This is a genomic window from Dorea hominis (genome assembly GCF_014287705.1).
In the GTDB taxonomy this organism is placed as follows: domain Bacteria; phylum Bacillota; class Clostridia; order Lachnospirales; family Lachnospiraceae; genus Dorea_D; species Dorea_D hominis.
This window is the reverse complement of sequence record NZ_JACOOY010000003.1, coordinates 1-57,671: the sequence shown is the minus strand read 5'-3', so window position 1 is coordinate 57,671 and position 57,671 is coordinate 1. Positions and strand designations below refer to the sequence as shown.

General features: G+C 40.5%; 54 protein-coding genes and 1 pseudogene (1 of these 55 running past the window's edge). 8 read left to right on the top strand and 47 right to left on the bottom strand.

Annotated elements, in window-relative coordinates; all coding sequences use genetic code 11:
* The 10 genes from H8S07_RS02915 to H8S07_RS02870 form a co-directional block, all read right to left on the bottom strand.
* Nucleotides 1–296, bottom strand: partial view of a hypothetical protein gene (locus H8S07_RS02915; protein WP_021860408.1) — the start only. 340 nt of this gene lie to the left of the window's left edge; 296 of the gene's 636 nt are visible here — the first part of the coding sequence; it begins with the start codon at nt 294–296; its stop codon lies beyond the left edge, outside the window.
* Between the two features lie 89 nt (nt 297–385).
* Nucleotides 386–1,000, bottom strand: a complete 615-nt coding sequence (locus H8S07_RS02910; protein WP_186855386.1) for a V-type ATP synthase subunit D — start codon at nt 998–1,000, stop codon at nt 386–388.
* Between the two features lie 57 nt (nt 1,001–1,057).
* Entirely contained in the window at nt 1,058–2,464 is a 1,407-nt protein-coding gene (locus H8S07_RS02905; RefSeq protein ID WP_186855385.1) for a V-type ATP synthase subunit B, read from the bottom strand.
* 14 nt (nt 2,465–2,478) lie between these two features.
* Nucleotides 2,479–4,290, bottom strand: coding sequence for a V-type ATP synthase subunit A (locus tag H8S07_RS02900; RefSeq protein WP_408640161.1), 1,812 nt, complete (start codon nt 4,288–4,290; stop codon nt 2,479–2,481).
* Entirely contained in the window at nt 4,244–4,831 is a 588-nt protein-coding gene (locus H8S07_RS02895) for a V-type ATP synthase subunit E (protein ID WP_118288126.1), read from the bottom strand. Before H8S07_RS02895 ends, H8S07_RS02900 begins: the two co-directional genes overlap by 47 nt.
* A 20-nt stretch (nt 4,832–4,851) precedes the next feature.
* Nucleotides 4,852–5,160 carry a V-type ATP synthase subunit F gene (locus H8S07_RS02890; RefSeq protein ID WP_117537487.1) on the bottom strand — a complete coding sequence of 103 codons (309 nt, stop codon included), beginning with the start codon at nt 5,158–5,160 and terminating at the stop codon, nt 4,852–4,854.
* Nucleotide 5,161: 1 nt separating this feature from the next.
* The gene (locus H8S07_RS02885; protein WP_021860414.1) at nt 5,162–5,596 is read right to left on the bottom strand and encodes an ATP synthase subunit C; all 435 of its coding nucleotides are present in this window, start codon (nt 5,594–5,596) and stop codon (nt 5,162–5,164) included.
* 26 nt (nt 5,597–5,622) lie between these two features.
* Nucleotides 5,623–7,563 carry a V-type ATP synthase subunit I gene (locus H8S07_RS02880; protein ID WP_186855383.1) on the bottom strand — a complete coding sequence of 647 codons (1,941 nt, stop codon included), beginning with the start codon at nt 7,561–7,563 and terminating at the stop codon, nt 5,623–5,625.
* Nucleotides 7,560–8,609, bottom strand: coding sequence for a V0D/AC39 family V-type ATPase subunit (locus tag H8S07_RS02875; RefSeq protein ID WP_021860416.1), 1,050 nt, complete (start codon nt 8,607–8,609; stop codon nt 7,560–7,562). Before H8S07_RS02875 ends, H8S07_RS02880 begins: the two co-directional genes overlap by 4 nt.
* A 3-nt stretch (nt 8,610–8,612) precedes the next feature.
* On the bottom strand, nt 8,613–8,924 hold the full coding sequence (locus H8S07_RS02870) for a hypothetical protein (RefSeq protein WP_186855382.1): 312 nt from the start codon (nt 8,922–8,924) through the stop codon (nt 8,613–8,615).
* A gap of 176 nt (nt 8,925–9,100) precedes the next feature.
* On the opposite strand from H8S07_RS02870, the gene trmB reads away from it, so the two are divergent.
* From trmB to H8S07_RS02850, 4 genes are all read left to right on the top strand, one after another.
* Nucleotides 9,101–9,781, top strand: a complete 681-nt coding sequence (gene trmB, locus H8S07_RS02865) for a tRNA (guanosine(46)-N7)-methyltransferase TrmB (protein WP_117537479.1) — start codon at nt 9,101–9,103, stop codon at nt 9,779–9,781.
* 250 nt (nt 9,782–10,031) lie between these two features.
* Entirely contained in the window at nt 10,032–10,355 is a 324-nt protein-coding gene (locus tag H8S07_RS02860) for a thioredoxin family protein (protein WP_186855381.1), read from the top strand.
* A gap of 185 nt (nt 10,356–10,540) precedes the next feature.
* Nucleotides 10,541–11,581: a DUF1002 domain-containing protein gene (locus H8S07_RS02855; RefSeq protein ID WP_186855380.1), complete on the top strand. Its 1,041-nt coding sequence runs from the start codon at nt 10,541–10,543 to the stop codon at nt 11,579–11,581.
* 42 nt (nt 11,582–11,623) lie between these two features.
* Nucleotides 11,624–12,520 carry a ribokinase gene (locus tag H8S07_RS02850; protein ID WP_186855379.1) on the top strand — a complete coding sequence of 299 codons (897 nt, stop codon included), beginning with the start codon at nt 11,624–11,626 and terminating at the stop codon, nt 12,518–12,520.
* A 224-nt stretch (nt 12,521–12,744) separates the two neighbouring features.
* Here the strand turns inward: H8S07_RS02850 and glgB are convergent, their stop codons facing one another.
* From glgB to H8S07_RS14600, 3 genes are all read right to left on the bottom strand, one after another.
* The gene (gene glgB, locus H8S07_RS02845) at nt 12,745–14,655 is read right to left on the bottom strand and encodes a 1,4-alpha-glucan branching protein GlgB (RefSeq protein WP_186855378.1); all 1,911 of its coding nucleotides are present in this window, start codon (nt 14,653–14,655) and stop codon (nt 12,745–12,747) included.
* Nucleotides 14,656–14,792: 137 nt separating this feature from the next.
* Nucleotides 14,793–17,888 carry a hypothetical protein gene (locus tag H8S07_RS02840; RefSeq protein ID WP_207722384.1) on the bottom strand — a complete coding sequence of 1,032 codons (3,096 nt, stop codon included), beginning with the start codon at nt 17,886–17,888 and terminating at the stop codon, nt 14,793–14,795.
* Nucleotides 17,889–18,698: 810 nt separating this feature from the next.
* Nucleotides 18,699–18,824 carry a hypothetical protein gene (locus tag H8S07_RS14600; protein WP_279287629.1) on the bottom strand — a complete coding sequence of 42 codons (126 nt, stop codon included), beginning with the start codon at nt 18,822–18,824 and terminating at the stop codon, nt 18,699–18,701.
* Between the two features lie 344 nt (nt 18,825–19,168).
* On the opposite strand from H8S07_RS14600, the gene H8S07_RS02835 reads away from it, so the two are divergent.
* Nucleotides 19,169–19,726: a biotin transporter BioY gene (locus H8S07_RS02835; RefSeq protein ID WP_021860424.1), complete on the top strand. Its 558-nt coding sequence runs from the start codon at nt 19,169–19,171 to the stop codon at nt 19,724–19,726.
* Nucleotides 19,727–19,981: 255 nt separating this feature from the next.
* Here the strand turns inward: H8S07_RS02835 and H8S07_RS02830 are convergent, their stop codons facing one another.
* The 11 genes from H8S07_RS02830 to H8S07_RS02780 all read right to left on the bottom strand — a co-directional run bounded on the left by H8S07_RS02830 (nt 19,982) and on the right by H8S07_RS02780 (nt 32,280).
* Complete coding sequence (locus H8S07_RS02830) at nt 19,982–21,895, bottom strand: beta-propeller domain-containing protein (RefSeq protein ID WP_186855376.1); 1,914 nt, start codon at nt 21,893–21,895, stop codon at nt 19,982–19,984.
* An 18-nt stretch (nt 21,896–21,913) separates the two neighbouring features.
* The gene (locus tag H8S07_RS02825; RefSeq protein WP_186855375.1) at nt 21,914–22,408 is read right to left on the bottom strand and encodes an RNA polymerase sigma factor; all 495 of its coding nucleotides are present in this window, start codon (nt 22,406–22,408) and stop codon (nt 21,914–21,916) included.
* A gap of 182 nt (nt 22,409–22,590) precedes the next feature.
* Nucleotides 22,591–24,870 (bottom strand): hydratase, encoded by a 2,280-nt coding sequence (locus H8S07_RS02820; RefSeq protein ID WP_186855374.1) that lies wholly within the window; start codon nt 24,868–24,870, stop codon nt 22,591–22,593.
* Nucleotides 24,871–25,023: 153 nt separating this feature from the next.
* Nucleotides 25,024–26,136 carry an ABC transporter ATP-binding protein gene (locus H8S07_RS02815; RefSeq protein ID WP_021860428.1) on the bottom strand — a complete coding sequence of 371 codons (1,113 nt, stop codon included), beginning with the start codon at nt 26,134–26,136 and terminating at the stop codon, nt 25,024–25,026.
* Nucleotides 26,137–26,163: 27 nt separating this feature from the next.
* A complete protein-coding gene (gene rsmI, locus H8S07_RS02810) occupies nt 26,164–27,000 on the bottom strand; it encodes a 16S rRNA (cytidine(1402)-2'-O)-methyltransferase (protein WP_186855373.1) in 837 nt (278 codons plus the stop codon).
* Nucleotides 27,001–27,119: 119 nt separating this feature from the next.
* Nucleotides 27,120–27,860, bottom strand: coding sequence for a tRNA1(Val) (adenine(37)-N6)-methyltransferase (locus H8S07_RS02805; protein ID WP_021860430.1), 741 nt, complete (start codon nt 27,858–27,860; stop codon nt 27,120–27,122).
* Nucleotides 27,850–28,761 (bottom strand): PSP1 domain-containing protein, encoded by a 912-nt coding sequence (locus tag H8S07_RS02800; RefSeq protein ID WP_021860431.1) that lies wholly within the window; start codon nt 28,759–28,761, stop codon nt 27,850–27,852. Before H8S07_RS02800 ends, H8S07_RS02805 begins: the two co-directional genes overlap by 11 nt.
* Nucleotides 28,762–28,765: 4 nt before the next feature.
* Nucleotides 28,766–29,755, bottom strand: a complete 990-nt coding sequence (holB, locus tag H8S07_RS02795) for a DNA polymerase III subunit delta' (RefSeq protein ID WP_021860432.1) — start codon at nt 29,753–29,755, stop codon at nt 28,766–28,768.
* Nucleotides 29,742–30,329: a nucleoside/nucleotide kinase family protein gene (locus tag H8S07_RS02790; protein WP_021860433.1), complete on the bottom strand. Its 588-nt coding sequence runs from the start codon at nt 30,327–30,329 to the stop codon at nt 29,742–29,744. Before H8S07_RS02790 ends, holB begins: the two co-directional genes overlap by 14 nt.
* Nucleotides 30,330–30,519: 190 nt before the next feature.
* Entirely contained in the window at nt 30,520–31,449 is a 930-nt protein-coding gene (locus H8S07_RS02785; protein ID WP_186855372.1) for a hypothetical protein, read from the bottom strand.
* Nucleotides 31,450–31,587: 138 nt separating this feature from the next.
* Nucleotides 31,588–32,280, bottom strand: a complete 693-nt coding sequence (locus H8S07_RS02780) for a 5'-methylthioadenosine/adenosylhomocysteine nucleosidase (protein ID WP_118288133.1) — start codon at nt 32,278–32,280, stop codon at nt 31,588–31,590.
* 217 nt (nt 32,281–32,497) lie between these two features.
* Here H8S07_RS02780 and H8S07_RS02775 point away from each other — a divergent pair, with 217 nt between their 5' ends.
* The gene (locus tag H8S07_RS02775; RefSeq protein WP_021860436.1) at nt 32,498–32,743 is read left to right on the top strand and encodes a TIGR03905 family TSCPD domain-containing protein; all 246 of its coding nucleotides are present in this window, start codon (nt 32,498–32,500) and stop codon (nt 32,741–32,743) included.
* 119 nt (nt 32,744–32,862) lie between these two features.
* Here H8S07_RS02775 and H8S07_RS02770 read toward each other — a convergent pair whose 3' ends face one another.
* From H8S07_RS02770 to H8S07_RS02760, 3 genes are all read right to left on the bottom strand, one after another.
* Nucleotides 32,863–33,471, bottom strand: coding sequence for a DUF4143 domain-containing protein (locus H8S07_RS02770; RefSeq protein ID WP_243059811.1), 609 nt, complete (start codon nt 33,469–33,471; stop codon nt 32,863–32,865).
* Between the two features lie 392 nt (nt 33,472–33,863).
* On the bottom strand, nt 33,864–34,370 hold the full coding sequence (locus tag H8S07_RS02765) for a DUF6147 family protein (protein ID WP_118288162.1): 507 nt from the start codon (nt 34,368–34,370) through the stop codon (nt 33,864–33,866).
* A gap of 93 nt (nt 34,371–34,463) precedes the next feature.
* Nucleotides 34,464–35,507, bottom strand: coding sequence for a DUF4367 domain-containing protein (locus H8S07_RS02760; protein ID WP_118288134.1), 1,044 nt, complete (start codon nt 35,505–35,507; stop codon nt 34,464–34,466).
* 188 nt (nt 35,508–35,695) lie between these two features.
* Here H8S07_RS02760 and H8S07_RS02755 point away from each other — a divergent pair, with 188 nt between their 5' ends.
* The gene (locus H8S07_RS02755; protein WP_118288135.1) at nt 35,696–36,769 is read left to right on the top strand and encodes an undecaprenyldiphospho-muramoylpentapeptide beta-N-acetylglucosaminyltransferase; all 1,074 of its coding nucleotides are present in this window, start codon (nt 35,696–35,698) and stop codon (nt 36,767–36,769) included.
* A gap of 86 nt (nt 36,770–36,855) precedes the next feature.
* On the opposite strand, the gene H8S07_RS02750 is transcribed toward H8S07_RS02755, so the two are convergent.
* Nucleotides 36,856–37,401: an RNA polymerase sigma factor gene (locus tag H8S07_RS02750; protein ID WP_118288136.1), complete on the bottom strand. Its 546-nt coding sequence runs from the start codon at nt 37,399–37,401 to the stop codon at nt 36,856–36,858.
* A 109-nt stretch (nt 37,402–37,510) separates the two neighbouring features.
* Entirely contained in the window at nt 37,511–37,918 is a 408-nt protein-coding gene (locus H8S07_RS02745) for an HIT family protein (protein WP_118288137.1), read from the bottom strand.
* Between the two features lie 86 nt (nt 37,919–38,004).
* Here H8S07_RS02745 and H8S07_RS02740 point away from each other — a divergent pair, with 86 nt between their 5' ends.
* Nucleotides 38,005–38,757, top strand: a complete 753-nt coding sequence (locus tag H8S07_RS02740; RefSeq protein WP_021860443.1) for a sensor histidine kinase — start codon at nt 38,005–38,007, stop codon at nt 38,755–38,757.
* On the opposite strand, the gene H8S07_RS02735 is transcribed toward H8S07_RS02740, so the two are convergent.
* From H8S07_RS02735 to H8S07_RS02650, 18 genes and pseudogenes are all read right to left on the bottom strand, one after another.
* Nucleotides 38,707–39,321, bottom strand: a complete 615-nt coding sequence (locus H8S07_RS02735; RefSeq protein ID WP_118288138.1) for a rhomboid family intramembrane serine protease — start codon at nt 39,319–39,321, stop codon at nt 38,707–38,709. The two genes, H8S07_RS02740 and H8S07_RS02735, sit on opposite strands and share 51 nt — an antisense overlap.
* A gap of 104 nt (nt 39,322–39,425) precedes the next feature.
* The gene (locus H8S07_RS02730; protein WP_186855371.1) at nt 39,426–40,193 is read right to left on the bottom strand and encodes a DUF6382 domain-containing protein; all 768 of its coding nucleotides are present in this window, start codon (nt 40,191–40,193) and stop codon (nt 39,426–39,428) included.
* A complete protein-coding gene (locus tag H8S07_RS02725) occupies nt 40,171–40,596 on the bottom strand; it encodes a TadE family protein (protein ID WP_226976880.1) in 426 nt (141 codons plus the stop codon). The genes H8S07_RS02730 and H8S07_RS02725 overlap by 23 nt, the downstream gene beginning before the upstream one ends.
* 36 nt (nt 40,597–40,632) lie before the next feature.
* A complete protein-coding gene (locus H8S07_RS02720; RefSeq protein ID WP_207722380.1) occupies nt 40,633–41,106 on the bottom strand; it encodes an A24 family peptidase in 474 nt (157 codons plus the stop codon).
* Complete coding sequence (locus H8S07_RS02715) at nt 41,094–41,903, bottom strand: TadE/TadG family type IV pilus assembly protein (protein WP_021860448.1); 810 nt, start codon at nt 41,901–41,903, stop codon at nt 41,094–41,096. Before H8S07_RS02715 ends, H8S07_RS02720 begins: the two co-directional genes overlap by 13 nt.
* A gap of 76 nt (nt 41,904–41,979) precedes the next feature.
* Nucleotides 41,980–43,362, bottom strand: a complete 1,383-nt coding sequence (locus tag H8S07_RS02710; protein ID WP_243175951.1) for a DUF5702 domain-containing protein — start codon at nt 43,360–43,362, stop codon at nt 41,980–41,982.
* A gap of 9 nt (nt 43,363–43,371) precedes the next feature.
* Nucleotides 43,372–43,473 (bottom strand): annotated as a pseudogene (locus tag H8S07_RS02705) (Flp1 family type IVb pilin); the annotation flags it as partial.
* A gap of 240 nt (nt 43,474–43,713) precedes the next feature.
* A complete protein-coding gene (locus tag H8S07_RS02700; protein WP_029730553.1) occupies nt 43,714–44,088 on the bottom strand; it encodes a DUF6262 family protein in 375 nt (124 codons plus the stop codon).
* A gap of 39 nt (nt 44,089–44,127) precedes the next feature.
* Nucleotides 44,128–44,553: a DUF6262 family protein gene (locus H8S07_RS02695; RefSeq protein WP_226969289.1), complete on the bottom strand. Its 426-nt coding sequence runs from the start codon at nt 44,551–44,553 to the stop codon at nt 44,128–44,130.
* Nucleotides 44,543–46,036, bottom strand: coding sequence for a tyrosine-type recombinase/integrase (locus tag H8S07_RS02690; RefSeq protein ID WP_186855369.1), 1,494 nt, complete (start codon nt 46,034–46,036; stop codon nt 44,543–44,545). Before H8S07_RS02690 ends, H8S07_RS02695 begins: the two co-directional genes overlap by 11 nt.
* Complete coding sequence (locus H8S07_RS02685) at nt 46,033–48,009, bottom strand: tyrosine-type recombinase/integrase (protein ID WP_117739179.1); 1,977 nt, start codon at nt 48,007–48,009, stop codon at nt 46,033–46,035. Before H8S07_RS02685 ends, H8S07_RS02690 begins: the two co-directional genes overlap by 4 nt.
* Before the next feature lie 18 nt (nt 48,010–48,027).
* Nucleotides 48,028–49,146, bottom strand: coding sequence for a tyrosine-type recombinase/integrase (locus tag H8S07_RS02680; protein ID WP_186855368.1), 1,119 nt, complete (start codon nt 49,144–49,146; stop codon nt 48,028–48,030).
* 161 nt (nt 49,147–49,307) lie between these two features.
* Nucleotides 49,308–51,275: an ATP-dependent DNA helicase gene (locus tag H8S07_RS02675; RefSeq protein WP_186855367.1), complete on the bottom strand. Its 1,968-nt coding sequence runs from the start codon at nt 51,273–51,275 to the stop codon at nt 49,308–49,310.
* A 534-nt stretch (nt 51,276–51,809) separates the two neighbouring features.
* On the bottom strand, nt 51,810–52,232 hold the full coding sequence (locus H8S07_RS02670) for a sigma-70 family RNA polymerase sigma factor (protein WP_118661302.1): 423 nt from the start codon (nt 52,230–52,232) through the stop codon (nt 51,810–51,812).
* A gap of 524 nt (nt 52,233–52,756) precedes the next feature.
* The gene (locus H8S07_RS14730; protein WP_118661300.1) at nt 52,757–54,454 is read right to left on the bottom strand and encodes an ABC transporter ATP-binding protein; all 1,698 of its coding nucleotides are present in this window, start codon (nt 54,452–54,454) and stop codon (nt 52,757–52,759) included.
* Nucleotides 54,454–55,179, bottom strand: coding sequence for an ABC transporter ATP-binding protein (locus tag H8S07_RS02660; RefSeq protein WP_118661299.1), 726 nt, complete (start codon nt 55,177–55,179; stop codon nt 54,454–54,456). Before H8S07_RS02660 ends, H8S07_RS14730 begins: the two co-directional genes overlap by 1 nt.
* Nucleotides 55,170–57,047, bottom strand: coding sequence for an FtsX-like permease family protein (locus H8S07_RS02655; RefSeq protein ID WP_118661298.1), 1,878 nt, complete (start codon nt 57,045–57,047; stop codon nt 55,170–55,172). The genes H8S07_RS02660 and H8S07_RS02655 overlap by 10 nt, the downstream gene beginning before the upstream one ends.
* A 274-nt stretch (nt 57,048–57,321) precedes the next feature.
* Nucleotides 57,322–57,492, bottom strand: coding sequence for a hypothetical protein (locus tag H8S07_RS02650; RefSeq protein ID WP_158580525.1), 171 nt, complete (start codon nt 57,490–57,492; stop codon nt 57,322–57,324).
* Nucleotides 57,493–57,671 lie beyond the last annotated feature (179 nt).

Sequence of the window (57,671 nt, the reverse complement as noted above, 5' to 3'; positions counted from 1 at the left end):
ACGCCACCATCTCCAACCATTATTTCGACAATACTAAATGGAATCGAATAATTTCCCATTGCATAGCTCACAGCTAATTTCACGCCGCCTTCCATCCATTCATTTAAATACTTGCCAACAGCTTTACCTCTTTTTTCAATTCTAATATTCTTAGCTTTTGATACAGTATAGTAATATGTTCTTCTACCATATGTTCCATATTTTGATGCAGCTGAAACCGGTAAAGAAGTAAAACTAAAACTAAACACGAACGCTAACATAAGTGTAATGATAAAATATTTTTTATACTTTTTCATTCCCCTGTGCCTCCCTTTTTTAGTTTTAGTCTCCCCCCCACGCAAAAATTGTCAAGTCTTTTTCTTATATTTCATTATTATATAATCCTCTACGACTTCATCCGCTTAATCACCTTCAATCTGGTAAACTCTTCCCTTTCTTTTTCCTCCAGCGCATTGCTGATCGTGTATACCAGATTGCTGTACATCGGAATCGTAATATTCTTAAGCGCATTGGCACGTTTCTGTGTCTTTTTAATATTCGTTGCCAGACGATACGCCGCATTCTCCACCATCGACAATTTGATGGTCAGATCTTTCACTTCCCGGAATGCTTCCCGCGCAATATCGATCGACTCTCTCGTTGTACTGAACGAATACGTCAGATCATTCTGCTTTGCATCGTATTTGACATGCGGGATCTCTGTTCCCATAATACTCCGCGTCTGGATGCGGATAGAATCTTCGATCGGCACGGTAAATGCCAGTTCCCGCACTTTGCTGATTCCATGCTCGATATTCGCACGCTGCAGGCATGCATATGCTTTTGTAAATGTCTGGTCAATCTCTTCCTGAATACCCTTTGCCTCATCAATCAGTGACATCAGCTCTTTGAGCAGAATATTCCGCTTCTTATCCATCAGATCATAGCCCTGATGCGCCAGTGCCAGCGAGTTTTTGGCAAGCATTAAGTTTCCTTTTGTGGGAAATTCTCTCGGATCCATACTCTGCCTCCTTTTCTGCTTTCATTCTGGTCTCTGTCATAGAAATAAAATTATTTCTTATGATTCACTTTCTTCTTCATCCGTCTCTTCTTTTTTCTTATAATATTTATCAATCAGTTTCGTATCGATTCGGTCTAATTCCTCTTTTGGAAGTAAACCTAAAAGTTCCCAGCCGAGATCCAGCGTATTCAGAATAGTACGGTTTTCTTTTGGACCCTGACCGATATATCGTTTTTCAAATTCTTCTCCGAATTTCAGATACTGCTTGTCGATCGGTGACAGCTCATCTTCTCCGATAACGGAGGCAAGATTTCTCGCTTCCCCCACCTTTGCATAAGCTGAAAATAACTGATTTGCCAGATCCTGATGATCTTCTCTTGTGTAGCCTGCTCCAATTCCGTCTTTCATCAGACGGGACAGTGACGGCAGGATACTGATTGGCGGATAAATTGCCTGCCCGTGTAAATTCCGGTCCAGAACAACCTGCCCTTCTGTAATATATCCGGTCAGATCCGGAATCGGATGTGTAATATCATCATTCGGCATCGTCAGGATCGGAAGCTGTGTCACAGAACCAGTCGAATCTTCCACAATTCCGGCACGCTCATAAATCGTTGCCAGCTCACTGTACAGATAGCCCGGATATCCTTTTCTTGACGGAATTTCTCCTCTGGAGGAAGATACTTCACGCATCGCCTCCGCAAAGGATGTCATATCTGTCAGAATAACAAGGATGTGCATATTACACTCAAAAGCAAGATATTCTGCCACCGTCAGTGCCACTTTCGGCGTGATCAGACGTTCAACAACCGGATCATTTGCAAGATTCAGGAACATACATACATGATCGGATACACCGCTCTCTTCGAATGTTCTGCGGAAAAATTCTGCCACGTCGTGTTTGACACCCATAGCGCCAAATACAATCGCAAACTCCTCGTCCGAACCTTCGCCGAGTGATGCCTGCTTCACGATCTGCGCCGCAAGCTGGTCATGCGGAAGTCCGTTTCCTGAGAAAATCGGGAGCTTCTGCCCACGGATCAATGTTGTCAGTCCGTCAATTGCTGAAATGCCGGTACGGATATAGTTTCTCGGATACTCTCTCTTTACCGGATTTAACGGAAGCCCATTGATGTCCCGCCTGTCTGCTGCTGTGATCGGTCCAAGTCCGTCAATCGGTTCGCCGATTCCGTTAAATGTACGCCCCAGCATCTCCGGGGACACATCAACTTCCATCGGACGTCCGGTCAGCTTGGTATGCGTATTGTCCAACGACATATTTTCCGTACCTTCAAATACCTGGATGATTGCCTTGTCTTCATCAAGTTCCACGATTCTTCCCATTTTATGGATCTTATGATCTACTACAAATTCTACAATTTCATCATAAAATGCATCCTGTACCCCTTCCAGCACAACAAGAGGTCCGTTTATGCTGCTCAGTCCTAAATATTCAATTGCCACAACTTACTCCCCCTTTATGCATTCTTCTCTACAACACGATCGTAGAACTCGTCAATATCCCGTTTATACAGATCCAAAAGCTGCAGGTTATCGTTCGGCACATCATATTTAATAGCGATTACCTTTTCGTAAATCCCTTCGGCTTTCAGCACAGACATCGGCATACCCATCGCAACCAGCCTCCGGCTTTTCTTATATAAATATAAAATAACATCCATCATCTTAAACTGTTTCTCCAGCGAAACGCATGTATCATCTTTGTGGAATGCATTCTGCTGCAAGAATCCAAGACGGATCACTCTTGCAATTTCCAAAATCAGTTTCTGATCATCCGGAAGTACATCGCCACCGATCAGTTTTACAATCTCCATCAGACTGCTCTCCTGATTCAGAATTGCCATCAGACGATTCCGGTAATCTACAAACTTCGGCGATACGTGATCCGAATACCATCCACTTAAATCGTTCAGATATTCACTGTAGCTGGACAGCCAGTGGATTGCCGGGAAATGTCTCGCATACGCCAGCGATTTATCCAGTCCCCAGAAGCAGCGCACGAAACGCTTTGTATTCTGTGTGACCGGTTCAGAGAAATCTCCACCCTGTGGCGATACTGCACCGATGATCGATACTGATCCGGTTGCTCCATTTAATGTCTGCATCATACCTGCACGCTCATAGAATGCGGACAGTCTGGATGCAAGATAAGCCGGAAATCCCTCTTCTGCCGGCATCTCTTCCAGTCGTCCGGACAGTTCACGCAGTGCCTCTGCCCATCGTGAAGTAGAATCTGCCATAATCGCCACATCATACCCCATATCACGATAATACTCTGCCAGGGTGAGTCCGGTATAAATAGATGCTTCACGGGCAGCTACCGGCATGTTAGAAGTATTTGCGATCAGCGCTGTCCTATCCATCAGAGGATTGCCGGATTTCGGATCGACCAGCTCGGAAAATTCTTCCAGAACCTGTGTCATCTCATTTCCACGCTCTCCACATCCGATATAAATAATAATGTCTGCATCGGACCATTTTGCGATCTGATGCTGTGTCATCGTCTTTCCGGTTCCGAATCCTCCAGGAATTGCAGCGGTTCCGCCCTTTGCAATCGGGAACATGGTATCCAGGATTCTCTGTCCGGTTACAAGCGGTACGCTTGCCAGATACCGTTCCGATACCGGCCGCGGTACACGGATCGGCCATCTCTGTGTCATTGACAGTTCTTTTAATGTTCCATCCGCAAGCTCCAGTGTTATCAGCGTATCCTTAATCGTATACTGTCCATCCGGTACAACCGAAATTACTTTTCCTTCTACATCCGGTGGCACCATGCATTTATGCACGATTGCACGCGTTTCCGGAACTTCTGCAATAATCATTCCTCCGTGCACCAGATCACCGATACCCACTGTCATATGTGTATCCCATAATTTTTCTTTATCCAGTTCGTCCACGCTGACACCACGTGTGATAAATGCACCTCCTGATTCTGCGATTCTCTCAAGCGGTCGTTCGATTCCATCAAATATGTTATTTAGTATTCCCGGAGCCAGTGTCACAGAGACAGCAGCGCCCGATGCCGTAACTTCTTCTCCCGGACGCAGTCCCGACGTCTCCTCGTATACCTGGATCGTTGTCAGATCTTTATCCAGAGAAATCACCTCACCGACAAGGCGTTCCTTTCCGACATAGACCATCTCCGACATTTTAAATCCATTCTTCCCTTTCAGATAGATAACGGGACCATTAATGCCATATATCTTTCCAGTCTTTTCGCTAGTCAATTCCCGCACCTCCCTTGAATGAGAATTTCTGGGATTCATTTTCCAGCGCTCCCTTAAACGCATAGTCAACTAATATATTTCTTTCGTGAATTACCGCGCGCACCCCGCCAATAAAATCTTCTTTACTGATCGTAAGTTTCATGCCGGTATGCTCTTCCAAATAATCTTTCCATCTTGCATCCGACGGATTAAGATATATCGTCATCTCTTTTCCATCTGCAAATCTGGCAGCCTTTTCTATATAAGTAACAAGAAGTGCCTGATACTGTGGTGTCTGCATATAATCATTCAGTTTTTCTTCCACTTCCTGAAACAGTTCTTTTTTTAATTCAAATTGCGTCGCGCTGATTTCTCTTTTCAATTCGAGCTGCGCCTTTGACATTGCCATATTGAGCTGCTGCTTTGCACTTACCTGCTCTGCTTTGATCCGCGTCTCTACCTGACGTTTCACCTCTTCTTCATGCTGCTTTGCAAGCTGCCGGAGCGCATCCTCATGCTGTTTGATGATTGCATTTCCTTCGCCACGGGCTTCTTCCATCGCCTTCGTGCGAAGATGCTTTATTTTCTCCTCTAATGTCAAGCATGCCACCTTCTTCCTATCTATAACTTCAGTCCGATTGCCTCATTTACATACGAAGTGATAAAATCTTTTTTTCGTCCGGTTCCGTGTCTGTCAGGAATTTCAATCAGAAGCGGCATCGTCCTTTCCAGTTTAATCTCATTGATCAGATCCGGAAATTCCCTTCCAAATTTTTCTGTCAGCAGGATAATTCCAACGGTCTTATCATGCATCGCTTCTTCAATGGCACTGCGCAGCTCTTCCCGCGTGTGCACCATCACGCCGTCTACACCGGCAAGCCTCATTCCTGTCAGAGTATCGATATTATCACTGATCAGATACATTTTCATCTTACAATTTACCAAGGATCATGAAGGAGATGATCAGTCCATACAGACAAACACCTTCTGCAAGTCCTACGAAGATCAGTGATTTTCCAAGTGCGCTGGAATCTTCACTGATGGCACCCAGTGCTGCGCTTGCCGCACTGGCTACGGCAATACCTCCACCGACACAGGATAAACCGGTTGCAAGTGCGGCGGCAAGATATCCGAATCCGGTTGCATTAGAAGCGGTCTGCGTTGCAGCTTCTGCTGCATGTACAGTGTCTCCGCCAAATAACATAATTCCCGCAATCACAAATGCTCCAAAGAAGAAAAACACATTTGCTCCGATTGCTTTTTTATAGCGTTTTTTCGACTGCTCGCCAAGCAGATAATACCCAAATGGTATGATGATACTCAGAATCAAAGTTGCGATCAGCAGTAATTTTACAGTCAGTGTCATAATAATATCCTCCTATTTTCCAGATCTTAATGTTCTTTTTTATGTTGATCAAATGGTTTAAACTCTCTTCCGGTTCCTTTATAAAAACGGCTGAACATTTCATAATATTCCAGCCTGAGTACCTGGATTCCTACAATCAGTCCCTCTAACAGGCACACGATCACATTGCCGAGAATCACGCCAAAGATATTCACGCTTCCGCTCTCCGCTCCAGACAACATCAGTACAACTTCCATGATCGCCGCATGGCTGACTGCAAATGCACCGATTCGCACATAAGACAATGTATTGGAAAAATAACTCAGCATCGTTTCAAATAATTCAAAAAATCCCTGCACAAGAAACATCACTTTTCCCTCTTCGAGTTTCTTGTGATTATGCTCCACAAGATTCGTCAGAGGTTCTTTAAATACAAACAGGATGACCGGTATGCCAAGACAGATTGCCAGTAAAATATTACTCGGCGTCTTATGTCCTGTCATATACAGAACGATTGTCAGAATGATACATCCGTAAAATACAAATCCCGCCAGCCCGTTATTGGAAAATAACAGATTGCCTCTATCATGTGCTTTTATCGCATTGATCATCTGGAACAGGATCACCAGCAGGTTCAGTCCCATGCCAAAGGCAACCGCCACAATAAATACCGTATTCAGCTGCCCGATAAATGGCAGATTTGTCATAGCTTCTACCGGTTTCAACCATAGTGCCGGTATCACATCTTCAAAACCAAATACACTTCCAAACATAAATCCAAATGCCATTGAGAAAATACCTGCAACCGATATAATTCCCGCGAGATTTATCTTCTTCGTCAAATACAGGATTCCACCAATTGCAAACAGGCAGAAGCCCTGTCCCACATCTCCGAACATCGCGCCGAAAATAAATGTATAAGTAAGTGCCACGAACATTGTCGGATCCATCTCATCATTCGCCGGAAGCCCATACATCCGTACAAACATCTCAAACGGTTTGAAAAGCTTCGGATTCTTAAGTTTTGTCGGCGGTTCACCGAAGAACTTCTCTCTGTCTTCTTCCACTACAACAAATATCTTATCATCCTTTTTCGTCTCTTCCAGGAATTTAGCGACATCTTCTTCGCCCATCCATCCGCACAGGATGTAATACTCTTCCTTGTTGTCGCCTTCCTCAATCCGCGCTGCCATCTTACGCACATCAAAGATATTGCACAATTCTTCCAAACGCTTCTGCGCTCCTAACAGTTCTGCCGCATGCTTTTCAACCAGCACACGGATACTTTGGTTAATCTTCTTGATCTTCTTTTTAGTTTTACCAATCTCTTTCTGTAATTCCTCACATGCCTGTGTCGGCGTTCCAATAAAATCTGATGAAAGGCTGATCCGCTCAAAATGAAGTGAATTAAATACAGAGTCTATTTTGCTCGCTTCCGGATTGGATGTAAAATAACATCCATAGACATAATTCTCATCCCTTGCTCCCTCTATAAATACTGCATTCAGATCATCAAATAAATATTTTTCAAGCCGATGAAAATAATCTACCGAAATCCGTCCAAACCGCACCTTCATATAGCGGTAACGCATAACTTTGTACAGATCCAGATCCAACGGTTGAAACGGTGTCAATACATCCAGTCTTTCCCGTAAACTTTCTACTTTCTTTTTTAATAATTCTTTCTGTTCCTGCAGTTCCAGAAAATCATGATTCACTTCCCGGATCATTGCAAGCATCTCCTCCTGCGATGTCACTGCTTTCGGACAAATCTTGTCATCCTTGATCATTGCCGTAAACTGCTCCGCCTTCGCGAGCGGTTCCCGGTAAGGATTCAAATCTACAAATGGCTGCAGATTGTCCGTTGTCTTAAGCTCAGCCACTGCATTTTCCAACTGCATCTCATACTTAGAAAGATACTGGTCGCAGACACGGTCAATGTCTGTCTTCGGCCCGCTTATGCTTAAGAATTTCATCTTGACGATCATCGAATCACCCCTTTCATATATGCTAAAGTCTCTGTTGTTGTTAATCCGTAGCGAATACATTCAAACGCTGTCGTCAACTTTTTAATTTCTTCTTCTTTTAAAAACAAATATGTGCTGATCGATGCGATCGAATACGGCTCTCGCCTTCGGTCTGACAGGTACAACTGACGCAGGCAGTCCTGATAGATCTGCTCCATCGTCTTCTGTTCCTTCCCGATCTCATATTTCTTCGCATAATATGTTTCGTCCAGCCGATTTTGAAATTCCTCCACACTCGGTGTGTCTACCAGCATCTTAAAATCTTCCAGATTCAGCCGGTAATGGATTGGAATCGTAAGTGCATAAATATCCGGCGGCAGTAAATGATAATATTTCTTCGCACGGTATATCCACTGGATATTCAAAAGATCAATCTTTGTTCCGCAGTCTCGCGTATAGATCTCCAGCTCTTTCTTCTTAAGCAGTCTGCGCTGTTTTCTCCAAAGTGTCGTAAAATAATAGAGATCCAGTGCAAGATCATAGTCAAACAACGTCGCTGCACCTGAATCTTTTATCTTAATGAGCGGTTCATAATACTCCGTACCCTGTAAATTATCAACCAGCTCGTCAATATTTCTGGACGTAATCATCTTGTCAATCGAGATCTGTGAATACCGGTCAAAAAAGTCTTTCTTGTATTCCAGATCAAATGGTTTTTCATAATGATTAAATACGATACGAAGACAGTAATTGATCAAATCCACTTCATACCGTTTCCAGTAAACTTTCAAAAACTTCTTCTGTTCCATTCCCGCAAACCGGAACAGTCTGGACCAGTCTGCATACAAAGACTGATACAGCACTTTCTCAACATTCCTTCGATGATAAAGTTTTACCTCCAGCCGGTTCATATACTCTGCATATGCCGGCTTTTCTTTCAGATACTCAATTACTTCCGGAACTGTCTTTTTGGATGCGACTTCCTCAAGCTCCTCTTCCGACAGAAGTTTCGCCTGCATCCCGTGGACTTTCGTGACAATTCCACTGTAAGCCATAACATTTCCCATGTTCTATACCTCTGTGATATGTTCTAATATCTCTCTGGCATACGCCTCATGATTTTCTTCATATTCTTTTCGCAGTTCTTCCAGAAGCTTCTGGTTCTTCTCCCTCTGCTCCTCCATAACTGCATCCATTTTTTCTTTTGCCTGCGCACGAATTCTGGAAAGCTCTTCCTGTGTAGCCTGCTCTGTTTCCCGATCAAACACGTCTCGTTCATTTTGTATCTGATGTTCAATCTCCGTCTTCTGTTTTTCGGCATGTTCAACAATATCTTCTGCTGTTTTTTCAATTTCGCTCAACTGCTCTATTACAGAATCCATAATCCGCCTCCGTTCTTTTTCCATTTTTTTATGTATATGTTATATAATACTCTTATTTTTAGAAAAATCCATAGCAAATTTGACATTTTAAAGGACAAAAGTTAAACTGGAAAAGCACATGCAATATACATGAAAAAATGTATTTAATAAAGGATAATATCAGAAAGGAACATTCTATGCGATTAAGAAATATACCCCGTGCGGAGAGCGTACTTGCCAATTCAGAAATGGTAATCAAAGATGAGCGACACTTCCGTGGCAAATGGAACAGCGAAATTTTTCACAATAATCATCCACTTCATATTGAAGTCGGTATGGGAAAAGGTCAGTTTATTCTGACATTGGCAGAGCAGAACCCAGATATCAACTATATCGGCATCGAGCGTTATTCCAGCGTCCTTCTACGTGCTGTCGAGAAGCTGGAGGTAACATCCGATTCTTCATCCGAAGAAACAGTCACACTCCATCTTCCGAATCTACGCTTTATCTGTATGGATGCCACAGATCTTCCGGAAGTTTTTGCTGAAAATGAAGTATCCCGGATCTATCTGAATTTCTCCGATCCATGGCCGAAAGCCCGCCATGCAAGAAGACGTCTGACATCTGCAGAATTTTTTGCCCGCTATGACAAGATCCTCATTCCGGATGGCACTGTCGAATTTAAAACAGACAACCGAGATCTCTTTGATTTCTCCACCGAACAGTTGGAAACATCCGACATCTGGAAAATGACCGCATGTACCTATGACCTGCATCATGATCCTGCCATGAACGAAGGCAATGTCATGACAGAATACGAGGAGAAATTCTCTTCCATGAAACATCCGATCAACAAACTGATTGCGGCAAGGAAATAAGCATATGCCTCTTGCACGTTCATCATACGCATTTTTTACTTTGTATCATATAATAAAGTAACAATAGTCTGTGCAGAGGTACACATTCATGAAACCGAAACGAAGACGACGGCACTCCTGTTTTTGTTTTACCAACATTTGCAACAGGCGCTGTCACAGACCATTCTCATGTCTTTTACATTCTTTCTGCGAAGTATGCCGGTACCTGAATACAGACACGGACTGCCATACGAAGAAAAGAGGCTGATTTATGAAGCATGTCACTGCAGCAAATTTTCCTGCTGTTATACACAATTCCGGCGTACCGGTCGTTGTGATGTTTTACGCATCCTGGTGCACAAAATGTGCAATGATGAAACCAATTGCAGAAGAAATATCCGGCAAATACCATGCGCAGTATTTATTTATAGAAGTAGACATTGACGAATCACCACTCTTAGCCAAAACTTATACGGATGATCTCGTCCCGACATTTGTCTGCTTTAAAAACGGTACAGTTCTCGCCTCTTTCGGCGGACTGATTTCCTCTTCTATATTAGAAGAACGCCTAAAGAAAATCTTCAGAAAGAGTTAAGACGGATTTTCTTTGCAAACCAAAACGATTATGATACTATAATGATGCCAGCTTCCATATAATAATGGAAAAGATTGCAAAATCAATACATTTCTGCAGTCTTCTGGCATCATTTTTATTTAAACTCATTAAAAATACATCTGGTAATACCAGTCATAAAAGGAGGTACGGCAACAGCCATTATTATGAAAAAATTCAAAAAAATCATTCCACTTGCTCTGGCAGTTACACTTACATGTGCAAGTCTTCCGATGATTGCCAACGCAGACAGTTCCAAAGTTGTTACGATCGGGACAAACCTGTCAGACGACCAGAAGAAGTCTATGTATGAATATTTCGGAACAAGCAAGGACAGTGTAGAAACGATCGAAGTTACCAATCAGGACGAACGTAAATATATGGAAGGGATTGCATCTGAAGCGCAGATTGGTCACAAGACTTACAGCTGCTCTTATGTAGAACCAACTACAAGCGGCGGTATCCAGGTGAAGGTCGCAAACCTTACATTTGTAACCAGTTCCATGATTGCCAGCACTCTGACAACTTCCGGCGTAGAAAACTGCAACGTTGTTGCGGCATCTCCAATCGAAGTATCCGGAACTGGTGCTTTAACCGGAATCATGATGGCTTATGAGACTGCAAGCGGTGAGAAATTGGACGAAGGGCAGAAAGAAGCCGCTACAGAAGAGCTTGTAACTACCGGTGAACTTGCTGACGATATCGGACAGGACAAGGCAACGGATCTGATGAACGATGTCAAAGAAAATGTTATTGCAAATGATATCAGCGACGAAGATAAGATTGCAGATACAGTCGATGAAAAAGCGAAAGATCTGGACGTTAATCTCACCGACGAGCAGAAAGATAAGATCGTATCCTTGATGGAGAAGATTTCCCAGTATGATTACGATGTCAAATCTCTTCAGCAGACGCTGAACAACCTGGAAGGCAAGAGCGAAGGTTTCTTCACAAAACTAGTCAATAACATCAAAGGATTTTTCGGCGGAAATAACAGCAATTCCGGTGGAATCATCAGCCAGACCAAAGATGATATTCTCGGAAGTGATGTTGTCAGCAACAGCACACTGGACGATATCAAAGACAAAGTTCAGAATGCAGATACTGAAGGCTGGTGGGATAAAGTCGTGAACTTTTTCAAAGGACTGACCGGAAGTGATTCAGATTCCTCAGACAGCAATTCTTCGGATGACAGTTCCTCCAACTAAAATCACTGTACTTTCGATATTTTCCAGACGGAGGATACAGATATGAAAATACTGAATTTCGGGTCATTAAATATTGATCACGTATATAAAGTACCGCACTTTGTGAAGAAAGGGGAAACCCTTTCTTCCGAAGATTTAAAACAATATCCGGGCGGAAAAGGACTGAACCAGTCTATCGCCCTTGCAAAAGCCGGCATGTCAGTCTGGCATGCCGGAGTCATCGGAGCCGATGGACAATTTCTCTCTGACATTTTAACTGCTGCCGGAGTACATACAGAACTTCTGCATACCGACACAAAAGCGCCAACCGGGCATGCGATCATCCAGAATGATGTGCAGGGAGACAATTGTATTCTTCTCTATGGCGGAACAAACCAGCAAATCACAACAATATATGCAGATGAAGTTCTCTCTCATTTTGGCTCAGGAGATTACCTGGTTCTCCAGAATGAGATCAATCAGCTCTCTTATATCATTATCAATGCGAAAGCCAGAGGCATGAAGATCATCTTGAATCCATCTCCAATGGATGCGAAGATTTTTGAACTTCCGCTGCATCTCATTGATCTGTTTTTTGTAAATGAGATTGAAGCTGCCGGGCTGATTAAGAGCAAACTGTCGGATGCTGATATTTCCGATAACGAAAAGCTTGCTTCCAGACTGCAGGAGCTTTTCCCTGAGAACAATTTTGTACTGACACTCGGCGAAGAAGGTTCTATGTATCTCTCTTCCGACACACAGATTTATCAGCCAGCCTTTAAAATAAAAGCTGTAGACACAACCGCTGCCGGAGATACATTTACCGGGTTCTTTTTATCCGGACTGTTACACGGCAAAAATATTCCTGCTTCGCTGGAACTGGCGTCAAAAGCATCTGCCATTACCTGCTCCAGAGCGGGAGCGGCTGTCTCTATCCCGACGATGGAGGAAGTGAAATAGCTAAGCGGTGACTCTATTCGAGTTTCTTTTACTTTTCAGAACCTTCCCCGCTCATTCGCAAATTCGCGCGTCCCTCGCGCTTTTCCGCTGCTTTGCAGCTCTTTTGCTCATGTTCGGAGCGGTGACTCTATTCGAGTCACCTGTATAAAAAGAAGAACCGGATACTCACATGTAAACATGTGTATCCGGTTCTTCTTTTTATACTTGGTTCTGAATAGTTACTCTTAAAATTCAAAAACTGCTACGCCGTATGGTGGAAGTGAATATGCGAATGAATATGGTCTTCCGTCGCATTCCTGCTTCTGTGCTTTGTATACCTGCGGACGTTTCTCACCCGTTCCACCGTATTTCTCTTCATCGCTGTTCAGCAGCAACTTATACTGTTTTCTCTTCGGAACACCGACACGATAATCTGCTCTTTCCATCGGTGTGAAGTTACATACGAACAACAGATTCTTCTTGCCATCTTTGGAATGACGCATGAAGCTGAAAATACTTCTGTATGCGTCATCAGCATTGATCCACTCAAAGCCACCAAATTCATGATCTGCCTCATACATCGCTTTTTTATTCTTATACAAATGCAGAAGATCACGTACCCAGTTCTGGATCGCCTGATGTTCCGGCTCTGCAAGAAGATACCAGTCCAGCTCTCTCTCCTCACTCCACTCACGGAGCTGTGCAAATTCCTGTCCCATAAACAACAGTTTCTTACCGACATGTCCCATCATAAATGCATATCCGACTTTCAGATTCGCATATTTATCAAATCCAAGTCCCGGCATCTTATTCAACATTGAACACTTCAGATGTACAACTTCATCATGCGACAAAACCAGAATATAGTTCTCACTATATGCATAACTCATTGCGAATGTCATCAGATTATGATTATCTTTTCTGAAATACGGATCCAATTTCATATATTCTGTAAAATCATGCATCCAGCCCATGTTCCATTTCAGGCTGAATCCCAGTCCGTCGTCTTCCACATCCCCGGTTACCTTCGGCCATGCAGTAGACTCCTCAGCAATCATCATTGCACCTGGATTACGGCCAAGCACAACCGAATTAAGATGCTTAAAGAAATCAATCGCTTCAAGATTCTTATTCTCTCCGTACTTATTCGGCACCCACTCTCCTGCATTCTTTCCATAATCCAGATATAACATGGACGCAACCGCATCTACGCGAAGACCGTCTATATGGAAGTATTCCACCCAGAACAGCGCATTGGCAATCAGGAAGTTCCGCACTTCATTCTTTCCATAATCGAAAATCTTCGTTCCCCAGTCCGGATGTTCTCCCATCCTCGGATCTGCATATTCAAACGTTGGGGTTCCATCAAAATCAGCAAGTCCGTGTGCATCTTTCGGAAAATGTGCCGGCACCCAGTCAAGAATGATACCGATATTATGCTGATGCAGATGGTTGACCATCCATGCAAAATCCTGCGGGGTTCCATATCTGGAAGTTGGTGCATAATATCCTGTCACCTGATATCCCCATGAACCGTCAAACGGATGCTCCGCAATACCAATCAGCTCCACATGCGTATAACCCATGTCTTTTACATATTTGACTATCTCTTTACCGAAATCCCGGTATGTATAAAATCCATCGTCCTCACACCCCGGATGTTTCTTCCACGAACCGATATGCACTTCATACACAGACACTGGTTCTTTCTTATGATCCCAGTCTTCCCTGCGCTTCATCCACTGCGTATCCGACCATTTCAGCTCACTGATATCATGCACTCTCGATGCAGTTCCCGGTCGTAACTCTGCATAGTTTGCAAATGGATCTGCCTTGAAAATGTAGTCTCCCGTATAAGTCTCAATACAATACTTATACATCATATCTTCCTGTACCTTTGGTATAAAGCACGTATAAATTCCCAACGGCTCTTCCCGCTTCATCGGATTCGCCTGTGTATCCCATTCGTTAAATTCACCGACAACGGATACCGACTTCGCATGCGGTGCCCACACAGCAAAATACACACCCTGGCGGTGTCCATCCTTTACTCGGTGCGATCCCAGCTTCTTATATATCTCGTAATGGTTCCCCTGTCCAAAAAGATACTGATCCAGCTCCCCGATCTCATATGTTTTTTTCTTTCTTTCAGCCATAATTCCACCTTCCCATACTCTTATGGTAATATATTTATTATACGTTAGAACAAGGTAAAAAGAAAGAGTTTTGACAAACATTATCTGTCAAAACTCTTTTTTCTCATTTATAGTTTGAATTTATTTTTATTATCAAACTAAATTCTGAAATCCTCTTCTTTAAGGATGATCCGGTCTGCGTGATCCGTTCCTTTTCCAAAGACTCTTCTTGCAAGATGTTTTACATTTGCTTTCTGTGAATGAGCGATTGCTTCATCCATAATCTCTTTAACCTCGGCAACTGTTACGGCATGATCCTCTCTCTGCATTACATCGATTCGGCTGTACAATGCAAGGATTCCCATTTCATCCAGTTTATATCCATTTTCCTTCGCATATGTCTGACCGAATGTTACCAGCTCATCATTGATAAATACCGGCAGCTCCAGTTTCGAAGTAAACTTGCGTTTGAAATCCGGATTAGCTGTCATAATACGTTCCAATGGTTTTCTCTGATCTTCCAGTACAAACAGCATCTCTCCTGTCTTTCTTTCCATCAGATAGCTTAACTCTTCTACTGTTCTGGAATTTAACTTACCGGCTTTTTCGATAATGATCGCTCCACCGCGGAGTTTCTGGATAATATTGGATAACTCTTTCTTATTCAGTGACTCTCCTGTTACAATTGCAACTTTACCCTGTTTCAGGTTACGCTGTTTCTGGATTGCTTTTACAATATCAACAGCAAGAACTGTCTTACCAGATCCTTTTCTTCCGATAACCATAAGGTTTCCTGTCTTGGAAGTTCCTTCTCTCTGTGCACGGCGGTCATTATCCAGAACTTCTACAATCTGCTCACTCATACCTCTGACTGGTACAAAGTAGGAGAATAACTTCTTCTGTTCTTCTGTAAGTCCGGCTTTCAGACCAATCTCACTTGTTGCATTTAAGTCATAACGACCGGTTACTACAAATCCTGTATCAAACGGAACTCCGCCACCTTTAGACTTCTTGATACGTTTCTGTATCTCTGCCTCTGAAGGCTCCTCGATCTCAAGCGCTTCACCGAGATCTGTATCATCATCTTTGTCATCATTGAAGAAATCATCCAGATCAAAGTCTTCTTCTTCAGCTTCTTCATAAGAAACCTCTTCCGGCTCATCTTCTGCAGATACTTCTTCCGGCTCTGCAAAATCTTCCTCTGCGAAATCTCCTTCTACGAAATCTTCTTCCTCCGCGGATGCTTCTTCAAAATCTTCTTCAGCAAAATCGGCTTCATCAAAGTCTTCCTCGCCGAAATCTCCTTCATCAAAATCAGCCTCATCAAAATCTTCGCCGTCTTCTGCGAAATCCTCTTCATCAAAGCCTTCCTCCGTGAAATCTCCTTCGTCAAAATCAGCCTCATCAAAATCTTCGCCGTCTTCTGCGAAATCCTCTTCATCAAAGTCTTCCTCGCCGAAATCTTCTTCGTCAAAATCAGCCTCATCGAAGTCTTCTACATATTCTTCTTCATTGTAGTCATCCTCAATAAAATCATCACCGTCGAAGTCATCTTCTGCTCCACCAAATACTGCATCTTCCAGATCTTCTTCATCATCCAGATCTTCATCCAGTACAATTTTTGAAGTCTTAGGTGTTGCTGCTCTGCTTTCAAGCTGCTCTACCAAATCTAAAATATCGTCTGGCAGACGCTGTGTATTTTTCTTTTCTTCTGTAACTTTCTCGTCCGGCTTACCCATTGTCTGCTGTTTTGCAAGTCGTTCTGCTGCCTTTTTGGCTGCTTCCTGGATAGCGGCTTCTTTTTCAGCTTCTTTTCTGGCTCTTTCTTCTTCAGCCTTTCTTCTTGCTTCTTCCTCGGCACGCTTTCTTGCTGCTTCTTCTTCAGCCTTTCTTCTCGCTTCTTCCTCGGCTTTGCGCTTTCTCTCAGCTTCCTCTTCCGCTTTTCTTCTCGCTTCTTCCTCGGCACGCTTTCTTGCTGCTTCTTTTTCTGCCGCTATACGCTTGCGCTCTGCCTCAGCCTCAGCAGCCTTTCGCTCCAGTTCAAGTCGTTCTGCTTCGCGGCGTTTTCTTGCTTCTTCTCTTTCTTTTGCAAGACGCGCTTCATCTTTGGCTTTCTGCTCTTTGATTGCTTCTGCATTTGCTTTCTGCTTTTCTTCCCACTCCTGCAGGATCTCTTCAATCTTCATCTGTCCGCCAAGCAGAAGTTCTTCTTCCTTCTCAGCCATTGCCTTTTCTTCTATATTGATCTCCTGTACCGGATCACTTGCAGGTTCCATTGTCTCCAGCGGAACATCTTCTTCTGCAACTTCTTCCGGCTCTGCTTCGCAAGCTTCCTCTGCAACTTCTTCCGGCTCCGCTTCGTAAGCTTCCTCTGCAACTTCTTCCGGCTCCGCTTCGTAAACCTCCTGCTCCACTGCTTCTTCGGTAACTTCTTCCGGTTCTGCTTCATAAGTTTCCTCTGCAATTCCCTCCGGCTCTGCTTCGTAAACCTCCTGCTCCACTGCTTCTTCGGTAACTTCTTCCGGTTCTGTTTCGTAAGTTTCCTCTGCGACTTCTTCTGGTTCTGCTTCATAAGCTTTCTCTTCTTCGACTGCCTCTTCTGCCGCACTCTCTTCCGGCATATCCTCTTCTTCGCTCTCAGCATCCTCTTCGTCAAATGCCGGTTCCGGTCTTACTCCGCCAGGTCTGCTATCATACTTCTCCTGCTGAAGCGGAGTCAGCGGTTTGTATTTCATCTTTAATTCCATCGCCTGATATACATATTTGCCTTCACTGAACCACAAGATCAGATCATCACATTCTTCCAGACACTTCGCTGTCATTCCTGCCTCGTGATACAATAATGCCAGTTCATATGCCCATTTCTCAACATATTCAGATTTCTTGAAATCTTCCAGAGCACGAATCTGTTCTTCCAGATCAGCTCCCTGTGTTTTCAGAATCTTATATTTCAAAATATACTGATTCGGATCACGCGGTGCCACTTTAACAAATTCTTCATAACAGTCAGAAGCTTCCTGTGTGTCCTCCAGTTTCAATGCCAGAAGACCTAACCGGTATATAACTTTACGGCTTCCAGGTGCACGGTCATATGCCAGGAACAGCACATCCCTGCTCTTCTGATACTCTCCGTTACATTCGTAAATCTCACTGACGGTATTCAACATGGATGCATTTTTTACTCTGCGCCAGTCAATCGTATCTGCGATCTCCATAGCTTTTTTATACTGCTTCTGCTCCACGTATTCGAGCATCTGCTCGGTCTTAACCCGATATTCATATTTATCCAAATTTCTCACCTCAAAATTTAATTATATTTCTACTATTTTACTATATTTAAAGATGATATAAGTTTAGCATATGGTATTAGCATTGTCAAAATATACGCTCTATTTGTTAAAAAAATATTACAAAAATGTAACATTAAAATAGCCATTACAGTCGTTCCTGATTGCAATGGCTATCTTATATTGAATTTTATCATATTTATTATTATATTAAATCGGAGGAAATATTATTACCAATTCCCGCAACCTTTTCCTTTCTATTTTTAAGGATGAGTAAGGGGTATGTATAAAATGTTTCTTTACACATTTTATAACTTCACATAAGTTTTACTCGTTTTTCTTCTATCTGTGGTATTTATTTCCAATATGTCTGTGCAGATGTAACTCTTTATTCTATCTTCCGGTTTTTTGACATCTCCGATTTCTTTTTTTCTTCCATTCTAATCTTACCGGATTCTAACGTCTATGGTAAAGGCTTATTTTTCGGGAATCATTCTCTGCCATACCACTAACATATTGAATTGATGAATCGATTAAACTGTCCAACGGAATAAGCCTCCTTTACATGAATTTCCAAATCTTCAAATCTCTCAAATGTTATTTCGAAAATCCTTTCTCGTCAGATCTTCTTTTATTTGATTTTTAGATTTCGTATCTCTTTTGGATTGACTTTATAATAGCACCGCGCCTTTATTTTGTCAACACTATTTTTATATTTTTATTATATTATTTTATTTCATCGTTTCTATTTTGTTATTATCTGTCAATTATGACTTTTTATTCATGTTCTTCTGATACATAGCATAACATTTTCAAGCCATAACAAACATACTCAAAATCATCATCTCCATACTCCTCTTCTATATAATTTGCAGCTTTTTCTGCCATAACTTCCACGCTCACTGGCTCATCCTCTGCGCGCTCCGTCTGCGTGACATGCCGTTTTTTCAGTGTGAATAACCAGGCAATTTTATTGAAAGTGACCGATATCTATATCAAAATAAAAAATGCAATCCACGCTGTGTCAAAGCTTCCAGAATCGGGACGTTTCATTAAACTGGATATGTATTTAAATGATGACAAATTCGATGTGCTTGTCAGGTAGTGATTTTATGACATCTTTCGATTCTTAATTGTTAACCTTTATATTTTTATAGTTGACATTCCTCATATCTACAATTATAATGACTTTGTTAAATAAATGATTATTGTACGAACAAACTCACATCACAGAAAGGACTTTTTACATGGAGACATCAACTACTAAATCAGCTTTTACTACAAAACGTATGGTAGAGATTGCTTTGATCACTGCCGTTATCTGTATTCTGGCACCATTTGCTATTCCAATTCCAGTCAGTCCGGTGCCGATTTCACTGACAAATCTGGTTATATATATCGCTGTTTTTATTCTTTCCTGGAATGATGCACTTTTCAGCTATATCATTTATCTGCTTCTCGGAATTGCAGGTCTGCCTGTATTTTCCGGTTTTACTGGTGGACTTGAAAAGCTTGCCGGACCGACTGGCGGATATCTGATTGGATTCATTTTCATGACGATAATCGCAGGAATCGGTACTAACAAATTTGGCGGCAAAAAGCTTCCGGCTGTTCTTGGCATGGTACTCGGTCTTGCTGTTGCTTACATTTTCGGAACTGCATGGCTTGCTTACCAGATGCATATTTCTTTCATGGCAGGATTATCTGTCGGCGTGCTTCCGTATCTTGCCGGAGATGCTGTTAAGATCATTATCGCTATGATTGTAGGACCGATCTTAAGAAGCCGTCTGTCTGCAATAAAATAAATCGATTTAGCCAAATCTTAGCCCTATAGAGCCCCAACAGAATTTGCAATTGGCACTTTCATCCGGAGCCCAAACAGAGAAAACCTCCGACATATCGGTTCCTTTTTCACCTCATGTAAATCAGGAATCCTTTGCCGAAGGTTTTCTTTATTTTTCATATCTGCTATTTACATATTATAGGATTAAAATTCTATTTTTTTGTTGCAACAGTATGCAGCACCCAGTCAACAATTATATTTACAGCGTAAATTCCATTTACAGCAGACAGTCATCAACTTTCTTATATGTCTTCAGGCTATACGCTTTCAGTACATTTCCATGGATTACATATAGACGGTCTTTAATATATATACCTCTTGTCGATAACGCATCACTTCCATAAATCTTTTCTTTCATGTTACACTGAAATCCCTTTTCTTCTGTATAGCTGAATAAATAATACATTTGTCTGTTTTCTCCTCCTGCCGGGAAGCCGATTATATTTTTTTCCACATCAATAAGCGCCGCTTTATAATCCCATTCCACATCTGTACTATAAACATCTTTCAGTGTATACTTATGTTCCTCTTTCACATTTTTTTTATCGGAAATATCAAACATGGACAGCTTCACACCATCTGTTACATCACCTTTCTTATCTACATTCATTCCGATGCCAAGAAGCTTATCTTCTCCATAGAAATGCAGGTAATTGGAAAATCCCGGTATTTTTAAGCGCCCAAGGATCTTCGGATTCTTCGGATTAGATAAGTCTACCGAAAACAGCGGATCCGTTTCTTTATAAGTAACAAAATATCCTGTATCTCCTAAAAATCTTGCAGAATACACGCGCTCGTCTTTCGCAAGGTTTGTAATCTTTCCGGTCAGCTTTAATTTCTGATCCAGGACATAGACCGCATTTGTCTTACCTCTCATCACAACCATGCGGAGATATCCATCATATTCATCAATCGAAAATGAATCATTCAGATATCCTCTGAATGTCTTCTGCGCAACAACCGCCAGTTTTCCTTTTTTGTAAGATAGTTTACGGAGTAATGTCTTCTCCTGCTTTCCGTTGCCAGTCCATTCTTCTTCATAATAGTAAATATTTTTGTTGCTTACATATGCGTCTCCGCCTTCTGAAAAAATAGCTTTGCTGTCTGCGATCTTATCCGGCTGTTTCAGATTAATTGACGAAACAATTTCATACATGCATCCTTTTGTTCCTTCCGGTAAATAAATATCTTTCGCCTTCATCAGATCGCCATCCACATACGGAATATAAGTGGACGGGTGCTTTTTCTTCCATTTTTCCGCTACCCAGTAATTTGAGAAAATATACAGATACCCGTCAGAAATTCTTGAAAGCTCATACTCACCGTTCTGTGATACTTCGCCCGCTTTCTTTGGATGCTTTTTATCCTGTACATCATAAGTTACTACTCTGGTTCCTTCTGTTTGTTTACTTATTAAAGAACTCCTGGTAACATCTTCCACATAATCATCATCCGATGAATTACTGCATATCATTACCACTTTTTTATTTTTTTCTGTCAGGTAAAATTCCTCGATAGTTTCATCCTTCGGTGCCTTAATCTCACTGATTTTTTTCATACTTGTTTTCGTGTCTACGATAGAAACATAGTCTCCGCCATCCTCTAACACATAGAGATAACGACCATCCGTCTTTGCCACGTCTGCTTCATCTACACCTTCCTGACGCACATTCGTATTTGAATAATCTCCTGTCGCGTCTGCGCATGACTGTTGTTCTTTTGTGCTTCCTTTGGCGGTTTCCTCTTTCTCACTCGCTTCTATATATTTACGGATTTCTTTGTAGCTTTTTGCATAATATTTCTGGTTTTCCTGATTCCCCTTATTTACCGGACATTTCTCAACAGACTTTGCCACTACACCATCCGAAGAATCAGCGCTGTTTATCACAGCAGAATCCGATTTTACCATTCTCGTCCGATTCTGGTATACTGTGATTCCTGCCACCAATACAATACAGGCTGCTGCCGTACCCACGAACTTCCACTGTCTGCGTCTTTTTCTCCTGCGTTCTTCCCACGCACACTGTTCCAGTTTTTTCTTCATATTTTCCGGTTTCAGGCTATCCGGAACTACTATATTTTCGCTGCCCACTTCTATCTTATACAAAAGATCCTGTTCTCTTTTCTCCATATTGCACGCTCCTTTTCCCTACGCTAATATACATTCCATCTTTTCAAGTCCGCGGCTTCTCTTAGACCGTACCGTATTGGCATTCAGCTTCAGCATTTCGCCGATTTCTTTGCTGTTATATCCACCAAATACAGACAGCGCAATGATTGTCTGCTCTTCCTCAGACAAATGCAAAAATGCACGTTGCACATCTACGGATATTCCATAATCCGGATGTCTGGTTCCAAAATTATTTCTCTCCGACTCTGACGACTCCATATCCTTCTCCATACGAAACTTTCTGCTTCTATTTTGCAGTTTCTTCTTACATGTGTTCGCCAGTATTGTAAACATCCAGCTTTTAAAAGCCTTCTCATCCCGGAGTTTCCGGATGTTCTCATACCCGGAAAGTACCGCATCACTCACCGCATCCTCTGCATCCTGTTCATTTTTCATCATACACAATGCAAATCGATACAAATCTTTATAAATCTCTTCATACATCCGCGCGAACGTATCCACATCACATTTCATAAATGACCTCCCTGTTAGATACTGTTTCCATCATCGATGAATTATTTTCCACATATATTAGAGGAAAACATGTGAAAAAGTGTTGCATAAAAGTTGGAAAAAAGGTTAACGCTGAAAAGGGGACGGGGATTTTCTAGAAAATCCCCGTCCCCTTTTCAGCGTTTTTTATTCTATCCACATACTTATCCACGATAGTAGTTGATAAGACATCCTTTCAAGATAATTTCTCTCTCCGCATCTGTCATATCTCCAAGCTTCAAGCGAATCTCCTTAAGCTCATCACCGACTACATATGCCGTTACATCTGTTGCTTTATCTTCGATCACTTTGCGGATCTCCGGCACATAGATGTAATCGCCATTCTTGAAACTTAAGTTCTTATCATCCTCTTCTGTGAGGAATGGAAGCATACCCCAGTTGATAAGGTTGGAGCGATAACGTTTGGTTGCATATTCATTTGCAATGTTCGCCCAGCCACCAAGTACTTTCTGGCAGGATGCTGCCTGTTCTCTCGCAGAACCGTCTCCCGGTTTTACAGCGAAGATTGTACTTCCGATTCCGAGGTTGCCTTTTCCGACTTCCGGATATTTTGTATGTATCACATCCATAACTGGTTTTAATTCTTCTAATTCATCCAATGGACATTTTCCTGCTTCAATTGCTTTCTCCGCTTTCTGCACTTCTTTGGCTCTTCCAACGTAAGCCGGATCTTTTCTGGACAGTGCAAATTCTGCAAGTCCTAAAGGATTCGAACGGTAAGAAGAAGTCTCTCCGGATGGGATCAGCTCATCTGTTGTTGTTACCGGATCGTGGATCTCGGATACTACTTTCAAGAGCAGATTCTCCGGAAGTGCTGCCATTGCCGGCCAGTCTTTGATATTCGGTCCAAACTGGATCTCTACCGACGGATCCGCTACGCCCTTACTGTCAAATACACGGTTTGCATAAATCTTCTCATCGAAATGATAGGTCTGTCCTTTGTATTCGACATCCATATCTGTTGCAGGTGTCAGGAAGCCTTTGTTTGCTGCTGTTGCTGCAATTGATCTTGCATCCATAAGTGCAACGGATGCAATCTGTCCGTTCTGTAACTTGGAACCTTCACGGTTCGGGAAGTTTCTTGTTGAGTGACGGATAGAAAATGCATTGTTTGCCGGAGTGTCTCCTGCACCAAAGCAAGGTCCGCAGAATGCTGTCTTCACAATCGTTCCTGCCTCCATCAGATCTGCCACTACGCCATTCTTCACAAGTTCCATATAAATCGGTGTACTTGCCGGATATACACTGAATGTAAATGCATCTGCCCCTATGTAGTGACCTTTGATAATGTCTGCTGCCGCACAGATATTTTCAAAACCACCACCGGCACATCCTGCGATCAGTCCCTGATCTACATATAATTTACCATTTACAACCTTATCCTGCAGAGAATAATCTACTGCCCCGTCCAGGCTTACCAGTGCTTTCTGCTCTACATCATGCAAAATATCTTTTAAGTTTGCATTCACTTCATCGATTGTGTAGACATTCGATGGATGGAACGGCATCGCGATCATTGGTTTGATCTCGCTTAAGTTCACATATACCATACCATCATAGTAAGTAACTGCTCCCGGATTCAATTCTTTATACTCTCCCACTCTTCCGTGGATCTCATAAAATTCTTTGATCTTTTCATCAGTTTTCCAGATAGATGACAAACATGTCGTCTCGGTTGTCATAACATCAATGCCAATTCGGAAGTCTGCACTTAACCTTTCTACACCCGGTCCGACAAATTCCATCACTTTATTGTTTACATAGCCATTTTTAAATGTCGCTCCAATGATTGCCAGTGCCACATCCTGTGGTCCGACACCTTTCATCGGCTCTCCATCCAGATAGATTCCTACTACCTGCGGCATCTTAATATCATAAGTTTTATTCAGAAGCTGTTTTACAAGCTCCGGTCCGCCTTCACCCATTGCCATCGTTCCAAGCGCTCCGTAACGGGTATGGCTGTCCGAGCCAAGGATCATCTTACCGCCGCCTGCAAGCATTTCTCTTGCAAACTGGTGGATAACAGCCTGATGAGGCGGTACATAAACTCCGCCGTATTTCTTTGCACAAGTCAGTCCAAACATGTGGTCATCTTCATTGATTGTTCCGCCTACTGCACACAGTGAATTATGGCAGTTTGTAAGTACATAAGGAATTGGAAAACGCTCCAGTCCTGAAGCTCTCGCTGTCTGGATAATTCCTACAAATGTAATATCATGAGAAGTCAGTTTGTCAAATTTAATCTGCAGCTGCTCCATATTGCCGGAAGTATTATGGTCTGCCAAAATATGATAAGCCATTGTCTGCTTTGCTGCTTCTTTCTGATCCGGTGTCTGTCCGGTCTTCGCTCCGACTTCTGCAGCCGATTCTACAATCTCTGTTCCGTTTAACAGATATGCGCCTCCATCGTATAATTTAATCATGTTCTGTCTGTCCTCCTAATCTTTCCTGTACTTCATATGGGCTGTTCTCTCTGACACAACCGCCCCTTTTGTTACACGCTCTTCCATTTTAGCATAGTAAAGTATAAGTGTCTAACTATTCATTGAAAAAGTACAATTCAACACAATCTGACCTTAATTAGTGATCGTCTTTTCTGTATCTTTATCAAATACATGGATTTTATCCGCATCCAGAGCAAATTTTACAATATCTCCGGTTCTTGCGGCTGTCTTCGGTGCTACTCTCGCCGTCATATTTGTTCCTTCATATTCAAAACACAGGAAAACTTCCGCTCCCACCATTTCATATACCCGGATTTTCGCTTTCAGAGCTGTACCCTGTGAACTTTCAACAAATTCCGATTCGTCATGCAGATCTTCCGGACGGATTCCAAGAACAACCGTCTTTCCATCGTATCCACCGGCTTTTAATTTCTCTGCCTTTGTTTCCGGCAGGCGAAGTTTCATTTCTCCGATCGTCAGATACACATCGTCGTCCTCCACCTGGCACACCGCATCCAGAAAATTCATCTGTGGCGATCCGATAAATCCGGCAACGAACATATTACCTGGTTCTTCGTATAATTTCTGCGGTGTGTCTACCTGCTGGATCACGCCGGCATTCATAACAACAATTCGTGTTCCCAGAGTCATCGCTTCTGTCTGATCGTGTGTAACATAAATAATCGTTGTTTCCAGACGCTGATGCAATTTAGAAATTTCAATCCGCATCTGTCCACGCAATTTTGCATCCAGATTGGATAATGGTTCATCCATCAAAAACACTTTCGGGTTGCACACGATTGCTCTTCCCATCGCTACACGCTGTCTCTGTCCTCCTGATAATGCCTTTGGTTTCCGATCAAGGAGTTGCTCCAAATCCAGGATTTTTGCAGCTTCTTTCACCATCTTATCTATCTGGTCTTTCGGCACCTTCCGAAGTTTCAGTCCAAATGCCATATTTTCATAAACTGTCATATGCGGATATAACGCGTAATTCTGAAATACCATAGCAATATCCCTGTCCTTCGGCTCTACATCATTAACAACCGTATCTCCAATTTTCAATTCTCCGGAAGTAATCTCCTCCAAACCTGCGATCATACGGAGTGTCGTAGACTTTCCGCATCCTGATGGCCCGACAAAAATCAGAAATTCTTTATCCTTTATTTCCAGATTAAAATCTTTTACCGCCTCAAATCCATTTGGATAAGTTTTGCAAATGTGCTTCAATGATACTCCTGCCATCTTTCTCCCTCCTGTACAACCTGCACGCTACAGCAGTGCCTGGTAAATGTCTCTTTTGCTCACGCCACGGTCTTTTGCCACCTTTTTCATGGCGTCCTTTTTATCTATTCCCATTTTCAGGTAATGTTCCATATGATCTTCGATGCTCATCTCTTCCCATTTTGCAGTCTCCTGCTCACGGATCTCCTGTCGGCTCTTTCCTTCCAGCACGATCACACACTCGCCCTTTGGTGTATTTTCTTCATAATAAGCAAGTGCATCTGCAAGCGTCGTCTTGAATACCGTCTCATGCTTCTTCGTCAACTCTCTGCAAATGCTGACATTCCTGTTCCCCAGTGTCTCATTTAACAATTTCAGTGTTCGCACAAGCCGGTGCGGTGCTTCGTATAAGATCATTGTTCTCGTCTCATTTTTTAACTCTTCTAATATGTCCTGACGTTCTTTTTTATCGGTGGGGAAAAATGCTTCAAATGCAAATCTTCTCGTTCCCAGTCCGGAAATGGTAAGCGCGGTGATACATGCAGCCGCTCCCGGAAGTGCCGTCACGGTCACACCCGCTTCGTGACACATTTTCACAAGCTCCTCGCCCGGATCTGAGATACCCGGTGTGCCTGCATCCGTGATAAGTGCAATATCTTCGCCTTCCAGTAATCGTCTTACAAGATAATGTCCCTTATCGATCTTATTATATTCATGATAACTTGTCATCGGTGTCTTTATTTCAAAATGATTTAGAAGCTTGATACTGTTTCTCGTATCCTCCGCCGCGATCAAATCTACTTCGCCCAGCATCCGCACTGCACGAAATGTCATATCTTCCAGGTTGCCGATCGGCGTTGCACATAAATATAAGGTTCCTGCCATCTTCTGTCTCCTTTTTTAATTATAAATTTTTAAATTGAATCCATACAATTCCTGACTGGCAATTCCAGTAAACTTCTCTATCATTCGCCCGGCAGAATCACTTATAAATGACCTGTCGCCTATTCACCTGCGTACAGTTTCAAAAGTTCTTGTGTATAACTGCCATCTTTTTCATATACGATCAACGGTGCCTCCACTGTCATTCTCGGATTACCGCCTTTTCTTCCCTCGATCAGAACCATATTTGGTTCTTTGTCCACATAAGGATATACCAGCCGCATTCTCTTCGGCTCCAGACCATAGTTACACATCTTCGTCATGATCTCCGGCAGTCTGAACGGACGATGCACCATATAAAAACGGCCTTTTACTTTCAGCACTTTCGCACTCTGCGCCAGAACATCATCCAGTGTACACAGTGCTTCATGTCTTGCAATGTACAGTGCTTCTTTTTCATTTTTCAGACCATGCTCTCCGATCATATACGGCGGATTTGTCGTAATAACATCAAAAGAGGCTGGTCCGAATTGTTCCGCCGCCTCTTTTATATCTCCTGTTACAATATCTATCTTGTCTTCCAGACTGTTATACGCTACGCTTCGCCTTGCCATATCTGCACTCTCCGGCTGGATTTCAAGCCCGGTGTAATGCTGTCCCTTATATTTTGCATGTAACAGAATCGGCAGGATGCCCGTTCCCGTTCCCAAATCCAGCGCTCTCTCATTCTTCTTTACATCTGCAAATGCAGATAAGAGCACCGCATCCATCCCGAAACAGAAGCGTCCCGGATTCTGCAATATCTTATACCCTTTGATCTGCAGATCATCCAGCCGTTCTTCCGGTTTTTGATTAATTATCATCTAACTTAGAATCTCCACGTTTTCCTTCCAATGCCTTAAGCTCTGCCATCTCTTCTTTAGATAACTTCTGTTCTTTCTTCCGGCGTCTTGGTTTAAATTTTAATTCGGTTGCTTTGTACTCACGGATCTCTTTTTCATCATTGTCCAGCGTAACAACTACTTTTACAAGCTGACGCAGGACATTCACGGACTGTACATCCCCTCTAAGCCCTTCTGGTGTTGTCACATGATCTCCATTAGATGGTAAATGACTGTTCAGCTCTTCGTAAGTCTCTTCCTCATTCGTCAGACAGCACATCAGTCGTCCGCACACACCTGAAATCTTTGTCGGATTCAAAGAAAGATTCTGCTCTTTTGCCATCTTAATCGATACCGGCGCAAACTCTGATAAATAAGTGTGACAACATAACGGACGTCCGCAGATTCCGATTCCTCCACGGATCTTTGTCTCGTCTCTTACTCCAATCTGACGTAATTCAATTCTCGTACGGAACACACTTGCCAGATCTTTGACCAGTTCACGAAAATCGATTCTTCCATCTGCTGTAAAATAAAACAGCACTTTATTATTGTCAAATGTATACTCCGCATCAATCAGCTTCATCTCCAGACCGTGTTTGCGGATCTTCTCCAAACAAATGCCAAAAGCTTCTTTTTCTTTGTCTCTGTTCTTGGCATCCTTCTTCTTATCTTCTGCGGTTGCAATACGGATCACCGGCTTCAGTGGCTGCATGATCTTGTCATCCTCCACTTCCTTTTCTCCGGTTACAACCGTACCAAATTCTACCCCGCGGGCAGTCTCTACAATTACTTTATCTCCGGTTTGTATATTCAGCTTTCCCGGTGCAAAGAAGTAGATCTTTCCCGCTGTTCTGAATCTTACACCTATTACTTTTGTCATCGTACTAATTCTCCTTTATCGTAAGGAATAAAAGCTCCATAACCAGATCGAAGTTTACATTCGCTTTCAATCTTGTCTTTGCTTTTTCCAGACTTTCTAAAATCAGTTCAATTCCCTCATAGGAACTCTTCTGTGCCTGTTCCTTAATGTATTTTATCTGGTCTTTGAATACCACTTTGTCCAGATCTTTCGTTGCTTTGTACATTAGGACATCACGGTACCAGATCATGATAATATCCAGATAATCTGTGATTTCCAGTTTGTATACAGAAATGTGGCTCACTGCATCCACAATCTCGCTTAACTCCATCTCATGAATGTACTTAAGGAGCTGGATTGCCTCCTCACGGATCTCATTAAAATGATCGGAATTTGCCAGCATGATTGCTTTGCCCATGTTTCCCTGTGCAAATGCAGTACATACTTCCGCTTTGTAGTCCGGAATCTCCAGATTCTCCATCAAATATTTTTTGATCAGTTTATCTTTGATATAACGAAGCTTCAGCATAACGCATCTGGAATTAATCGTCGGAAGCAGAAGTTCCGCATTCTCTGTCAACAGTAAGATTACTGCATACTTCGGCGGTTCCTCGATTGTCTTAAGCAGGGCATTCTGTGCCTGCACCGTCATCTTGTCTGCCTCCGGGATAATATAAATCTTATATGGTCCCTGATATGGTTTGACATCGATCGTATTATTCACTTGAACACGGATATCATCTACACTGATCGTATTCGGCTTGTCATGTGTAACCGTAATAATATCCGGATGATTCCCACTCTCTGCCTGCTTGCAGGAATGACAGTGATTACACGGCTCCGGTCCGTGTTCTTCACATAGAAGTGTCATGGCAAATAATCTCGCCAACAGCTTCTTTCCCGATCCACGCTCTCCATTCAGAATATACGCATGTGAAACGCGATCCTCTGAAATTGCATTATGCAGATATTGAATAATGTCTTTGTGGCCTACCACATCTTTAAAACTTCCCATTTTGTATTTCCCCTATAATTTTTTCTAAACATTGTACCTTATCATCGTTGTAATAGCGTCGGACGATGCCTGCCTCTTCCAGATTCTCTTCGGAAAAATCCTTCTGATCTGCCAGAAATCTCCGGCACATCTCTTCATATTTCGGCTGCTCCTGCTGCCGTTCCCGCGAAAGTGCCCGCGAAAGCCGTTCACCATCTTCCACTTCTATATAGATTGGAACCAGATTCTCTGCTCCATAGCACTTCTTCATTCCGGCATAGGACTCCAGTGTTCCGATAACCAGATAATCATATGCCGCAAGATTTATCTGTCCGTCTTCTATTGTAGCATATTTCCACGCTCCATACACGGTATCATAAGTTCTTTCTTCAATTATTTTTCCGGCTTTCTCAAATCGCTCCAGCTCTTCATCTGTCACAAAATGATACTCTATGCCTTCTTGTTCTCCCTCCCGGATCGGGCGGGTTGTATAGAGCACCAGTGTCTTAAGCTTCGGCAGTGCTTTCAATACTTCTTTATATAAAGTATCTTTCCCGGAAGAACTCTTGCCCATCATATAATATATTTTACCCATGTATTTTATCCTCAATACTCTCTGCATGACTGGTCTGTCCGGTTATTATCCGTATATCTTTGGACATGCATACTCTCTTCATAATTTTAACAAATCACGGAAATTATAGCAAGTTTTAATACGTTATAATAGGGTGTCGCCAGATAAGTCCTGCCACACCCCAGATCTTGTTCCTTACTGCTAAGTTCGCTTACGCCATGAATTCTTCCAGAATCTGTCGGATCAGGACATCCTTGTCCACCGACTTTTTCTCTTCTTTTTCTTCTTTCTTTTCTTCCTTTTCTTCCTTTTGCCTCAGAATACTCTCTTCCGACGAATCCCCTTTCGACAGTTCTTTCCGGATTGGGGTAACTGTTGCGTTTGCTGCCACTATATTTTCATTTTCTGGATATTTATTTGCAAATGTCTCTGTACCTGTCGTTCCGGCTTTCTCCATCATCATATCTGTACACGTCCCCACATTTTTTTCTGCAGACATGTCCACTCCTACAACTGAACTTTCTCCATTCACTGCCATATTCTTGCTCATACTAACATCTACACTCGCTGCGACCACTTTCTCTTTCATTTTCTGGCTCTCTTCCTTCTCTTTCCGGTAAGCCTTTTCATACCGGTGCAAACAGATATTTTCCAGATAGTCAACCATATAGTTTCTTGCTACCTGCAGCTTATATTTTTCATCTGTTGTCAGATGAAAAAGAAACACAAAAATTCCTGCACCGATCCCAATTGCACCTGTCTTAAGTACCACATCCGTCATTCCTCCATCCTGCACATACTGAAGTCCTGCTCCGGTCACTCCGCAGCAAATACATAAAACTGCCGATATCCGCTCCATTCTCCGAAGCGTATGTAAACGTATCCCCAGCACCCGGTATTCATACAGGTACTTATCCACAAAAACGCCTACATTTTCCACCTTCTCACTGATCATACAGGCATGCTCAAATTTCGCCCGCACCAGCCGGATAAACGGATGTGTACTTTTATTCATATTTCCCGCTCCATACACCAGTTTTCTGAGCGTCGCATCGACCACACATTTACTCCCGATCCCCAATGCCATAAACACTCCCGCAATTATCAGCAGCACTTGTTTTTCTACTATCATTTTCAACATAAAAAAGCCCTCCTTTTCTAAGCATTATAATTGAAATCTTAGAGGAGGGCCGAAAATTCGTTCCCCAGTATTCGACATGCATCTGTCGCATACTGTCCGATTTTCTTTTCTTATGTCACAAAATAATTTCTGACTTATCTACATAGATGTCAGCATTTCCTGTACAAGCTTGATATTACGGGCAATTGCCATCTTTTCAAACTCCGGATAGTCAACATGTGCGCTGTTGTCGGCTTTGTCCGAAATAGCACGAATAATGACATACGAAACTTTGTTCAGATATGCGGCATGCGCAATCGCAGCCCCTTCCATTTCTGTACAGTAAGCATGGAAATTATTTACAATCTTATCTTTTGCTTCCTGGCTTGCAATAAACTGATCACCGCTCGCCACCGTTCCGACAAATGTATGAATATCCGGATTTACCTTTTCATTTGCCGCTTTTGCAAGCCTGATCAGATGCTCGTCTGCCGGGAATGCCAGTGTATCCATACGCGGCACCTGTCCAATCGGATCACCAAATTCTGTCGCATCCATATCGTGATGCAGTGCTTCTTTGGACACTACAACGTCCCCGATATCAATCTTCGCGTTCAGTGATCCCGCAATTCCCGTGTTGATCAATGCGTTTACGCCGAATTTATCTACCAGAATCTGCGCACAGATTCCTGCATTTACTTTACCGATTCCACTGCGGACAATCACAACTTCCTTCCCGCATAAAACGCCTTTACAAAATGTCATAGATGCGTACTCTGTTACAGACTCGACCTGCATCGCTTCTTTTAATGCAGCGACTTCTTCTTCCATTGCTCCGATAATACCTATCATAATTTCGTTCCTCTCTTCATAATTTAAAAATAATTTTATTATAATCCTGCCTTGTATTCTGTATAAAACAGAAAATGCATACTCATACAACCTGAGATTTCAGTATAACACAGGAACGGTTAATTTTAAAAGATTTCCTGTAGCTTTTCTTTTCCAACTCTGTTATAATGCGCATTGGATACTTTCATCCACATTAATATATCAGGAGGTAATTACCATGGATTATAGACCAACCGGTGTCTGTTCCCAGTTAATTCACGTTGAACTTGACGGAACTACCATCAAAAACGTTGAATTTCTCGGCGGATGCAACGGAAATACAAAAGGACTCAGCAGTCTCGTTCGCGGAATGGATGCTAACGAAGCAATTTCCCGCTTAGAGGGAATCACCTGCGGCAGCAAAGCAACATCCTGCCCAGATCAGCTTGCACATGCGCTTCGCCAGGCATTAAACGAGAACTAGGACATCCATCCTGCTTTATTAAAAACTTAAACAGCATTTTTTTACCAGCCATTCTTCGAAAAAGACAGCATTGATTCGTTACTTTTCCGGAGGGTGGCTGGTTTTCTAAATGATATTCTCTAAATTCTGTTCGCAAGCCCACTAAGATCCAGTTTATATATTGTATTTTCCATCTTCTTCTCTTCCAAAAACATAATCATATAAATCGGCATATAAACTTTCCGTCCGACAGTCTCAACATTTCCTTCTGAGAAAATATATCCTTCTGAAATCTGATATTCCTCACATTCCAGCACGTTATTTAACGCGGAATGACGTTTATAATCTTTTCCCGATTTAATTTCCAACGGAACTACTTTTCCATCCAGTTCTATTACAAAGTCCAGTTCTCCTTGCTTTTTGCTATTAAAATAATATTCTTTATGCCCTTTTGCTAATAGTTCCTGTGCGACCATATTTTCAAATAGTGCACCATTGTTGATGGCTTTATCTTTATTTAATATCGACATTTTCACCTGATTTGAATACCGGCTTGTCAGCAATCCTACATCCGAGAAAAATAATTTGAACAGATTGCGGTTCTCGCTTATCACCAGCGGAAGCTTCGGTTCACTGATATTATATACAGGTATCGCAACTCCTGCATCTTTCAGCCACAGGAAATCATTTTCAACATCATACATGATTTCATCCATTTTTCCAACCCATTTTTGGCTATTTTCATCCACTTTTCCAACCTGTTTTTAGCTGTTTTCATCCACTTTTCTAACCTGTTTTTGACCGTTTTTATCCACTTTACAACTTTTTGCGAATTTTCCATCAAAAAAGCTGCCATTACGGCAGCTTTTTCGCTTATCTTTTCACTTGTCTTTTTTCAATTTTAGAATCTTATGCGGGGACTGCGCCGAACGCCAAGCTTCCAATAAGTCCTAACTTTGTTTGCATGCGGTTGAAAAACTCGGTAAACTGAAATATTCTCTTTCTTTTAAAAATATTATTGACAGTTTCTTCAGACGCCTTTCCACTCAGCGCCCGGCGCAGTCCCCGCATTGCACATGTTCCTTTGTTAAATTAGTTTTTGGTTTCCTTATACTTGTTTTCTTTATACTTATTTTCTTTTTTAAAGCTCAAGGATACTCTTTTTTTCAATAAAAACACCGTTTGTAAAGCTACTGCTTATATCCTCATTAGCTGAATGTACACATCGAACCCGGTAATACCAGTCCCCTTCAACATCCATCTGTTTCCATGAGGATAGATTATCTGTATTTTCATCAAACTTCTGCCAACTTTCATAAAATTCCCATTCTGTAGCACCTTCCTTGGCACGTTCCACCATAACCGCTACACCAATGCGCTCTACTGTATGCGATGCTATTGTTGATCCTCCTGCATATAACTTTTCCGGTCCCATCCTCCGAATTTTGGAATATCCAGTCATCAAATCTTCACCACGCATCACTTTTACTGGCGTTGTACCTTCAGCTTCCTCTTCATGAGTCAGATATGACTCACCAATCTTTTTCTCACCTTCTGCTTTTACTGATAATGTACTGTTCCATATTAAACAGGTCAGCATTAACATTACCAGTAGAAGTGAATATCTTTTTCGATTCTTTTTTTCCATCAGCACCTCCAATCTCATGTATCCTCCATGTTCTCCTCATATCCCATCCTCTATATATAAAGACACATAAGTCTGGAAAAACTGACGCGTATTTTAAGAAAAATATAATTTTTTTAAAATATTATTAAAATCTTTTTTCGGCATTACGCCTGTCAGATAATACCTAACACCTAAATATTTAAATTTTGCAACATATCTTTTTTCTTTAGATTTTGATACTTTATATTCATGTATACTTATATTTACTCCATTTACTTTCTCCATGTATTTTCCTACTTCTATATCATCCACATCTATTCCCATAGAATTATTTGATTGTGTCATACTAATTGTATACAGAATATTTTCTTCTTTGTATTGATACATAATTTCAGAAATCTGTGCCCTCTTTTCTAACTTTGTCCATTTATACTTGAAACCATCTGGACGATCTATAATTCTCACCGGCTCAATTCCCAACTCATCCTTTATTTTCTGGTATGCCTTTTCCTCATTTTCTTCTTTAATCACCAAATTATCTTTATTTGAATCCACCTGCTCTACTTCTCGACTGCCGACATTTCTCTTCATCATCTCCATCACCCGTTCAGGTCCTCCAAAGCTGGTAACTCCGATTCCGCCTGCAAGCAGAACTATAACAACTGCTGCCGCCACCCGCGAAAGATATGCCTTTCTCCTGGAGCTTTGCTTTTTCTCATCTGTTCCGGCACTCAGCTCTCCTTCTTCTGTCTCCTTGTTTGCTCCGAATCCTGTTTCTCCTTCTTCCGTCTCCTTATCTGCTCCGGCTTTCGGCTCTTCCGTTTCCTTATCTGCTCTGACTTTCGTCGCTTCCGTTTCCTTATCTACCCTGACTTTCGTTGCTTCCGTTTCGTTATCTTTGCCAGATTTCCGATTCTCTTTTTCTATCGTTTCCATTCCGATTTTCAAGGCTTCCTGATACTCTTTCGGCAATTGCTCGCAGATTTTCTGCACCTCACGGGCATCTATTTCTTTCTGGATATTTTCACGTATTCTTTCTTTCTGTTCATTGGTCATCGGCGGAAGATTCGCTGCTGCTACGTTGCGCCGGATCTCATCAGCTTCCCGCTCCAAATCATCCAGGATCATCCGATCAAATGGATCTTTGCTTTCTTTCATGTTTTTCCTGTTCCCTTTCTCTCTCAAAAATCAATGAACTTTTTTCTTTCTCTTGACCTATTTTCCCTGTAACGTATAATATATAGGTACAGAGGTCTGTCATGTTTTCAGACCTGACATCAATTATAGTACATTTATTATATAGTATAACTACCACAAAGGTAAATGCTAAAATCTGGGAGGTCACTATGAAACGAATTATTTTAACCGGAGGCGGTACGGCAGGTCACGTTACTCCTAATATTGCACTGCTTCCTCGTTTAAAAGAATTGCAATACGATATCCACTATATCGGCTCTTACAACGGAATTGAGAAAGAACTGATCGAGCAGTTTGGAATCCCATATCACGGGATTGCAACCGGTAAGTTAAGACGTTATTTCAGCGTTCAGAATTTTACAGATCCATTCCGTGTTCTCAAAGGTCTTGGAGATGCAAGGAAACTTGTCAAGATCCTGAAGCCGGACGTTATTTTCTCCAAAGGTGGATTTGTATCCGTACCTGTTGTTCTGGCTGGTAAGAGTTGTCATGTTCCTTCCATTATTCATGAATCTGATATGACACCGGGACTTGCGAACAAGTTATCCTTTTCCGCTGCAACAAAGATTTGCTGCAATTTTCCGGAGACACTTCGCTATCTGCCGGAAGGCAAAGCGGTTCTTACCGGATCACCGATCCGCCAGGAACTGTTAATCGGTGATAAGTTCAAAGCCAGAGAATTTCTCGGTTTCACATCTGACAAACCTGTTATCCTCATCATCGGCGGAAGTCTTGGCGCTGTTGCAGTCAACAATGCAGTCCGTGCCATCCTTCCACAGTTATTGAAGAAATATCAGGTCATCCATCTGTGCGGTAAAGGACGTCTTGATCCTACACTGAATCACTTAGATGGTTATATGCAGTACGAATATATCAAAGACGAACTGAAGGATCTGTTTGCAATGGCAGATGTTGTTATTTCCCGTGCCGGAGCGAACGCTATCTGCGAACTTCTTGCTTTACATAAGCCGAACATCCTGATCCCACTTCCGGCAAGCGCCAGCCGTGGAGACCAGATCCTGAATGCCCGTTCATTTGAACGCCAGGGCTTCAGCGTTGTTCTGGAAGAAGAGACGATGACAAACGAGAGCCTTCTGGCAACGGTAGATCAGGTATATGAGAACCGTCAGAAATACATCGATGCCATGAAGCAGTCCTCTCAGCAGAACTCTATCGATACGATCATCGATCTGATTGAATCGGTCAGCCGCAAGCGTAAATAATAGGTATATAAAAAGCAGGCCATACAGGCAAATTCCTGTTGCGACCTGCTTTTCTTATACCTTTTGTCCTATAGATTAGCCTTTTCTTATGCCTCGTCTAAATAGCGATATCTCTTCTCGTAATTTTTACGAATCCATTTCTTCGCACGATATAGCATGCTGTGTAACACTTCCAGCGAAATGCCCATCTCACGTGCCACTTCTTTCTGTGGCTTTTCAAGCAAATAGACCGCCATTATGGCATCATACCAGCGTTTATTTTCCTCAAATAATCTCAGATAGATTTCATCCGCCAGTTCTTTTCGCTTTGTCCTGTCAAACTCAGTCATATAACATGTTTCCAGACTGTCTCCGACTTCATTATCATACAGAAGTTCATCTATCAGTGTTTCCCGTGCATAATCTCTTTTGTAATTTAATGCCATGTGCTTTGTTGTTATTAAAAGCCACGAATTCACGGACTGCATATTCACGTTATCCATATTATCGTACAGCTTAATAAATACACACTGCGTAATCTCTTCAGCCTGATAATGATTTTGGGTGTAATAACACGCTGTACGATACACATATTCAAGATTAGATTCATAAATTGCATCAAACGCTTGTTTCCCAATTGATCGTACGTTCATACACCTCACCCATCTTTCCTTTATAACTATAACTTATCCTTTGTTGCCTGCTTTTTATGATACCTGCAGATTATTCTGTAACGTACACACATTCTCTGCCTCTTGTATCTTATTTTATCTTAGACAGGATATCTTCCTTGTCCTCATCTGTAAGCTCGCCCATCTTCCAGCCAAGACCTACCTCATCGCCTTTGTTTCTCGGAATCAGATGCATATGGAAATGAAATACTGTCTGTCCGGCAGCTTCTCCGTTATTCTGTACAATGTTGTACCCATCACATCCAAGAATGTCTGTCATCTTAGTGATCATCTTTTTCGCCAGTACGAGTACTTTTGATGCTACAGAATCATCCAGCTCATACAGATTCGCATAGTGTTGCTTTGGAAGGATCAGTGCATGTCCTTTTGCAGCCGGGCTTGCGTCCAGAATCACACGAAAATCCTCATCCTCATATAAAGTTGCTGTCGGGATCTCCCCATTTGCCAGTTTACAAAAAATACAATTATCATCTCTCATAATGTCTTCTTCCTTTCTATAAATGTAATTGATTATTTTAACCGCCAATGCTAAACTGAGTAATCAGAAAGGAGGCGGTAAGTATTATGTTTACGCAGACAGACTACGACAAATTACAACAGATCATGGCAGAAAGCCCTGAGAAAAAGGAACTTCTCACCCGACTTCTCTCCCATCACCGTATGGAGATCAGTACCATCAGTCATGAAATCCGCAACCCGCTTACGCTGGTATACAGTAACCTGCAGTTTCTGGAAAATGAATTTCCTGAACTTCTTCCCTCGAAGCACTGGAAGAACATGCACCAGGATGTTGAATATATGAAACAACTTCTGGAGGAACTCTCCGATTTTAATAACGGAGACCGCCTGTCTCTTCAGTCACTCGACACGAATACCTTCCTCCGGAGTGTTGCTCTTTCTTTTGCTACATCCATCCTGGATACCGATATTCAAATGACTTCTAAAATTCCGCCTGCGCTTCCGGTTATTCAGGCTGATCCGGTAAAACTGCGTCAACTGTTACTGAATCTCTTAACAAATGCAAAAGCTGCTGTACTCAGTCCGGCTTTGAAAAACCCGGAACAGCTTCCTTCCATTTTTCTGGAAGCCCGTCTTGCAAAACAGTCTCTTGTAATCGAGATCCGGGACAATGGCTGCGGTATCACATCGGAACAACGTGATAAGATCTTTGAGCCATTCGTCACTTATAAAAAAGATGGAACCGGTCTTGGCCTTGCGCTGGCACGGAGAATTGCCACGTCCCATGGCGGAACACTTACTGTCTCCTCAGTCCCAGGCACTTTCACGGTATTTACGCTTTCTCTTCCAGTACAATAACACTGCAAGAACGAGACCGGATATCAGACCACCAATGTGTGCGAAATTATCCACACCGCCACTGGTAAATCCATAGTACAGACTCAATATGATCATAAATAGAATGCCGCGACCGGTAATCGTTCCAATCCGGCCGCGGTTACGAATTGCTACATATAAAATTGCTCCCACAATCCCGAAGATTGCGCCGGATGCGCCTGCGGATACCGCATAATCACCCGTTTGCATATCCCAGAGTGCTGATAAGATATTCCCACTCAGCCCACTTAAGAAATATATGATCAAAAACTTAATCTTTCCAATCTCACCTTCCAGATTCCATCCTATAACAAGCAACATTACCATATTATTCGCAAGATGATCGAATCCAAAATGCATAAACATGCTCGTAAACAATCGATAGTATTCTCCACGATTTATAATATAAGGAATATACATGGCTCCATGTCCAAGCATAAACTCCGCATCCTCGGTCATTCCTTTTGCTGTCAGTACAAAGAATACAATAATATTTGCCAGAATCAATAAAACTGTACAGGGCGCTTTTTCCTGTTTATATCTCATTTAGTCAGACCACACTTTCAAATTATCTGATATCTTTTCTTGAGTATAGCATATATTACATATAAAAATCAAAATTTCTTTTACAATTCCATCCATAATTGTATCTATAATTCTTCCTCTTCAATATGAAGATCATCCCATTCACCCCAGCGTGGCTTCTTGTGTTTTCTAAGGAAACGCCTTACCGGTGTCCACAGATTCTCCGTCTCTTCCATGATCAGACTTCCCATCTCCTGCTCTGCGATCCAGTCATGTTCTCTCGTATCATACCGCACTTCCTCTTTTTCCCACAGATTCCTCCTGTTTTGCACCTCCTTTTTCTGTATCTCTCTGTCCTCATTCTCTCTGGTTTCTTTTCGCTCATCCTCCTGATAGAGAATCTTTGTCATAATCTTATCCAGGCTGTAATTTTCTTCCATCGTCTCTCTATGCAGAAAAAAGATCGTCTGTACACTTTCCTCCTCCTGATAATCTGCATGTTTTACAAAATACTCCGTCAATTCATGCAGGTCTTTCCATAATTCCGATGTCTTCGGTGGATAATAGCAGAAATAAAACTGCTCCTCCTCATAAAAAATATATTCCGGGTTTAATAATATACAATGAATGTCCAACAGATATTTTTGCACTTCCTCAAGCGCCATACTTAAACATTCCAGAAATATTTTTATGTCTTTCGCACTGATTTCATTTCGCTCATACATTGCCCGCATAGAAATCTTGCCGCTCACATTATAATCATAGCAACTTCGCCCGTTAAATCCTCTACCTCTCACCGGCAATATTCCTATAATTTCATTACTCATCAGCATACACATCTGATAATCTTCTTTGTATTCTGTCTCTTCCTCAATTGTTATTTTTCGCTCCATTTGCCAATTCCTCCAGTTTCTTTTTCTCCCGGATCTTCCTTTCCGGTTCTGTAACGGCAGCACATTTTCGGACCGCTACTTTGAATTTTCCTTTTTTCGCGGTTACCGTCACTTCTATCTCTTCTTTTCCGACGGTTACATTTGCTCGACCCGTTGGAAATAAAACGCATTTTTTTCTTATCCGCTCTCTGTATAATGCCTGTAATTTTCCTGTTTCTACGCCATCTTTTTCCCTTGCCTTTGTACTTCCGACCACTGCTGTCTCATATGCTGCCGCACCGAGAATATTTTTATCATGATAGTAAAAAACTGCCAAAATACACCCCATGATCAGAAATAATATCATCGGCATTAAGAAAGACATCTCTACGGTCATGCTTCCTGATAATTTTCTTCTTTTCAAACTTCTGCCTCCTCTCAGCTTTGTCTTCTCCCAGCTCTATTTCCAACTGACCAGATATAATATATATCCACATGTCAGAAATGGATAAAAGGGAAGTACATACTTACGGGATATTTTCTTCATCCCCACAGTTCCTTGCGCCATACCCTTTCCCCGGATACTGTAATAACTAAGTAACACGACCGCAGCCAGTGCGAGAAGAAAAAATGCACCAGAGAGTACAATCAGCAATTTCCAGATTCCCAGATAAATTCCAAGCAACAGAATCATGATGCTGTCTCCATATCCTATTCCTTCACCTGTCAGTCTGCTGATCCCAAGGAAGCATAATCCGACTGCAATTCCACCGCCAAGAATCCAGACATTACATTTTCCATAGCATATCTGAAAAATGACTGCTCCAATTCCCGCTGCCGCAAGAAGCTCTCCAGACACTTTCCGATATAATAAATCCGTAACAGACATACCTGCCAGAATCCCAAGGCAGACCATCTGACTTATTTTCCACATTTTGAACACACTCCTTTTCCTGCTGCCTCCGACACCGGAATGGCATATACTGTACGCTTTAGTCCACTGCACAAGACAGAACTGTGATACCGGTTTCCATAATTGGTAATAAATACCGATCCTGCATTTGCCGGATGACAGTGCTCGCAAGGATGATACTTTCCACCACTGCTGTTGCGCAGAGTATCCAGTTGTCCATTTGACACACTCTTAATCGTCAGATCCAGATAAGCACAGTGATAATCCCTGTGGTAAACCATTCCTGTTTCTGTGATATATACCGTTTCTTTCTGCTGATCTCCAAATCCTTCTTTTTCATAACCAGTCCACACCTTGATCTTTAATTCCACACCACATGTAATCGTAGGGATGGAAAACATCGGAATTGGAACACGAATCCTGTATTCCGCCTGTAGATTCGCAATTCCTGTCCGTATTGACATCTGCGAATGACTGCAGTCGATTCCTGCACTGCCACCTTCCACAATACTTCTCTCTAACCGATCAGCACCGATTCCTTCAATCACTTCCTTTTCCAATTGCTTCGTCTGCATAAAAGGTTTTATGGCATATTCCTGCGCTGCCCTTTTTCCTGCGTACTGCAGTCCGCTTCGCACTGCCGTCTGCACTGCCATCATCTCCATCAAATACAAAAGACAGACTACTGCAAGGAAAAATATCGGCACTGCTATAGCCGCCTCAACTGTGATACTTCCTTTTCGAGAGGTGAAGACAGATACTCTTTCAGACGATGTCCGTTCGATAGGTCTTAAGGGGAGTTTATAATTTTTTATCATGGCACGAATCCTTCTCCTTTCTTCGTTCTATGAAAAGTTTTTCTTTATTTGTCCGAAAGAGCATCTGTCTTCACCCCTAGCGATATCCATAGTAAGTTGGAAACTGATAAGTAATCCCACGCCGCAGTTTACAGGTACTTTTCATTTCTATCTTGCTGATGCACTGGTCTGCACGGAAGAAAACAAGTCCGAACCGCCCCCGCAATGTACCTTCGATCATATCCAGTGCACGAAGTCCTAATTTCTCCTTACTCGTGAGAAATAACAACATGCGCACATAGTCCCGGTATCCCAGTCCTTCTTTGCAGTCTTTTCCATCATTCAAATCTCCGTCTTCACCTAATTTCAACAATCCCGCCAGAGATAACTGCCAGTTTTCATCTGATTTGACAAGCGGTATCTTCCCTCCTCCCAGCAGGCTTCGTATATCTACAAGCGACTCTCCATACGCCCATGCAAGAAGAATTACCTGCGCTGCCGCCTCTGTTACCGCCGGAACTGCAAGAACCGCACAAAGCGATAATGCCATCGCCTTCGCTTCTGCTTTTTTTGCAGCATTTCCTTGCAAATATATATAATTAGGAACAAAACGTAACATCAGCAGTTTCTTTACAACAGCTTCCAGATTCTCCCGGTCGCTTCCTTTTCCTTCCAGAAAATACTCCAACTGGTAATCCAGCAGGTCTCCTTTCTGTCCTGCTTTTGTTGCATCAGGGAAATGTTCCATTAGATATTCTCCCAAAAGCAGATGATCTAATTTTCCAATTCCTTCCGATACATCCGAGAAGTCACCATAACCCTCTCTTTTTCCTCTGTATTCCAGTGTGTCCGCCAGGTTCATCTGCTTGTTAGATACTTCTTTTCCTTTCGGCATCACCAATTCCGGAAGAGACGACTTTTTAAGACCTGCTACATGGGCAATCGGATTATCTTTCTCTGGAAGTTCTCCTTCATTTTCTTCTAATAACTGATCCAGTTCTCCCTGCTGTTTCTTCTCATTTTCTTCGTATTTTCCCGCTTCTTCTTCCTGTGTTTTCCAGTCTGCGCTTTTTCCTGTCAGGTCTTTCACTTTATCCATTCCATACTTCTCTTCCATATAAACCGCCACCTGTTCAAGAAAAGGTTGTCCGCCATGATCCGTCAAAAGGCTGAGCCGTTTCACAGACTGTTCCATTCCTTCAGCCCCATAAAATTCCAGCCGTTTCTTTATATTTCTTTCGCCATACGTCCCTGTTTCATAAGTTGCTTCCAATGCAAAAATCTCATATTCATCCAGAAGTTCTTTCTGATACTCTGCAAATACGGACTCCATTGCCCGGTTCATATCCGCACGCCTGTAATTTTTTGCCATCTGTACGGAGGCACTTTCCATAATGCCCCCGACAAATGATATAAACAGAATAAATATCAGGCTAAGATAGGCTGTCACTTCTCCTTTTTTTGCACCTGACACCATCATTCTATCCTCCTATATTCCCGAACTTTCGCTGGTGATCTTCTCGAAAATCGTCTCTACCAGACTGGTCAGCTGTGATTTGAAAATTAAAACCAGACCGATCAGCACGACCATAAATTTAGCCCCTGTCTTTTTCATGCCTCAAAAGCCTTATAAACACTGGATTTAACCATATAGACCAAAACGTATCATTCGTCTATTTTCTTTGTTTTTTGCACTTTTTGTATGTTGTGTGCATTTTGTAGCCAGTATTTTTATTTATTCATATCTATACAAAACAAGACAGAATGTACTTGCTTTTTTACTGTACATTCTGCCTTGAATCATTCAAATTCAAATATTTAATTTTTCCTTTTATACTTTAGATATTTTTCTTACCCTTGCCAATTCTTCTCGCAACTCTGCATTTTCTTTTTCCAATTTTTTTATTTTTAGTTTCAATTCCTGTATAGTCGTTTTTGCATTAACTAAAGTTCTTTCCATAGCCATATCAATAATAATCTGTTTCGGATTATACGTTACGCTCTGTTGATGCATAGCTTCATTTACCACCCTGCGCATTTCTTCATTTCGATAAAAAAATCCTTTGGAAAAGCCTGTTTTTTGAATCAATGCAGCAACCGTTATTTTTTCTTTTGATTCCAACATTTCTTGAATTTCCCGTTTTGCGGTTTCTACCTTCTGTTTGCTACGTTCCAAACTACATTCGACCATTTTATCGTATTTCATAGATTATCGTCCTCTCAAAAAACTTGTACCACACCATTCTCACAATTTTTTTAGAACAGAAATTTCTTTCCTACTGACCCGTTTATTCAATTTCTCCAGTTCTTGCTGCAACAGTTCATTTTTTCTTTTCAATTCCTGATTTTGTTCTGCTAATTTCTCGTTCTCTGCTTTGGCTTTTAACAATTCAATTTTCAACTCAATTACTGAATTTTCAAGTTTTCTGTCCATTGCAACCGGATGTCTATTCTTAAAAATTGCTTCCTGTCTATGTATTGCGTCATCCATTTCTCTTCTGATAAGCTCATTTTTATAAAAAAATCCTCTAGAAAGCCCAGTTCTTTTTACCAGCTCTGCTACGGTAATTCTTTCCATATTTTTAAGCATATCAGATATTGTATTTTTTGCAATATTCATCTTCCTCTGACTCTCAGCCTGCGTAATCGCTACCATCTTATCATATTTCATAATCATCCCATCCTTCTATGATATCTAATAGGATCATGTCCATTTTTTCTCTTGCAGCTCTCGTTTCATCTGCCATCAGTTTATTGCCAATTTTTCGATAATGATGTACCGAATATATGGAGGTATGCCCCAGTAGCTTAGCTATCATCCAGTCATCCACATGCATTTCTGTCAATTTCTTTCCATAACAATGTCGAAAAATATGGGTTCCAAACTTCAGAAACTCTCCATTATCATCCCGGATATCTTCCTGGCGGATCATTGTCATAATCTGATTTTGAATCATGCTATATTGATAAGGCCTAGTTGGATCATCTTTTTTTGTAAAAATGTAAGTTGTTTCTCCATACCGTTCCTTTGTATAATCAATTGCTTTCATAATCAGTTGTGCCACTTCTTCACTGATGGCTTTTTCATAGGTGACTGACTTCACCTGATCAATCCTTATAAAATATCGATTATTCCGCATGCTTAGGCAGTCTGTCTTTAAGGTCAGCGTATCTGAAATCCTCGTTCCCAGTAATTGATGGATAATCAGTGCCCTACATATCTGCTCATCCATTTCGAAAATGTGTTCGTTTAATCTTTTGATTTCCGCATCTGAGTAAAATTTGAATACATGCCTTGGTGTACTTGGGAAATCATTACTCAGAAATAATTCGCTCATGTACTGTCGTTCATATAAATTCCCAACATCTTCTATTACCCTTCGTAGTGCATATAGGTCAGATCTATAATTTTTCCGGTCATGTGCTTCCGTCTGAAGATATATCAGATACTCTTCTATATGCATCCGTTCCAGATCCTGCAGCGATTGAATGTCCAAATATTTTCTTTTAAGAAATTTTGAGAACCGCTTTACTGCAGCTATTTCACTATGAATCGTTCCTAAAGGGGAATATTTTAAATGCATAAAAATTACTTTTTTTACTTCTTCCCGAATATCTGGCTGTACAATTTTAGTAAAGTTAATCGTTTCCGTATTCTTGATTGGATTTCCATAAATAGGAAAATCGAAGTTTTTAAGAGTCCAGATATCTTTTTCCTGCTCATCCCTGTCATCCTCTTCTTCCAGAAACTTCAAGATTTTTTTCATATGCCTTACAATGCCAGGACTTTCAATTCCTATTTTGTCATATGCAGGCCGATATTTTTTGCTTGATAAAGCATATCCTCGTTCCAGCATCCATCCTTTTAACATACGGATGATTTTTTCTTCTTCTCTGGCATCAAGGCTTTGTATTTTCCGATCAATCAGAAATTCCCGAATATTATTATAATAGGTCACTTCACTTGCCATGCTGGACGGTGCGAGCATTTTTCCTCTTTCCCATATAAATTCTTCCAACTTTTCGGCAAGTTCTTCTGATGGCAATCCTTCCAGATTAAAATACCGTTCCGGGCTGATACGCATTCTCTGAATCTGCTCTTCGGATGCTACCTTGTAGCAGTCCAGCTCATATATGTAAATTCTTTTTTTCATTTTCTTTCACCACGCTTCTTAGCTTTAATGGTAGAAGCCAAGTCATTTTCCGGTTTCTTAAAGTAAGTATCACTTGCTTTTTCAATTCTCTTTGGCATGAAGTCTACATACTGTTTTGTCATCTCTTCGGAAAAATGTCCTAAATAATCTCGGATTGTCTGTATAGAAACATCCTCATCATAAAATTGGGTGGCCAGCGTATGCCTATAGTCATGGGTTTTGAAGATATAACTGCCATCTGCAATTCCATTCTTATCACAGTATTGCTGAAACTCTTGTCGGAATGTTGTTCCCCGGTACGCTCCACCATCCTTCCCTTTAAAGATATAATCTTTCGGACGAATGTGTTCACGCTCAATATACTTACGCATGATTCTATACATCACAAGCGGTATTGGTATCATTTTATCTGCCTTCATCTTGATCTGATAGACTTTCAACCATGCATCTTCTCCATCCCAGTAATATGCATCCCCTTTTAACGTACACACTTCGCTGATTCTCAATCCAGTACACCACAAGTGTAAAAATATCAATCTTGGAACTAGCGGAAATGCATACAGCTTATGCAGGATTTCCATATAAACTTTTTCTTCCACCGTTCTGTCATGATGCTCTGGATATGTCTTTTTCAGGTAATACTCCGGTTTAAAGGGTATCTCCTTCATATATCCTCGGACATTTAAAAACTGATAAAATTTTATATAATGCACAATTCTTTTATTGAATGTATCATCTTTGGTATCCTTTTCTTCCAGTTTCCTAAAATAGTCATCCAATTGATTTTCATCTACCTGACAAATGGATTCTTCTTCCTTAAAATATTCCAGAAGTCTTTTTACCTCATATAGTTGTCCTCGGATATTTGCTATCGTCAGTCCACCAATTCCAACATGATATTTGGCATATTCCTGTAACAATTCTCGATTCTTTTTGTTAGTCACTTCTATAAAACTCAATCGCTGTACTGGATTGCTTGGGTTAAGCCGATCTTCTGACAGGTGAAAGCGTTCCATATACCACACATTGGCATGCCAATGAATTTCTGGTGCTGTTAAAAATAAGATTTTCCGACTATTGTCAATAATCTGCATAGAGTTTTTCACATTGACCACTTTCTGTTCCACGATTTTCTCAAATCGTTGGATCTGTTCTAATTCCAATCCTTCCAGATCATCAATCTCTTCCTCCACACAAAAATCATATAACCAGTGTAATGGCAATAAATAGCGAACTCTTCTCTCTTTGGGATCGTCTCGATACAAATTATCTAGAATATAATTCAATAGTAGAAAAACCTGCTTTTTTAATTTTTCAGATGCTCTTCTAAAAAAATCCCACACCAGTTCCTGTTTATCTCGGACATATTCAAAATCCTTAACCAACTCCAAATCTGGTAAGTATGGCAGGAATACAACCTGTGCTTGATATTTCCTCCGGTGTTCGATTCTTCCCGGCAGACTTTCTATTTCTTTTTGGATACTATACTGCTTGATATGATCGAAAACCTTTAAATATCTCATCACACTCGCTTCATCCCACATTTTTTTCAGTTCTGCTTCATAACGGCTTCGTACCGTATAATCAATCTCTTTGATATGATGTATTCCCTGCCGGATTAGAAACCGTTTGATGTTTCCCTTCAATGCCTCATCTGACACTTGGCTTTCTCGGATTTCTAAGAGTAGCTCTCCATATTCTGTTTCTATCCAATACTTCTGTATCTTCCGTAATGCGGATGACTGCTCTTTCACCTGCTTTTTCGTATAATTCCCACTATCCAACAAAGTTTGTTTGTATTCCCGCAAATCTTGTTCTTCTGCTAAAATCACATCATAGATTTCTCTTTGGATAAGGAATTTCTCTGCTTCTTCCCATAATTCTCTCTGCAATATTCCGCCTGACATAAACTGCCTGTGAAGATGCTGTATCTCTTCCTTGCGTTCTGCTTGCAGCAATCGAATTGCAGACACTTGATCGCCTCCTCTTTTTTATAACAAATTCTGAACACCATACATTGCTTGATGCCTGTTATAAAAAGCATCACTGACTTCTATTAGTTCATCCTCTGTTATATTCAGATATTTCATAGTCGTTTCGATATTCCGATGCCCGAGTGCTTGACTAATCATTTCTAATTTCCATCCATCTTTTCGTCTTGCATTTGCAAAATAATGCCGGAGCATATGTGGAGATGCTTTAATTCCCGTCTTTCTCTCCAATCTGCGTAACATGGCATATACTCCACTTCCCTTAAAAGGCTTTCCAACGTAATCACCTGAGACATTAATAAATAAATATTCCTGTCCTATAATCAGTTCCTTATAGTCTTCAATATAAAACATTAAAATATCAAATGTTGCGTCGCTGATTTTGGCTCTTCGAAGTTCTGCGTTTTTAGCTCTTGCCCCATTCTCATTATCATCTCGAAAGTTGACATATATTATATGTTTCTCATAGTCTATATCCTCTGCGTATCGTACACCTAAGAGTTCCCCTATTCTAAAGCCTGTTTCTGCTAATAATAAAAGCAGAACCTGATCGCGGCTGTTTGCACATTCTTGCAACAACACTACAATCTTGTCCTGCTCAATGGTTTTTCCTTGATGTCCTTTTTCTTTTAAATATCCTCGAAAACTCTTCCTATTCAATACTTTTCTGATACCGATGGAATTTCGCACAATCATTTGCGTATCTGATAATACCTTCAAGCTTTCCGAATGCTTGTTTTCCTGCTCCATAAAGGTATAAAATCTGAATACTTCTTTTAAATATGCATTGCATGTCTCATTATTAGGAAGTTTTAAATAATCTTCCCTGCTATGCATACCAGCTTTTAACCAAATCAGGAAATCTGTAAAATGTTCATGCTGTTCAATATATTTCATTTGATAAATATCATCCAAACAAAGTTGCTTTTCATCCAGAAAATTCAAATAATAAGATAATGCAAAGGCACTTCTTTGTATGGTATTCGGTGATATCTTTGACCTTTTCTTATGCATTAGAGATTTAGAAGGTAAATATACAATATCTCTGCTTTCGTTTTCTCGAATAAAATAAAATTTTTCTTGTTTATCCATCTGCATTTCTACGATATATTTTGCCATATTAGTACCTTCCTTCTAAATCTCTAACGCTATACACAGTATACCCACTTCATGTTCAAATAGCTATTCAGCAATACCACCAATTCCACCGAAAACCCCCCAGAAATACCACCAAACATTTCGTCGTAAACTCGCTGTTATTGTAGCAAAACCACGGGTATTTACAGGTAATATTCCACACTCTTCCGGTTTCTGATAAAATGCTGGACATCCTTGATGTCTTTTGCCATCTTGCACTTCGGAAGTGCGCACATCACTTCCTCATGATATCTTCCTTCTTCTCCTGCTCGCTCATCTAAGATGGACACGACACAGGTGTCTGTCTCTGTGCGGAGCGCACGTCCGAATCCCTGCCTTAGTTTTTTCTGCATATCCGGAACGACCACTGCCTGAATGTAGTCTTTCAGACAATCATATTCTTTCTTCTGAGCCTCACTGATGGGATCTGGAACAGCGAACGGCAACTTTACAATAATTAACGAAGATACCATATCTCCGGGAAAGTCTACTCCTTCCCAGCAGGATCCGGCTGCGAAAAGGACAGCATTGTCTGTTTGTTTGAATCTTGTGATTTCTTCCGGGGAATGTCTCCACACCTCGATCATCGGGAAAGGGATCTCATCCCGCAACATCTGATATACATTTCCCATCAGGTGATAGGATGTGAACAGCACCAATGTATGTCCGTAAGTTGAACAGATCAACGAATGGATATGATCAGCTATCATCTCTGTTTCTTCCTGACTTCCTCTTCTGCATCTTTTCAGATCTTTTGGCAGATATAACAGACAGTTCCTCTGATATTCAAATGGAGAGTCTGCCACATATTCACGTACCCTCTGCACTTTCTGTAATCCTATCATCTTCCGGATATGGGCAAATCCCTGTCCGGTTTTTAATGTTCCGCTTGTCAGGATTGCTCCCATTCCTCTGCTCCACAACATCTGGTCAAGATACTGTGGAATCCGTCTGCTGGAGGCACACAATATGATCCGATGTTCCTGATCCTGTTTCAGATGCAGCACATACTTCTGATCCTGATGGAAAAAGCATTCCAACACACTTCTGGTTTCTTCCAGCTTGTTTCTGATCCACTTTGGGATCTTCTTTTCTATTTTTTCTATGATCTTATTCATGGTCTGTATCCCTTCATATAAATACATGGCACACTCTTCTGTCATGTGAAATTCTTCTTTTAATCCATATCTGGTTCTGTGGTTTTCTCCTATCACATCCAGCACCATCCGAATCGTCCCGGACAGTTTTCTTATCTCCGGTCCCTGATATTCTTTTCCAAGATAAAAGCAGATCTCCCTGATATTGTCATAACACAGGCTCTTCCCGAACATCTGCTTTGCCGCATCCGGCAGTTTGTGTGCTTCGTCTACGATCAATGCCCGGTAGTCTTTTAGTAACGGGCGGTAATCCTGCAGTCTGTGATAGCCATCTGCCAGCAGATAATTATGGTTGCAGATCTGGATGAACATTTCATCATCTCTGGAATGTTCCAGATACTGCTGATACCTGCAGGAACCTTTTTTCGAACATTCCCTTGAACAGAACTTCGGCACGCTTACCATCCTTCTGTCAAATCCGCTTAATCCGGACACTTCATCCATGTCGTAGTGTTCTCTCAGAGACAGCAGTGCTTCTTTCTGCAATGCATTTTTATTTTTCTCTTTGATTGCAACGATTCGTTGCGCTAATCTCTCATCGCAGACAAAATGCTCTTTCCCTTTGCGGATAACTGCTTTGAGCGGCACCTGAATTGTCCCATTCTCCTGAAGAATCCGGGAGAGAAAAGGGATATATTCCGTAAGAATTGCTTTCTGGAGTGCAATGCTGGAAGTAGAGATCACAACCGGACGCTGTTCGTATGGAGAATATCCGTCTGCAAGAAGAGAATACTTTCTCATCAGAACACAAGCCACCAGATAGGCATAGGTTTTCCCGATGCCGACACCTGCGTCACACAGTGCTATGTTTCTTCCCAGCAAGTTATCCAACATTTCATGGCATAACAGGATCTGCTCTTCCCTTACTGCCATTCCATGTTCCGGGAACAGCACCCGGAAGATCGTATCAATTTCCCGATGTGCTCTTTTCAAATACTCTTTTCTGTAATACATAGTTTGTTACCTGATATGTCTGCTGATACCACATCAATACGGCTGTAAAGGAATAACTCCCTACAGCCGCATGTATCTGATATCAACGACACATTCTTCCTTGATTTCTTATACTTTTGATTTTTGGCATTGTATTTGTCCTCGACTCCCCCTTTGCCTTACGGGAACATTACAGGCGGATGCTTGGCATCGCACCGCTCATGGATTTTCTAAAGGTCTTGCTGATTACAACCCAAAGTCCATCCTCTGCTCACTGGCAGTTCCTATGTATCATTATCCCCTCGTAAGTGATCCTCGCAAAAGACCGCCACGATCCTGTTTCAGTTAAAGGTGATTCGCTCGAAACAAAAACACCAGCAAAGAATTTTCTTTTTGTTTTCTTTCCTGTCATTTTCATCTGTCCTCGCGCCTTCCTAACACGCTTCTACTTACGGGAACGTACCTGTAATGCTGGTATAGGATTTTCAAAGTACACTGGCAAAATTTACCTGCCTATTAAATAGCCGACGAAATTCGTCATTTTTGTCTCAAAATTTAAAATTTTTTCAATTTTTTCCGCAAAATCTTTCTTTTCGTATAAACGGTATCCTTCGGAAGTCCCATAATACTTGCGATTTCCTTAATCGAATATCCCCATGTACTAAGCAAAAGTATCTCCAGTGTCTGATGCTCCGTATCCTTTAACAGTTCATACAACCGTCTATCTCCCACATGATCTAAGAGTTCCCGGACATCCATTGCAAACGGTTCACCGTCCTCTGGTTTTCCTGTATCAATCTCCTGCATCGTTTCTTCCAGCCGTTCCCGGTATCTGCGTTCTTCCAGAAAATCTTCCCAGTCCATCTGTCTTAATTTCCGAATCTTCTCTTCGTCCATGCCCAGTTCACGCAGTTTCTTTTCTTCCCGTTCTTTCCAATAATGCCATTTTCGTTCTTCGCTTGCTTTGTTATAAGCCATTTATTTTTCCTCCGATCTGGGTTTCTATAGAAATCAAATCGGAACATGGCGGTGAACGTATTGATACAGTCTTACCATTTTCGAAAAATGTCGGAAAAAAAAGTGCTGCAACCTGTACGATTACAACACTTTGTTTCTTCTTACTTTTTTGTTTTTTTAGTCGCTTCCATTGATGCAAATACGCCTTCTCCTTTTATCTCGCCTCCCTAAATAAGGAAAAGTATATAAAAATGACTGTCAGATTGTATTATTTAACAATTATCTTCCAGTCACTTTTAACAGAATTTTATATTTTTAATATCTAAATAGCATTCCCTCTTTCATACAATCTAAAGCATCTATGTATCCTTAATATCACGCCTTGAATTTCATTTCCCGCCTGCAACAACTATATCGCAAATTCAAGTTAATTGTTTTTGTACCCCCATTAGAATTCTTCCGATATTTCATATACACTTTAAATGCTTAAATATATTTATTCTGGCATAAGTTCTAAATGTTCTACATTGATACCTTTAATTCATTTATGAATACTTACTAAATAACTCTTCATAGTTTTTATTTCTATTTAACAATTCCTCATGTGTTCCTTCATCTATAATCTCTCCTCCATGAAGAAAAAATATCTTTTTACTCATCTTTACACTTAGTTCTCTATGACTAATATTAATTATTATTGCTCGTCTTGACATTTCTTTTATTAGATTACACATATTCTTTTCACTTTGTCCATCTACATCAGATGTAGCTTCATCTAATAAAACAACAGAAGCCCTTCTTAAATATCCTCTGACAAATGCGATTTTTTGACGTTGTCCACTGGACAATTTTTTTCCCTCTTCCCCTATTGAAGAATTGTATCCCTCCTTCAATTCCATAATATAATTATGAATACCTATTTTTTTACATACTTCTTGTATCTCTTCCATTGTCACATTTTCATTTCCTATTTTTATATTTTCTAAAATTGTTCCATTAATAAAATATGGTTTTTTCGTCAAATAAATTATTTCTTTTCTATAGCAATCTGTATTAATATCATCTATTAAAATATTATTTACTTTTATTTTTCCTTTTTGACATGAATATAACTTTTCTATTAAAGATAATATTGTAGTTTTCCCACTACCGTTTTCACCAACAAATGAATAAATACCTTCTTCTTTCAGTTCAAATGCTACATTATTTAATACACATTTTTTATTATAACCAAAAGATACACTGTCAAACGAAATTTGATTAATTTTTTCTATATATTTTTCTTCTTTCGGATATATATTTTTTTCAAGCAAAGAACTTATTCTTTGATAACTAATATTTACTGCCTGTTTATTTATATTGATATCAAGTATTTTAGATATCGCTATCAGTAATTTTGATAAATAAGTACTAAATGCAACTAATCCTCCGATTGTCATTTCCCCTTTTTCAATATATTTTATCGAAATAAAAAGAATTGAAACATCCAATAACAAATTAATTATTCCACGAATAAATTCTATTTTTGAATCAACTATTTCATTTTCCATATATAGATTATATTCTTTGGATAATAAATCACTAAATTTTCTGCTAACCTTTTTTTCTTCTTGATATACTTTAATTCCTAAAAGATTTGAAATCTTTTCCTGCAACCAACTATAGTATTGATCTGAAAAGATTTTAATATCTTCTTGTAATTTTTTTACAGTATTTTTAAACAGGATATTTACTATATACATTAAAGATATGAGCACAACGGATATTAATGTTAAAATGTTAGAAATTTTCATTAAAAAATATAATGAAATAAAAAAATTACCTATAATCATAAAAATACTACTAACAAAATCCATATAATAATCTACAATAATTGATGCGTCAAATTCTATTCTATTTAATAATTCGCCTTGTTCAAATTCTTGACTCTTATAATAAGGCATAGCTACTACACATCCAAAAAGTGTATGTTTGATTCTATTTACAATATTTAAAACTATACTTTTCCCAAGTATTTTTTCAAAACATCCTAAAATTTGAATACTAAACAAAATGGCCGTATACCAAAAAAAATATCTACCCATTACCATTTTTTTATTCTTACTAATATTGTCTATAATTTTCCCAAATAAATATGGATTAATACTCTCCAATATTATTCCCAATATAATAACAATACTTAATAATATTATATAACCTATTTTTTCCTTAAAAAATTTTTTTAATAATATATAAGTTTTCACTACAATTCAACCATACTTTCTATGATTACTCTATAAAAGTCACTTTGATCAATCTTTTTCTTCAATTCATTTATAATTCTTCCATCTTTCAATAATACAATGCGGTCACACCAACTTGCCATTTGTGGATCATGTGTTACCATGACAATTGTTTTATTCATTTTTTTATTTATTTCTCTCAGCGCTTCAATTACCACTTTTCCGGACTTCGAATCAAGGTTTCCTGTAGGCTCATCTGCGAAAATAATCTCTGGATCATTTATTAATGCTCTGCAAATAGCAACTCTCTGCCTTTCACCTCCTGACAGTTCAGTTGGCATCTTTTTTTCCAAAAGCCTGATCCCGAATTGATCCATTAGCATTCTCGCTCTTTCTTTTTTGGCATCATCTACCGTTTTGCTGATATAGAAAGGCAACATAATGTTTTCAAAAACATCCAGGCTGTCCATCAAATAAAATTCCTGAAATACGAATCCCAATTCTTCTCTTCGTATTCTCGCAAGTTCTTTATCTGACAGTTTTGATATTTCATCTTTCTTGTATAAAAGTGCCCCATCTGTTACAGATTCAATGAGTCCCAGAATTTTCAAAAGTGTCGTCTTCCCACTTCCTGATTTTCCCATAATTCCTACAAATTCGCCATCCTGTACATTCAAATTAATACCCTTTAACACTTTAAACTTACCGTAACTTTTCACAATTTTCTCTCCGCTGATCACTTCCATATCTTTTCCCTTCTTTCACTCTGAATTTGCTGATTAGCAAGTCTCCATCCATACTCTCTCAATAAGATAATGTACCCGGCCTGGAATAATAACAGTGCAAAAAATGTTATCAACACCTGTTTTTTCAAGAGCCAATCAACGTTCCATGTAATATGACTCAAAGCACCACCACTTATTACAATCGAAAGTATAAATGCGATCCATAAAGAAAGCGAAAGTTCCTTTTTCACATTTTTCTTTATTTCTTTGGTCTCCATGCCTATTTTTTTCAAGAATCCATATTTCATACTTACATTAGAAATGTCTGACCATATTTTTATAGATAAAATCATTATTCCACTAATAATCAAAAATGCACCAATACAAATGTAAAAGATAAGAGTTGTCAAATCATCCTGTCTGTCTTCTTTCATCAATGAGCCTTTATAAAAACCAATTATCTCATATTTCTTTTCACATACTTTTAATTTGCCCTCATCAATCGCCGTCTCTTTTTCTGTTTGCTGCGTCATAATAACCGTATTCTTTTTCTGCAAAGATCTAAGCATATCAAAATCACTATTATTCATAACCAGAATTCGTATAATATCCGACTGTTGAGCAACAAATAAAACTTCTTTCACTTCTTTTTTTATCGCAAATTTACACATTCCTGTTGCTGTTTTTAAATAAACATGTTTATCCTGAAACATGTTTTCATCGTCTTGTTTTGATTTTTCCAGAACTGCCTTTACCTCTCCCTGTTTGATATGCTCTTTCTTATTCTTTGTAAGTTTGTTATAGGAATCCTCCGAAATACCTACATATTCTCCTCCATCATTGCTTATGAGCGGAATATACGCATATTCATCTATTTTTTCATCTGGTTCTTTTATAACCTTATGAATTTCGTCTGTATATTTTTCTTCTGTCATACATACATAATTATATGGATATTTCCATAAATACTCGGAAGAAAGATTACCGTATTCTATAATATTGATATTTACAATCACCCATACAAATACATTAATAATAAAAACAATTAAAATTATATTTTTATTTTCTGAAAATCTGTGATACAACGTTTTTAGCGTAAGAATATGTCTGTCATACCATTTTTCTTTCTTTTTCACCCATCGCAATATAACATTTCCCAAATAAGTAAACCAAAGATATAATCCGGTCAGCGAAAAAAGAACTCCATATTTCATACGTGGATATGTCATAGGAACCTTCGAAAAAAGAATAATTGCAAACACAAAACAGATCAGCCCTGCAATCGCACCTATCACGCTTGCTTTAACAGACGGAACCGTCCCCCTTTTCTGTTCCGTATTCAAAAGCGAAGCCAGTGAATTGTTTTGAATTTTTATTATATTCATGATTACTGCAATGCACAAAATAACACACATATAAAAACATGTGCTTCCAATATTCTTTAGAAACCAGCATGGATCTTGAACTGTTTGAATCCCTTCTTTTCTGAATATAGACTGAAGAAGAATTACAAAAGGCGTTCCCACTACACACCCAATCAGCCACGAAATACCACATATAATCCCATATTCCAGAATTATCATCCGGATAATATCTTTCTTTTCTTCTCCGAATACCATAAACATTCCATAATCTTTGATTCTTATCCGGCTATAATTGCTTACTGTATAGCTGATCAAAATCAGACCAATAAACAGCAATATATACATGTACGTTTGAATCGCAATTCCTTGTTGCGACCGAACCCTTTCTTCCATACTCATTGTTCCAAGAACCAATTCTTTAACTCCTAGAAAGACAAATAACATAATTGCAACTAAAATAGCACTCATAACACACACAATACTATTACGCGCATTTTTTTTTAATATTTTCAATAATATTTTCATATGCCTAATCCTTTAAAGAGAGGGATTTCTCCCTCTCCTAATTTTGAATAACTAAATTTTGTTACTAAGACCGGTACAACCACCTTTACAGTTTTTTGCGCATCCTCCCGAACACGTTTTCTTACAATCTCCATGGCATGAACCTGAACATGTTTGTAAACAGTTATTACTACACACTATACATCCTCTTGGTGTAATAACAGTACTGTACGTACCTTGAATTTTGCTCGTATATCTGCTCATAGTTTCACCTCTTTACATTGCTATTGTCTACCTAATTTTTAAGGAACTTATAAGAACCAACATAGCAGACTGCTTGACAACCTTTTGTGCAACCATATTTACATCCACCTGTGCATTTCAGATTGCATCCACCACTACAAGTACATCCTGATAAAACTGTTGTCATGGTTTTTTTTCCTACTTTACTTTCATATCTACTCATATTGCTCCTCCTTTCTTTGTATATTAATAACATATATTTTAATTTATGTTATTTTCTTCTAAATATATTTCTCCTGTACTAAAGTCTACAACCCAGTTTCCTTTTTCTCTTCCTTCCCACTGATACTTTTTTGACTTACTTTCCCACCATTTATTAAACATATTTTGATATTTTCTTAT

Excerpts from the sequence above, each read along its gene's own strand:
- H8S07_RS02910 (WP_186855386.1), bottom strand. The coding sequence starts at position 1,000 with ATGGATCCGAGAGAATTTCCCACAAAAGGAAACTTAATGCTTGCCAAA.
- H8S07_RS02900 (WP_408640161.1), bottom strand. The coding sequence starts at position 4,290 with ATGAATCCCAGAAATTCTCATTCAAGGGAGGTGCGGGAATTGACTAGC.
- H8S07_RS02890 (WP_117537487.1), bottom strand. The coding sequence starts at position 5,160 with ATGAAAATGTATCTGATCAGTGATAATATCGATACTCTGACAGGAATG.
- H8S07_RS02885 (WP_021860414.1), bottom strand. The coding sequence starts at position 5,596 with ATGACACTGACTGTAAAATTACTGCTGATCGCAACTTTGATTCTGAGT.
- H8S07_RS02880 (WP_186855383.1), bottom strand. The coding sequence starts at position 7,563 with ATGATCGTCAAGATGAAATTCTTAAGCATAAGCGGGCCGAAGACAGAC.
- H8S07_RS02875 (WP_021860416.1), bottom strand. The coding sequence starts at position 8,609 with ATGGGAAATGTTATGGCTTACAGTGGAATTGTCACGAAAGTCCACGGG.
- H8S07_RS02870 (WP_186855382.1), bottom strand. The coding sequence starts at position 8,924 with ATGGATTCTGTAATAGAGCAGTTGAGCGAAATTGAAAAAACAGCAGAA.
- trmB (WP_117537479.1), top strand. The coding sequence starts at position 9,101 with ATGCGATTAAGAAATATACCCCGTGCGGAGAGCGTACTTGCCAATTCA.
- H8S07_RS02860 (WP_186855381.1), top strand. The coding sequence starts at position 10,032 with ATGAAGCATGTCACTGCAGCAAATTTTCCTGCTGTTATACACAATTCC.
- H8S07_RS02855 (WP_186855380.1), top strand. The coding sequence starts at position 10,541 with ATGAAAAAATTCAAAAAAATCATTCCACTTGCTCTGGCAGTTACACTT.
- H8S07_RS02850 (WP_186855379.1), top strand. The coding sequence starts at position 11,624 with ATGAAAATACTGAATTTCGGGTCATTAAATATTGATCACGTATATAAA.
- glgB (WP_186855378.1), bottom strand. The coding sequence starts at position 14,655 with ATGGCTGAAAGAAAGAAAAAAACATATGAGATCGGGGAGCTGGATCAG.
- H8S07_RS02840 (WP_207722384.1), bottom strand. The coding sequence starts at position 17,888 with ATGCTCGAATACGTGGAGCAGAAGCAGTATAAAAAAGCTATGGAGATC.
- H8S07_RS02835 (WP_021860424.1), top strand. The coding sequence starts at position 19,169 with ATGGAGACATCAACTACTAAATCAGCTTTTACTACAAAACGTATGGTA.
- H8S07_RS02830 (WP_186855376.1), bottom strand. The coding sequence starts at position 21,895 with ATGGAGAAAAGAGAACAGGATCTTTTGTATAAGATAGAAGTGGGCAGC.
- H8S07_RS02825 (WP_186855375.1), bottom strand. The coding sequence starts at position 22,408 with ATGAAATGTGATGTGGATACGTTCGCGCGGATGTATGAAGAGATTTAT.
- H8S07_RS02820 (WP_186855374.1), bottom strand. The coding sequence starts at position 24,870 with ATGATTAAATTATACGATGGAGGCGCATATCTGTTAAACGGAACAGAG.
- H8S07_RS02815 (WP_021860428.1), bottom strand. The coding sequence starts at position 26,136 with ATGGCAGGAGTATCATTGAAGCACATTTGCAAAACTTATCCAAATGGA.
- rsmI (WP_186855373.1), bottom strand. The coding sequence starts at position 27,000 with ATGGCAGGAACCTTATATTTATGTGCAACGCCGATCGGCAACCTGGAA.
- H8S07_RS02805 (WP_021860430.1), bottom strand. The coding sequence starts at position 27,860 with ATGATAATTAATCAAAAACCGGAAGAACGGCTGGATGATCTGCAGATC.
- H8S07_RS02800 (WP_021860431.1), bottom strand. The coding sequence starts at position 28,761 with ATGACAAAAGTAATAGGTGTAAGATTCAGAACAGCGGGAAAGATCTAC.
- holB (WP_021860432.1), bottom strand. The coding sequence starts at position 29,755 with ATGGGAAGTTTTAAAGATGTGGTAGGCCACAAAGACATTATTCAATAT.
- H8S07_RS02790 (WP_021860433.1), bottom strand. The coding sequence starts at position 30,329 with ATGGGTAAAATATATTATATGATGGGCAAGAGTTCTTCCGGGAAAGAT.
- H8S07_RS02785 (WP_186855372.1), bottom strand. The coding sequence starts at position 31,449 with ATGTTGAAAATGATAGTAGAAAAACAAGTGCTGCTGATAATTGCGGGA.
- H8S07_RS02780 (WP_118288133.1), bottom strand. The coding sequence starts at position 32,280 with ATGATAGGTATTATCGGAGCAATGGAAGAAGAAGTCGCTGCATTAAAA.
- H8S07_RS02775 (WP_021860436.1), top strand. The coding sequence starts at position 32,498 with ATGGATTATAGACCAACCGGTGTCTGTTCCCAGTTAATTCACGTTGAA.
- H8S07_RS02765 (WP_118288162.1), bottom strand. The coding sequence starts at position 34,370 with ATGGAAAAAAAGAATCGAAAAAGATATTCACTTCTACTGGTAATGTTA.
- H8S07_RS02760 (WP_118288134.1), bottom strand. The coding sequence starts at position 35,507 with ATGAAAGAAAGCAAAGATCCATTTGATCGGATGATCCTGGATGATTTG.
- H8S07_RS02755 (WP_118288135.1), top strand. The coding sequence starts at position 35,696 with ATGAAACGAATTATTTTAACCGGAGGCGGTACGGCAGGTCACGTTACT.
- H8S07_RS02750 (WP_118288136.1), bottom strand. The coding sequence starts at position 37,401 with ATGAACGTACGATCAATTGGGAAACAAGCGTTTGATGCAATTTATGAA.
- H8S07_RS02745 (WP_118288137.1), bottom strand. The coding sequence starts at position 37,918 with ATGAGAGATGATAATTGTATTTTTTGTAAACTGGCAAATGGGGAGATC.
- H8S07_RS02740 (WP_021860443.1), top strand. The coding sequence starts at position 38,005 with ATGTTTACGCAGACAGACTACGACAAATTACAACAGATCATGGCAGAA.
- H8S07_RS02735 (WP_118288138.1), bottom strand. The coding sequence starts at position 39,321 with ATGAGATATAAACAGGAAAAAGCGCCCTGTACAGTTTTATTGATTCTG.
- H8S07_RS02730 (WP_186855371.1), bottom strand. The coding sequence starts at position 40,193 with ATGGAGCGAAAAATAACAATTGAGGAAGAGACAGAATACAAAGAAGAT.
- H8S07_RS02720 (WP_207722380.1), bottom strand. The coding sequence starts at position 41,106 with ATGTGGAAAATAAGTCAGATGGTCTGCCTTGGGATTCTGGCAGGTATG.
- H8S07_RS02715 (WP_021860448.1), bottom strand. The coding sequence starts at position 41,903 with ATGATAAAAAATTATAAACTCCCCTTAAGACCTATCGAACGGACATCG.
- H8S07_RS02710 (WP_243175951.1), bottom strand. The coding sequence starts at position 43,362 with ATGATGGTGTCAGGTGCAAAAAAAGGAGAAGTGACAGCCTATCTTAGC.
- H8S07_RS02700 (WP_029730553.1), bottom strand. The coding sequence starts at position 44,088 with ATGAAATACGATAAAATGGTCGAATGTAGTTTGGAACGTAGCAAACAG.
- H8S07_RS02695 (WP_226969289.1), bottom strand. The coding sequence starts at position 44,553 with ATGAAATATGATAAGATGGTAGCGATTACGCAGGCTGAGAGTCAGAGG.
- H8S07_RS02690 (WP_186855369.1), bottom strand. The coding sequence starts at position 46,036 with ATGAAAAAAAGAATTTACATATATGAGCTGGACTGCTACAAGGTAGCA.
- H8S07_RS02680 (WP_186855368.1), bottom strand. The coding sequence starts at position 49,146 with ATGGCAAAATATATCGTAGAAATGCAGATGGATAAACAAGAAAAATTT.
- H8S07_RS02675 (WP_186855367.1), bottom strand. The coding sequence starts at position 51,275 with ATGTATTACAGAAAAGAGTATTTGAAAAGAGCACATCGGGAAATTGAT.
- H8S07_RS02670 (WP_118661302.1), bottom strand. The coding sequence starts at position 52,232 with ATGGCTTATAACAAAGCAAGCGAAGAACGAAAATGGCATTATTGGAAA.
- H8S07_RS02660 (WP_118661299.1), bottom strand. The coding sequence starts at position 55,179 with ATGGAAGTGATCAGCGGAGAGAAAATTGTGAAAAGTTACGGTAAGTTT.
- H8S07_RS02655 (WP_118661298.1), bottom strand. The coding sequence starts at position 57,047 with ATGAAAATATTATTGAAAATATTAAAAAAAAATGCGCGTAATAGTATT.
- H8S07_RS02650 (WP_158580525.1), bottom strand. The coding sequence starts at position 57,492 with ATGAGTAGATATGAAAGTAAAGTAGGAAAAAAAACCATGACAACAGTT.